Raw genomic sequence first — 57,671 nt, 5'->3', positions numbered from 1 at the left:
GGGAATAAAGAAATGACACCAGCGGAGCCTGTGAGTGACATTCATATGCCGAATCCTTCATTTTCACCATTTGTTATATCACTTGGTTTGTTTATAGCAGCATTTGGTGCAATGTATATGCAAGGTGGAAAAGATAAATTTTGGTTATTAGTCGCAATTATTGGACTTATCATTACGTTCGGTGCAATGTTCTTGAGATCGATAATTGATGATCATGGGTATCATATTCATAAAGAAGATTTAGATGATAAGGGGGGCAAGGCGTAATGCATGTAGAGGAAAAATTAACGAATGAAACATTTCCAGCAGAGCCTGAAAAAGCAACCCTTGAGGGGAAAAATAAGTTTGTAGGATTTTGGTTGTTTCTTGGAGGCGAAACGGTATTGTTCGCTTCCTTGTTCGGCACATATTTAGCATTAAAAAATTCTACGAACGGCGGTCCCTCTTCGCAAGAAATGTTTCAAATGCCACTTGTGTTTATTATGACAATGCTTCTACTAACAAGTAGTTTAACGAGTGTATATGCGATGTATCATATGAAAAACTTTAATTTTAAGCAAATGCAGCTTTGGTTAATTGTTACGGTACTATTAGGATTGGGGTTTTTAGGGTTTGAAATTTATGAATTTTATCATTATACACACGAGTTTAAACATACGATGAGAAGTAGTGCATTTGGTTCAGCGTTTTATGCACTTGTTGGGACACATGGATTACACGTACTATTTGGATTACTGTGGATCTTAACATTGATTTTTCGTAATGCAAAACGTGGTTTGAATTTATATAACGCTCCAAAGTTTTACGTCGCATCTATTTATTGGCACTTTATTGATGTAGTTTGGGTGTTTATTTTCACTGTAGTATACTTGATGGGAATGGTGGGATAAACAATGGCGACAAAGCAAACGAATACAAGTAACTCAAAGGTAGATCTCGTTTATCGTAGAAGAAAAAATACGGAGGAAATGAAACATCAAGTGATTACATTTGGTTTAATGATTTTCTTAACGATTGTAGCTTTTGTAGCAGTCGCTTATCCGAAAACATTTAGTCCTCTTTTCTCTGTACCATTTATTTTATTGCTAGCTGTCGTTCAAGTTATATTTCAATTATATTATTTCATGCATATGAGCCATAAAGGACATGAAGCAGCAGCCTTTTTCTTATATTCAGGATTGTTAGTAGGTTTGCTAACCATTTTGGCTTTTATGACAATTGTGTGGGTTTAAACCGTAAAGGATAGGGGGCTTAGATTTATCTTAGCGCCCTTTTTCCTATGAAGATAAGAAGTTCATATCGAAAGGGTGGGTGTGAAAATGAGCAATTTATGGATATTTGGTTTTCAAGCGTTATGGAGCCCGTTTTTTTTATTTTTTATGGCGTCTATCCTTATCTGTTACTTTCTTATTATTGGACCATATAGAAATCGGTTTGAAAATGCAGAAAAGGTAAACAAAAAACAAATATTTTATTTTACGACAGGGATTGTCCTTCTATATATTGTAAAGGGCGGACCCGTTGATTTACTTGGACATATTATATTCAGTGCACATATGTTTGAAATGGCGGTGATGTATATCGCAGTACCTCCGCTATTACTATTAGGAATACCGATTTGGCTGTATCAATATATCACATCCTTTAAGGCTGTCCAAATTATTTTAATGTTGTTTACAAAACCGCTTATTGCGCTGTTTGTATTCAATGGTTTATTTTCTTTTTATCATTTACCAGCAGTCTTTGATGCTGTAAAACAAAGTCAAATTGCACACACTCTCTTTCTTGCTATTCTATTTTTTACAGCGATGATGATGTGGTGGCCAATGCTAAATCCATTACCAAAGTATCAAACACTAAGTGAAATAAAGAAAATAGGATATATGTTTGCAAATGGTGTATTATTAACACCAGCTTGTGCATTAATCATCTTTGCAAGTGAATCCTTGTTTGCTACATATACAGATCCAAGTTTATGGATGAAAGCGATGGAACTTTGTGTACCTGCGGGAACATTGAATGATTTAAACATAACTGGACCAGAATTTTTACATTGGATGCCAGTAGTAGAGGATCAACAAACAGGTGGTATCATTATGAAAATTGTCCAGGAAATAGTGTATGGTACAATTATCGGTTATGTATTTTTTAAATGGGCACGTAAAGAACGTAAAAAAGATGAGGAGCAACTACAAGCAGTGCCTCCGTATTTGCAAACGAAATAAAGAAGGTGTATCACATGGATACACCTTCTTTTTTACTCTATAACTTGAAATTCCTTCAGCTCTTTTTCAATATTTTGCAGAAGTTGTTCGCTTTTTTGAAGTACGTTTGTAGGGAAAATTTCATTCTCTCCATATTCAACACCATGGGGATAATAATGTTTTCCTAACAATGGGGGAAGTAATTTAACTTGTGCGTGTCGTCCTCCAATTTCTCCTTCTACTGCAACACCTTGTACGCGTAAATAATATACATCCTTTAATATCTCAAATTTATAGTCATATGTAACTCGTTCATAATCCCACTGTCCAGCAAGTACGAAATGATGATTTTGCATGACTTCTGTGAGAAGCATAAAATCAATAGTTGCATCTATAAGTTTTGAATTTGTAAACTGCATAGGATCCCTCCTTATTTTTATTTGAAACCTTTAATTTTATAATAGTATGAATAATGAGAAATCGCAATTCATATTGAGAGAAAAGGGAGAATCACGACTTTTTTCATAAAAATATGATATAGTGAAAATAGTATGGTACACACAAAAGTGAAAAAAGTATTTGTGTATATCTCAATTTCATGTTTGACCAGGAGGTATATTGTTTGAAGAAATTATTACGTATCGTAATGATTACGATTTTTATTTTAGCAATTGATTTATACGGGAAATTACTCGTTTCGCAATATATATTACCACCATCTCAATCTAAGCAGGAGCATAAGATTGTTAAGAAAAAGAAACAGATAAATGAAGGATTTCCAGAGACAATTTCCCAATTAATAGGGGGAGATTCCGAAAGCTTATTAGCAAAATGGGGTGAACCAGCTCGAATTGAACCTTCTGCGTACGGTTATGAATGGTGGATTTATAATCAAGATTTGTCAAAATATGTACAGTTTGGTGTTGCAGAACATAAAATTGTAACAGCTTATGCTGCCGGTGATCAACTGGATGTAGCCCCATTCCGTATGAATGAAAAATATGAAGAGGTCTATAAAAAAAATCCATTCTCACATGAAATTTCTTTAAAAGAAGGAAGGAACAGCTATCAATTTGAATTATCTGATGCTGAAATTGCGGAACAACCACTGGTTTCGATAGAAGAAAATGGTTGGGCGCAGTTATATTTTGACAGATTCACACATAAGCTTGTCGGAATTCGGTATATGGATGATGAGATATTGCTTCGACAAAGACCGTATCAACTTGTTTATTCAGGAGAATTAGGAACGGATCAGCCAATCGCTCCAGAAAAAATGACACAAATAGAACATGGGAATATGCGACAAATTCTAGATTTAACGAATATTATTCGTAGTCGTCATCAATTGCCGCTATTAACATGGGATCAACAAACAGCTGAAGTGGCTATTGGACATAGTAAGGATATGAAAGAGAATAATTATTTTTCACATGATTCACCAAAATTTGGAGCTTTAGGAGATCGATTACAACGTGGTCAAGTTGCATTTCAACTTGCAGGTGAAAATATAGCAGCGCAGCATACTGATGGCATCGCTGCAGTGCAAGGTTGGCTGAATAGTGAAGGACATCGGAAAAACTTGTTAAATGAACAATTTACTGGACTAGGTGTTGGAGTCTTTGATAAATTTTATACACAAAATTTCATTAGAAAATAAGAGAAGGTGCATGAATCGTTTAAAAATAGGCGAACCATGCGCCTTTTTTTTCTTACAATATAGTAGATATATCTGAAGAGGTGAGGATTATGATAAAAACAAAAGGACCATTACATCCTTCTGTTCAACAATTTAAAGAGTTTGTAAACCATCACCCTAAAATGGTTCGCGAAGTTCGAAATGGTCAAAAAACATGGCAACAATTTTATGAGGAATGGTATTTACTTGGAGAGCAAGATGAAATGTGGAAGGTCTATAAAGCAGATGGAGAAGCAATTTCTTCTCCAGCACAAGAAAATATTGATGAAAAAGCTGCCGATTTGATGGGGCAAATGCTTTCTTTTTTTAAAAAATTAGATGCAGAGCAAATGCAACAACATCTAGCTAATGTAACGAGCGCGATTGGGAGTGTGCAGCAGGTTATTCAGCAATTTCAAGGGAATCGTACACGACCTGAGCAAAGAACTTCTGAAAATAATCCATTTTTCTTTCGAAAAGATTAGGAGGAAAAGAGGATGAGGGCAGAGCTTATGGAATTTATAAAAGCTGATAAAGATTTAGAGCGTTACATTCGTGAACAACCCCATTGGTATCGAAAATTATCCCGTAATCCGGAAGAAAAGGAGGCATTTGAATTAGCTGCTTTAGAGTATTATAAAAAGACAATTCCAGATAAAGTTGCAAAATTTCAAAATCAATTGGCAGTTGCTTCTATTATGATTGACATGTTTCAATATATGAAGCAGCAAAATGCAACATAATTGGTAGGAAAAACTATGTCCGTCATGCGAAACTTTTGTTACAATAGAAACGGATTATTGGAAAAAGGAGTTATAACATGACGGAAATTTGTTTAGTACGACATGGACAAACTGATTGGAATTTTCAAGAGATTATTCAAGGGCGTGAAGACATTCCGCTTAATGAAGTTGGGAAAAAGCAAGCAAGCCAAAGTGCAGCAGCACTAAAGTTGGAAACGTGGGATGTGATTATTAGCAGTCCCTTAATTAGAGCGAAGGAAACAGCGCAGGCTATTAGCAGGGCTATTGGAATACAGTCTATTCTTCTTGATGAGCGATTTGTTGAACGGAATTTTGGAGAGGCTTCAGGAAAACCAGTTCCTACAGTTAGAGAATTGATTGCAGAGGGAACTGTAGAAGGTATGGAGACAGATGAAGAGATTATAAATCGCTGTTTCGCTGCATTGCAAGATGTTGCACAAGTACATGAAGGTAAGCGTATTATTATTGTTGCACATTCACATGCGATAAAAGCAATTTTACACGCAATCTTACCTGATGAAATTACATTTAAAACTCCATTGAAAAATGCTTGTATTAGTTACGTAAAAGAGGAGAATGGAAGTTGGGATGTGCTGAGATATAATATCGCGGAGCATATTTGTGTATAAGGAATTATGATGGATGAGTGTTTTCAGTAATAGAACTTTTTACTTTAGATACAGATGTGATAATCAAATTAGTAGTTCTGCTTTAAATATGTTATGATGGATACTCGGAGGTGTCTCTCATGATTGTAGCGACGCTTGAAAGCGTAATGATATTAGACGAGGCAGAACAGCTTGCAAAAGCGATTGTCTGTTCAGATATAGCAGAGAGTTATCGTGAATGTTATAAGGCGTTACAGGAAGATTTAGAGGCTCAAACATTAATTGATCAATTTACAGTAATGAAAGAGCGATATGAAGAAGTGCAACGCTTTGGAAAATACCATCCTGATTATACTTTCGTTTCGAAAAATATGCGAGAATTAAAACGTTCTGTAGATTTGCATGAAAAGGTATCTGCTTTTAAAAAAGCAGAAAACGCTTTGCAAAAACTATTAGATGAAGTTAGTGTGGCAATTGGTTCTGAAGTATCATCTGCTATTAAAGTTCCTACTGGAAATCCGTTTTTTGATGCAGGTGGATGCGGAGGCGGTTGTGGCTCTGGTGGAAGTTGTGGTTGTAAAAAAACGGGGTGATATGCCCCGTTTTTTAGAATATGAAAGAAACCGTATACAGAACTCGTTCTACAATGCGCTGTAATTTCACAAATTTCTGATTATTGTTTATAGGATACAAGAATATGAGTATATAAAAGGAGAAGATGGAGAAGATTATGTTCGGGCAACGACAAAGTATGGTTGTTTATTTACATTCATTGAAACATGCCAAGATTTTAAGGAAATATGGTAACATACATTACATATCAAAGCGTTTGAAATATGCAGTCGTATATTGTGATATGGAACAAATAGAGTATATGATGCAAAAACTAAATAAACTTCCTTTTGTGAAAAAAATTGAGCAATCATATCGCCCGTTTCTTAAAACGGAATTTGAAAATTCACGTCCGGATCGCGCGAAAGAATACGACTATAGTTAAAAAGGAAGACCCCCACTAATTTTGGTGGGGGTTTCTTTATGTATTAATAAAAATACAATGAGTATAAAAATTGCTACTGCATTGGAGGAATGAAATGATTCATTCGTAAAATGCCGATAAGGTGATTAAAATATAATTCTTTTTCTGGGAAAATTGTAGAAGGTTTTACTGTAAAAGAAGTAACGTTTTTCCCGATTTGTTCAGCCGTTTCTTCGAATAAAATGATTCGTTTACTTTTTGTATCTTCAAGTATAGGAATCCCTTCGCGGCATATGTATAGCGGTTGGAAGTCACCAACCGTTGTTGGTTTAAGAACAACAACAAGTGAGCATACTTTTTTATCGTTTTTTAAGGTTTCGAATTGTAACATATGTGATACACGATCTTTATTTGTTTTTGCAATCTCAATTAATTCATATAAATCGGAGTAGCCTTCTCCTAGTTCAATAAAACGTTGAATCATATTATTTCCTCCTCTTTCTTTTACTGTATCATTTCATTTTTAAAATGAAAAGCAGACAAAGAAAAAAACCCTGCAAAGCAGGGCCCTTCTTATACTAGTATGTACTAGTAAGAAGGCAAAGGGAGAGGAGAAACCGGAGGAAGAACTTATGGGGAAACGTAAGTCTTCTCCGCGGTTGGCAACAACATCGAAGGTGATGTTGTTATATTTATTTATGTCCAATCTAAATGAAGATATACATAATGAATTTAAAATTTATCGTAGGCTTTTTATTTTTCTTTTTTTTATTTTATGATAGGATAAAAAAGATAAAGTGAACCTTGTATTAATGGAGGGGAGCTTACTTGCAAATAGCGAGATGAGTATACATATGGAACACTGAAACGTCATCAGGGAATGGTGGCTTTTTAAAGAAATAAATTGTTTTTTTCTTTTAATAGGTAATGGATTCGGTTATCCTTTAATAGGGAAATATTCAGAAAACAGCGAGATTTGATAGCGATTACGGGGGCGGATATACGCTTGTAATAATCGCTCGATAGATTGAAATAAAGGTAGTGACAGCGAATGAGAGTAGTTTCTGGAAAATGTAAAGGGCATCCGCTTAAGGCTGTGCCAGGTAATACAACGCGACCGACAACGGATAAAGTAAAAGAAGCCATTTTTAATATGATTGGTCCTTATTTCGAAGGAGGGGTTGCCCTCGATTTGTTTGGAGGTAGCGGAGGACTTGGGATTGAAGCACTTAGCAGAGGGATTGATAAAGTAATTTTTGTTGATCGAGATAATAAAGCGGTGAAGGTTATTCATCAAAATTTAGAAAGCTGCAGAGTACATGAGCAAGCTGAAGTGTACAGAAATGATGCAGAGCGTGCTGTAAAGGCGTTGATTAAACGTGAATTATCATTTGACCTTATACTGCTAGATCCACCATACAAAGATCAAAAAATTATTTCATTAATTAGTGTGATGGACCAACATGGATTATTGAATAAAGATGGATTGATCATGGCAGAACATGGGGATGATGTAGTCTTACCTGAGACAATAGGGGAACTTGTAAAGGTAAGAGCAGAAAATTATGGAATTACGGCGATTTCGATTTATAAGTATGAAGGTGAGGGGACCGAATGACAAGCATAGCAATTTCTTCAGGGAGTTTTGATCCAATAACTCTTGGACATTTGGATATTATTAAAAGGGGCGCAAAGGTATTTGACGAAGTCTATGTTGTCGTTTTAAATAATTCGTCTAAGAAACCGTTCTTTTCAGTAGAAGAGCGCCTAGAGCTAATTCGAGAAGCGACAAAAGATATTCCAAACGTAAAAGTTGATTCGCACAGCGGACTGTTAGTTGAATATGCAAAAATGCGTAATGCAAACGCAATTTTGCGTGGTTTACGTGCAGTTTCTGATTTTGAATATGAGATGCAAATTACATCGATGAATCGTAAATTAGATGAAAATATTGAAACCTTTTTTATTATGACAAATAATCAGTATTCATTTTTAAGTTCGAGCATCGTGAAGGAAGTGGCTCGTTATGGTGGAAACGTAGTTGGTCTTGTTCCTCCTGTTGTAGAGCGCGCTTTAAAAGAAAAGTTTCAAACCCCGTTAAGATGAACGGGGTTTTTCTTTGTTTACTATGCGTAAGAATAATAAAATAACATATAGATATAAACAAAGTAGTGTAAAGGTAGGACCGTATTGAAGTAATATTTCCCAAGCATTTGCAAGGATCGAAGAATGGTTTGAGAAAAAAACAGGTATATCTTGCTGATTTGGTGAAAAAGAATGCAATTTTTCATAAAGTGGCACCCAAAATATAAAAGTGTAAATTGGAGCGAGAATACTTTGGATAATTCTTGCAAAGAAATACGGTTTAAAACGAATATCAGTTTCGGCTAAAATACTTGCTACCTGAGCTTGGATAGAAAGGCCGCTAAATGCCAGAATAAAGCTCGTTACCATTGCTTGTTCGAGAATTGTAGTCTGATTGGTTTGGCTAATCATTTGGCTACCTAGTGTCATTTCAAAAAAACCTGATAAGATGGGAATGCTAAACTGTGGCGATAGTTGGAAGAAAGTTAAAATATGTTGCATAATAAAAGCTAGTGCTGCTGTGAGTTGGAAGACAGTGATCATTTTATTTAAAACGGAGAATAAAATAATAAATCCACCAATCATGAGTAAAGTTTGAATAGAGGAGATAATCGCATCACCAAGTAGTTTTCCAATCGGTCTGTTCTCTTGTAAACGTGTCTCGTGAAGAATTGAAAAAGCGTGTTGTAAGGGACGTTTTTGAGTGGAGTGTTTTTCTTTTATGTAAGTATTTTCATTACCATAAAAACGCATAAGTAACCCGACAGTAAAGTTGCTAACATAATGTGCAGCAGCTAGTATGAAACCTAATTTTGGATTGTTAAAAAAGCCAATAGAAATAGCTCCAAAAATAAATAATGGATTAGAAGAGTTTGTAAATGATACGAGGCGTTCTGCTTCGATTCGTGTTAACTGATTACTTTGCCGGAGTCTCGCACTTAATTTGGCGCCTGCGGGAAACCCAGAAGCCATTCCCATTGCCCAAACAAAGCCGCCAATACCAGGCACACGAAAGAGCGGACGCATAAGCGGCTCTAATATGATACCGATAAACTTTACAACACCTATACTAATTAAAAGCTCCGCAACGATAAAAAAAGGTAGTAGCGAAGGAAAAACAACTTCCCACCATATATTTAATCCGCGAATAGAAGATTGCAAAGCGGCTTGGGGGTGAAGTACGAGAGAAAATGTTAGAAATAGCATCGTTATGGTGAGAAAAGCTGTTTTCCATTTTTCATACATTTTAACGTAGCCCCCCTTTGTCCCAAAAACGTTCATTTCAGTATACGTGGATACATGGTGAGTTTAGACCATAAGTATGAAAAAGAAAATGAAAAAAATTTAAGGGTGAGAGAAATGAATGAACCGAAAATAGGCTTGGCTCTTGGATCTGGAGGTGCAAAAGGTTTTGCACATGTAGGAATTATTAAAGTGTTACGTGAAGCGAATATTCCTATTGATATGATTGCAGGAAGTAGCATGGGAGCATTAATTGGGACGTTTTATGCGGCAGGTTGTAACGTTGAGAGGCTCTACCGAATGGCGACAGTATTTAAAAGAAAGTATTATTTGGATTTTACTGTACCGAAAATGGGATTTATTTCTGGAAAACGTGTGAAAGATATGATTAAAATGTTTACATATAATAAAAAAATAGAAGAGTTAGATATCCCAACTGCAGTTGTGGCCACTGACATTTTAAAGGGGGAAAAAGTTGTATTTACAAGCGGTTCTATTGCTGATGCGGTGAGGGCGAGTATTTCGGTGCCAGGAGTGTTTGTACCTGAGAAAATAGATGGTCGTTTATTAGTAGATGGCGGGGTGATTGATCGCATCCCTGTATCCGTTGTCAAGGACTTAGGCGCTGATATTGTAATTGCTGTAGATGTATCTCCGATTAAGGTGAACGGAGAAGTCACATCCATTTATGATGTTATTATGCAGAGTATTGAAATTATGCAGCACGAACTTGTTGTTAATCGGCAAATTGCCTCAGATTTAATGATGCGTCCAGCAGTAGAACAGTTTAGTTCTCGTGCTTTTACCAATATTGAAGACATTATTCGAGTTGGAGAAGAAGAAGCTGAAAAACATATTCAGAAAATTTATTTATTAATTGAGCAGTGGAAGGAGAAAAATAATGTTTAAGCGTTTTCGGTTTATATATGCAATTTTAATTGGCGTTATATTGGCAATGTTACTTGTCTATGTACGCCTTCCGTATTATGTAACAAAACCAGGCATGGCGGCAAAATTGGAACCATATGTACAAGTTGATGGTGGAAAAAAAGAATCAGGTGATTTTATGCTTGTGACAGTTTCAATGGGGCCTGCGAATGTTGTAAATTTAATAGCTGCCCAATTTAATAAATATAATCACATTTCCAAAGCTGAGGAAGTTTTACAAAAAGGAGAGAGCGATGAGGAATATCAATTCCGTCAAGCATATGCAATGAAAGATTCTCAAAATGCAGCAATTTATAATGCATATAAACGTGCAAATCGTTCAGTTTCCTTTCAAGAGAAAGGGGTATTAGTTGCTGGGATTGCGAAAAATATGTCCGCTGAAGGAAAATTAAAACTTGGGGATGTAATTGTCGCTGTTGATAGTCAGCCTTTTGAAGCGATAGATCAATTTATTGCGTACATGGCAGCAAAAAAAGAAGGTGAAGTAGTAAATATTGAATATATTCGGGGAGGAAAGCGTTCGTCGGAAAAGTTAACACTAAAACAAATCCCTGATGGAAAGGGCCGTGTGGGAATTGGAGTTTCGATTGCTCCTTATAAGGAATTAGTAGTGGATCCAAAAGTGAAAATCGACTCACATGAAATTGGTGGCCCCTCGGCGGGATTAATGTTTACATTAGAAATTTATAATCAATTAATTGAAAAAGATATGACAAAAGGGCATGAAATTGCCGGGACAGGAACCATTAATGAAGAGGGGGAAATTGGTCCAATTGGTGGTATTCAACAAAAGGTTGTAGCAGCTAGTGATGCGGGGGCAGAAATATTCTTTGCCCCAAATGAAAAAGGGGCAAAGAAATCGAATTATAAAGAAGCGCTTGCAGCAGCGAAAGATATCAAGACGAAGATGAAAGTTGTACCAGTAGATACATTAGATGATGCGTTAACATATTTAGAAAAAATGTCAGAAAAAAAGTAAACCTCTCGCTACAGAGAGGTTTTTTTACGCTATTCGCGGGAAGTAAGCCTCCTACCTCAAAATTCCGTCAAAGAAGTTAGGTGAGGGTTGATTAAAGTTTCACTTTATAAAAAGTTGTTCGTCGTTTCATCGTACCGAATAGGATGTTGCGTTATATCCTTTTGTATACATTTTGTGCGTAAAGGTTCTTGTAGCACTGAAAAATAAACAGCATTTGCCTTTCGATCTATATCTAGAGCTGGATGCCTGAATGTCTTCGCATGAGTAAGAAGCGGGAGTCCCAGATTTTTTTTATGTTTCGAAAGGTAAGTTTGTCCTTTTTGTGACATACCAAGTAAACGGATATATGGTGAATGTTGTTCTATATGTGCCGCTTCCATTTCCTCTTTTGTTGTATTCGTTAAAATATGTGTACATGCTCTTTGTAATCTAGTCCATGTGTAACGTTTTGTTTTTAACGCTTCCATGAAAGTAAGAAATGAGGAGGCATTATGTATTTTTGATAAAATACGATGCTCCAATCCTTCCTCTATTTCATATATATGTTGTAATTTCTGAGAAGACATCGTAAGGAGTTTGTATTTGAAAAATGGGAAATAATTCTCCCAACAATGTAGCGTATGATATGTTTGCTTATAGCATTCTAAAAGAGATGCAGTATCATTTGGTACAAAGGGATAAATGGTTTTGAATGAATCATTGTTACTAAATAACTGTTTGCGAATACTAGTTGCACTTGCGATATGATTATCTTGAAAGGTTTCGTCATGGTAATGGGAGGCGAACCTTTCGATGGTATGTGCATGAATTGAACTCTTTTGCGAAAGAATTGCGTCGATGTAATGTAAGCCTAATATATTATTTGGCTGGGACATATCAACAGTATTGACATCCGATAAAATATGTGAAAAGGCTTGAGAAGTAGCTTTTGCATAGCTGTTTCCAGCATCCATAAATTGCTGCACAAGTTGATTGAAAGTATCTGTTTCTTTTTGGCGTAAAGAAATGGTGTTATAGAAATTTTGAACTTCTCCATCCTCACTGCCAAAACAAATTTCTGAAACGCCAAGGGCATCTAAAATAGAGATGGCTCCGCTAGCAAATGTTTCGGCTTTTTGTGTTGCGAATGCATAAGGGAGTTCAACAACAAGGTCTATACCACCAGCGAGGGCCATCTTGGTTCGATACCACTTTGATACGAGAGCTGGTTCGCCGCGTTGTAAAAATGGTCCGCTCATAACAGCGATTGTAACGTCAGACTGTGTTAACTTTTTTGTTTGTTGCACATGATAAGTATGACCGTTATGAAAGGGGTTATATTCAACGATAATACCGCTTGCTTTTATGATAATCTCTCCTTTCGATGTAGCATCTTTTCTAAAAACATGATAATCTATATATTATTTCCTATAATGACTTCATTATAGTGTAAAGAAAAAACATTGACAAATATAAAATGGCTAGCTATAATTTTGTTTGTTGCCTTGAGGTGATATGATATGAAATGGTCCATCCATCAATTAAACAAATTGAGACATAAAGGATTGACATTGGATGAGATGGTAGATGTAAATGAGCTAAAAGAAGTCGAGAAAGAAATTCGCGAAATTAATCCTGTTCATGTAACAGGTAGAGTTGATTTTGGCTCCAGTAAGTTTACGTTTCATCTACATATAACTGGAAACATGGTTTTACCATGTTCTCGCTCTTTAGTAGATGTAACATTACCATTTGACATTAAAACAACTGAGGTGTTCCAAACTTCAGCAGAAGAGTACGAAACGGAAGCGGAAATCCATTACTTAGAAGGAGAAGTACTTGACTTACTCCCTATAATCAAGGAAAATATACTTTTGGAGATTCCAATGCAAATTTTCAGTGATGATGTTTCCGGTGGAGCACCGACGCAAGGTCAAGACTGGCAAGTGATTTCGGAAGAAAGCAAAGAAAAGCCTGTTGATCCAAGATTAGCAGGACTTGCAAAGTTTTTTGACAAATAATCGGAAGACTGGTTCAGGCCTTCATATGAAAATAACTATTTCTTTTAAGGAGGTGGGAAGAATGGCTGTACCTTTTAGAAGAACTTCTAAAACAGTAAAAAGAAAGCGTCGTACGCATTTCAAATTATCAGTACCTGGTATGGTAGAGTGCCCAAGCTGTGGTGAAGCGAAATTAGCTCACCGTGTATGTAAAGCATGCGGTACTTACAAAGGTAAAGAAGTAATCAGCAAGTAATTGCAGAAATAAACGCAGAAGATATTCTTCTGCGTTTATTTTTTTTTGTCGTTTTTCTATTAGAAGGAAGAAGAGGTTTTTTATTATGCTCCTCGAACAATAATTGTGAAGTGAAAGGAGCGAAAAATAATGAAACTTTTAGTAGAGCGGAAAGAAAATGTAATGTGGATTACACTAAATCGCCCAAAGAATCACAATGCAATTGATAATGAAATGGTGAATGCATTAGAAAAGTTGATAAAAAAAATTAGGGGAGAAGATTGGATTAAATGTGTAGTGATTGCAGGGAATGGAAAGTCGTTTTGCGCAGGGGGAGACTTAGAGGAGTTTCATGGATTGAAAACGGAAAAAGCTGCTTATGAGATGCTTGAACGAATGGGAAGAGTTTTGTATGATATTATGATGCTTCCTGTACCTACAGTAGCGCTTATAAATGGTGCGGCTATTGGAGGTGGATGTGAACTTGCTACCGCGTGTGATTATCGTTTTGCCTCTAAAGATGCAGTTATTGGCTTCAATCAAGGAGATTTAGGAATTATAACTGGGTGGGGAGGGGCTGCGATGTTGCATGAAAAGGTTTGCTATTATCAAGCGATGACAATGCTTTGTTCGGCGCATCGTTTTTCTGCCGAGAAAGCAAGTGAATATGGATTTGTAAATGAGGTATTTTCCGACGATCTCATAAAGTCGTGTTATAAATGGCTAGATAATATGATTGTTCCAAACATAGAAGTTCAAAAAGCATATAAAGCTGTTGCAATTCGAAAGTGGGAAAAAAGTAATTTACGAGAGCGGATGAAAGAAGAAATAACAGAATGTGCACGGTTATGGGAATCTGAAGAGCATAGTCAGGCTATTGCAGCATTTTTAAGGAAATAGAAAAATATATTCTTTACATGTTCGCATTCTATCTTTTCTAGTAACTGCATATGTTTAATAAAAAATGCATAAGGAGGACTAGAGGGATGGCGACAACAAGACAAGATGCATGGACTGATGATGAAGATTTACTTCTGGCAGAAGTGGTACTCCGGCATATTCGTGAAGGCGGAACGCAACTTTCCGCATTTAAGGAGGTAGGTAGACATTTATCTCGTACACCTGCAGCATGCGGGTTTAGATGGAATTCTTACGTTAGAAAGCAATATAAGGAACGTATTGAAGAGGCGAAACAAATGCGTAAGGTAGAAAATTATGAAGTAAGGCAACCAAAAGTGGTGGAGTTTTCTTCTGTATCGATTACATTAGATGATGTCATTACCTTTTTACAAAAATATAAAGATGAAAAAGAAATAAAAGAATTACACCAAAAAATTGAATTATTGCAAAAGGAAAAAGAACAGCTTCTTCAGCGTTTAGCTATATATGAAGAAGAGTATCGTACTTTGCTTGATTATATTGATCGAAAAAGAAGTGTGATGGTGTTAGAAACAAAAGGAAGAGATGCAATTCATGAGCATGAAACATTAGAAAAGTTGAAAAAATAAAAACAGCTGAATAACAGCTGTTTTTATTTTATGCGGATTCTTCGTTTGTAACCGCATTCAAATTAGTTTCTGGGTGCCAAATATAAAATTCGCCATCAGCCGTTGATACTTGCTTGAAATTTTGTTTATCCCAAAACGCAGCAGATTGAATGCGGGCTGTTGTTTTGATTGGAAATTGTAGTTGTTTTGCGTAGTTAACAAGCATTTGACCAAAACCTTGTTTTTGAAATTTTGGTAACACTTCAAGTTTTGAAAGTTCTACGTAAGATCCAGTAATCTCAAGGTTTGATTCACCATGTTTTCTCATGTATAAACTCATACGTGCGATAAGGGATCCACCGTAATAAATTCCATAAAAAGGAGACTCGCTACCGTTTTCAATAATATTTGCTTGTAATTCTTCAAACATGGAGAGTTCTTGAGCACCACAGCCCTTAAATTTTTTAAATTCGTCTAATGTTTTATAATTGATGAGCAAGCGCTCAACTTTTGGGAGTGTCATTACATCACGTCCTTTTCTCGTTTTGTAAAATAAAGAAAAGTATAAATATTTTCAATAATATTATAACTCATTTTTTCATTTTTATGAAGAAAATAGAATATTTCTTTCAGTATTTTTTTGAAGTGTTTGCTACACTAGTCATAGGAAGAGGATTTATACATATTTATGAAATGTACTTTCGATTGTTGAAATATGAATAAGATATAATTAATGTTAGGACAAGTATAGAGAGGAGGGACTCAGAAGGCTTCTAATTGATGACAGAATATATTTATTGTTGGCACTCGTTAGGAGCTTCTGAAGGATAAAGATGAAAATTGGGATTGTTGGTCCAGGAGCGATTGGTCTGCTTTTTGCATTTTATTTAAAAAAGAACAAACAGGATGTTACATTATTTACAAGAACGGTAGAACAAGCTGAAAAGTTAATGCAGGAGGGGATAAGGTGTATTCGTAAGGAAGAAATGGAAACGGTATTTATAAATGTTATGCCATTAGAGGATATTGTAGAAGAACAAATGGATTATCTGTTCATTGCTGTCAAACAATATCATTTAGTGAATATACTTCCTTTCATAAAAGAACAAAGACGGGTTATCTTTTTACAAAATGGGATGTCTCATCTGCATGTCTTACAAAAAATAAGGTGTGACAATGTAGCGGTGGGGATTGTAGAGCACGGGGCAAAAAAAGAAAATGAATATACAGTGAAGCATACAGGAGTAGGGATTACAAAATTTGGAGTGGTACATGGTGATTCGTCTCAATTTGAGCCACTATTAGATTGTTTTTCTTCAAAATATTTTCGAGTGCAAGTAGAAGAAGATTGGAAGCGGACTATGTATTATAAACTTGTAATAAATGCCTGCATTAATCCGCTAACAGCTTTATTTGGTATACAAAACGGAGCGTTGTTGTCGAATCCTTATTTTTATAAAGTCATGGAGCAAATATTTCAAGAGGTTATGTTTCTCATAGGGGAGGGCGAACAAGAAGAGCTGTGGAAATTGGTTTGTCGTGTATGTGAAACCACAGCTAGTAATACATCTTCTATGTTAGCTGATGTAAGAGAGAGTCGAGAAACGGAAATTGATGCTATCATTGGTTATGCGATAGAAGAAGCGAGAAAACAGCAAAAACAAGTTCCCACACTACAATTTTTATACAATTCAATAAAGGGATTAGAAGTATAAGAGATATTCTTTGCTTTTACATCAAACATTGACTACAATTTGGATTGGTGAGAGAACAGGATAGGAAAGGAAGAATTATATGGAGATAAAAGAAATCTCTGTTCCACTACAAGGTGTTGTGGCGGACTATATGAAGGATAAAAAAGAAGTGCAGGCATACTTTGATTATCCGTTGACAGAAGATGGATTCGGACAACGTCTGCATGATTTGCGTGATAAGAAGTTTTTTCGTCATGACTTAGTGGCACATTTATTAGAATATAATACGAATTTACATGCTGGAGAGCATACTCTTCGGAATATAGAGGCGCTAGCGAATGAAAATACATATGTTGTTGTTGGAGGACAACAAGCAGGACTATTAACAGGACCTCTTTATACGGTGCATAAAATCATCTCGATTTTACAGCTTGCAAAAGAAAAAGAAGCCAGTTTAGGAGTCCGCGTTGTCCCTGTTTTTTGGATTGCTGGTGAAGACCACGATATTGATGAAATTAATCATTTATTTGTAATGAAAAATAAAAAAATAAAAAAGACGATTTTTCATGATCGTCATCCGAAAAAGGCGAGTGCGTCTGAATCTGACCTTTCAATAGAAGACTGTAGAAAGTGGATTGAAGAAATTTTTAAAACATATCCAGAAACGAATTTTACAAAAGATGTATTACAGTTTGTTGAAGATGCTTTGCAGAATTCACGTACATATGTAGATTTCTTTGCGCATCTTATTATGAAATTATTTGTAGATTCAGGTTTGATTCTCGTTGATTCGCATCATCCAGGGTTAAGGAAATTGGAAGTCTCCTTTTTCAAACAAATACTAAGTCGATATAAAGAAGTGCAGACGAGTCTTCAAAAACAACAGCAATTAGTAAGGGAACAAGGCTATAAGCCAATTATTGAAACAAAAGCAAATGCAGTACACATATTCATACAAATTGATGAAGAACGTGTGTTGTTAGAAGAAGAGAATGGAACATTTGTTGGGAAAGATGGTGCTTATTCATTTTCGTATGAAGAATTGATAGCGGAAATGGAAAAAAATCCGGAACGATTTAGCAATAATGTTGTAACAAGACCACTTATGCAAGAATATATATTTCCGACATTAGCGTTTATTGGAGGACCTGGTGAAATTGCTTACTGGAGTGAATTACAGCAAGTATTTCATGTGTTTGGTTTTCGCGTGCCTCCTGTTGTACCAAGACTCACAATGAGTTATATGGAACGCGATATTTTAACAGATTTACACGATTTGCGATTACAAGAGAGTGATCCGTTTTTAAACGACATAAATATGTTACGTGAAGAGTGGCTTTCTAACCAAATAGAAGAACCAATTGATAATCAGTTTATAGAAGCGACGGAGAGAATGATGGATATTCATACTTCTTTACAAGAGTTTGTAAAAAAAGTAGACCCAGGACTACAATCATTTGCAGAGAAGAATGAACGGAAAATTAAAGAGCAAATTGAGTTGCTAGAAAGAACGTTAAAGCGGAATGTTGAGAAAAAACATGAAGTAGAGTTAAATAAATTCCGTCGTTTGCAATATGCGCTTCGCCCGTTAGGTGCGCCGCAAGAACGGGTATGGAATATATGTTATTATTTAAATCAGTTTGGATTAGACTTTATTGAACGAGTGATGAAGCAATCCTACTCTTGGGACGGAAAACATCATATTATAAAACTATAAAATCTTGCTCTTAGGAGCAGGATTTTATTTTTGATTTGTGGAATTAACTGTAAAGTGTTTTTTCTGAATTATCAAACGTAATAGTTAAGAGTATGGTATTGATAATAAAACGCGTGTATATGACAAAATAGAACAAAATGTAAACGTATTATTGTGCTTTTCGACATGTTTTTATTTAATTTCCCGCAAAAAATGATAAAATTTAGTATATAATAAAGTGAAACTGCGATTTGTGGATATTAGATTTCCACTGACGCCAAGTTGGATGTGACATGTTTTCGGAGTACTAATTTCCTGGCACATTGTGTGGTTTATTAGAAGGAAAAAGGAGACATTCAACGTAATTATTTTGTAAAAAGTAGGTGCAACAATGTTTAAACACGTAACAGTTCTTTTAAAAGAAACAGTAGATGGTTTGGATATAAAACCGAGTGGTACGTATGTAGATTGTACGCTAGGTGGCGGGGGACATAGTTCTTATTTATTATCCCAACTAACGGAAGGAGGAAAGTTAATTGCATTTGATCAAGATGAGATTGCGATTCAAAATGCAAAAGAAAAATTTTCTTCTTATGGTGATCAATTTGTAACAGTGAAGAGTAATTTTCGCTATTTATCAGAAAAACTACACGAACTAGGAATAACAGAAGTAGATGGCATTTTATTTGATTTAGGTGTTTCATCCCCACAATTAGATACACCAGAACGTGGTTTTAGTTATCATCATGATGCACCCTTAGATATGAGGATGGATCAAGATGCCTCATTAACGGCATATGATGTTGTGAACAACTGGTCATATGAACAACTCGTAAGAATCTTTTTCCAATATGGTGAAGAGAAATTCTCAAAGCAAATTGCAAGGAAAATTGAAGCATATCGTGAGAATAAGGTGATTGAAACAACAGGAGAGTTAGTGGAGTTAATTAAAGAAGGAATTCCTGCTCCAGCGCGTAGAACAGGAGGACATCCTGCAAAACGAGTATTCCAAGCGATTCGAATTGCTGTAAATGATGAGTTGAAAGTATTCGAGGAAGCGCTAGAATCTGCAATTGAAATGGTCAAGCCAGGCGGAAGGGTTAGTGTGATTACGTTCCATTCGTTAGAAGATCGTATCTGTAAAACAACATTTAAACGCAATAGTACAACACCGCAGCTTCCTCCAGGATTACCAATTATTCCGGATGAGTTTAAGCCGAAACTAAAACTCATTACAAGAAAACCGATTTTACCTTCTGATGAAGAGTTAGAAGAAAATAATCGAGCGCGTTCTGCGAAGTTACGGATCGCTGAAAAACGATAAAAAGGAGAGAGAGGTATGACAAATTTAGCTGTAAAGTATAAACAACAACAAGTACAAGAACAAGTACAAGTACAAGAACAAACTCAAGTTCCACAGCAAAAAGTACAACCCAAGGTAAAAACAAAGATTACAAGAATTGAAAAATTGTTGTATGTGGCTTTTGTTGGTTTTTTATTATATGCTTGCGTTGCTTTTATTGGAAATAAAGCGGGATTGTACCAAGTTGATGCGGAAGCAGCAAAAATAGAGAATTCAATTGTAGAACAACAAAAAGCAAATCAAGAATTACAAGCTGAAGTAGAAAAGTTAAGCCGCTATGAGCGTATCGCAGACATCGCAAAAAAACATGGGCTAGAAATTAATGCGAATAATGTGAAAGGCTTACATTAATATAATAGGTGTGAACAAAACATGAAGATGAATATGAACAAATTTCATACCAATAAAGGAGCAGGTTACTTTATGATATTTTTCCTCCTGCTCTTTTTGTTGTTGTTAGCCCGATTCTTTTATATTCAAGCAACAGAATCAGTACATGGGCAAGATTTAAAGAAACTTGCGCAAGAAAAGCACAATAAAAATGGTGTACTGGAAGCGAATCGCGGAACGATTTATGATCAAAATGGACATGTGTTAGCGCAAGATGCCAACTCATACAGGCTTGTCGCGGAATTAAAGGGTGGAGACCCTGTAAAAGATAAAGAGGATACCGCAAAAAAAATTGCAGGTGTGCTTGGGAAAGGTGAAGATGAAATTTTAGCCGCTTTAAACAAAGATAAGAGCCAGGTAGAGTTCGGAACGTTAGGAAAAAATTTGACGAAAGAGACGAAAGAACAAATAGAAACTCTTAAGATACCAGGCATTTCATTTGTTACAGAAAAAGCTAGGGTATATCCAAATGGAGATTTCGCATCTTACGTGTTAGGTTTTGCAAAACCTGATGACAAGGGAATTGCGGAGGGGAAATTCGGATTAGAAAAGAGTTTAGATAAGTATTTACGTGCTTCGAATGGAAGTGTAGCGTATACAGGAGATCGTAAAGGGGTTTCTCTTGATGGTGGAAGACAAAGTGTAAAGCCACCGAAAAATGGGGAAAATGTGTATTTAACAATTGATCAACGAATTCAAAGCTTTTTAGAAGATGCGATGAAAGCAGCTGATCAGCACTATGAACCTTCCATGTTAATTGGAGTGGTTGCAGATCCGAAAACAGGGAAGATACTAGGAATGTCTAGTCGACCTAGTTATGATCCGAATAAGCGTGATATTGAGTACTTTTTAAATGATCCGATTGCCAATGCATATGAACCAGGCTCTACGATGAAAATCTTTACTTTAGCTGCGGCGATTAATGAAGGTGTATATAATGGTCAAGAATACTACCAGTCAGGTACGTATCCAGTTGGAAATAGTAAAATAAAAGATCATAATGGTGGTGCAGGTTGGGGATCTATTACATTCGATGAAGGGGTTGAGCGTTCTTCAAACGTGGCATTTGCCATTTTAGGAGATCAAAAGCTGGGGGCAGATCGTTTCTGTCAATATATTCATAAGTTTGGATTAGATGAAAAAACTGGTATTGACTTACCTGGTGAAGGCAAGAATATAATTGTATTTGATAAGCAGATTCAACAGGTAACAACTGCCTTTGGACAAGGATCCACTGTAACGCCAATGCAGCTTGTACAAGCCGCAACTGCAATTGCGAATGATGGGAAAATGATGAAACCTTATACAATTGATCGGATTGTTGATCCAATAACGAATAAGGTGGATTTACAGAATAAACCAGAAGAAGTAGGTCAGCCAGTTACAAAAGAAACAGCGGCACAAGTAAGACAATTATTAGAACAAGTGGTTACATCTCCAAAAGGAACAGGAAATGCGTATAAAATCGATGGATACTCTGTCGGTGGTAAAACGGGAACAGCACAAATTCCGGATGGAAAAGGTGGATATATGACAGGAAGAGAGAATTATATTTTCTCATTCCTTGGAATGGCACCGATGGACGATCCACAGTTAATTGTTTACTTTGCAATTAAGCAACCGAAATTAAAAGATAATGAATACGGGGCTCAACCTCTTGCAGAAATGTTTAAATCTGTAACGAAAAATAGCTTAGAGTATTTAAAAATTAAACCGAATGAAGTGAAAGATTCGAAGAAATATGTGAAAGAACAGCAGGCAGTTGTGCCAGATATAACTGGGAAAACAATGGAATCCGCGAAAGCAACATTAGAAAAAGCCAAATTCCGTCCGATTATATTAGGTGAAGGAAAAGTAAAACAACAAGTACCAAAAGCGACTGAAAAAACATTGAAGGGCGATCGAGTCTTCTTAGTAGGAGATAAACCGTTGATGCCAAATGTAGAAGGATGGGCACTTCGTGATGTAATGAATTTAGCGAAAACGTTAAATCTTAATTTGAAACCATCTGGTACAGGATATGTGACGGAACAAAGTGTGGCGGAAGGAACACCGTTACAAGCAGGTACGGAATTAGCTGTAACACTTGTACCACCGCTTGAACCACAGCAAGAGGCAGAAAAACCATAATATTGTAGATGCATATCATGCAAGAGATGTAAGAGGTTCTATCTGAATAGGTACAAGCATATATTGGAACAAGCTAGGCGTAAAGGAGGCTTGTTCCAATATGCGTGTATCGAATGTAACAGTTAGAAAACGACTTATTTTTATACTTATATCAGGTATACTCATTTTTACAATCATTGATATTCGTCTTGGGTATGTACAATTTTTTCTTGGGAATATGTTAACAGATCGTGCGAAGGATTCGTGGAGTCGTAATATTACTTTCGAACCTGAACGAGGGAAAATTTTAGATCGAAATGGTGTGGAGCTTGCGACAAATAAAAGTGCACCAACTGTCTTTGTTGTACCAAGGCAAATTGAAAAACCAACAGAGACTGCAGAGAAGTTAGCTGCAGTTTTAGGTGTGCAAAAAGAGGAAATCTATAAACGGGTTACAAAAAAAGAGTCTATTGTAAGATTGGATAAAGGCGGAAGAAAAATTTCTCATGATAAAGCAAAGGAAGTACGTGCTTTAAGTTTAAAAGGTGTTTATATTGCTGAAGATTCCATTCGATATTATCCATTCGGCAAATATTTATCGCATGTACTAGGGTTTGCTGGTAGTGACAATCAGGGACTTATGGGACTTGAGGCATATTATGATAAAGAGCTAAATGGTGATAAAGGCCATGTTCGCTTTTTTGCAGATGCGAAAGGGCAAAGAATGCCAAATGTCGGTGATGATTTTAAGAAACCAGAGGCCGGCTTAGATTTAAAATTAACAATAGATTCTCGAATTAATACGATTATAGAGCGGGAAATGAATATCGCAGATTCTACGTATAACCCAGATGGTATGATTGCAATCGCGATGAACCCGAAAAATGGTGAGATTTTAGGGATGTCGAGTCGACCAAGTTTTGATCCAGCAGATTTTCAGAGTGTTTCACCAGAAGTGTTTAATCGAAACTTGCCTGTATGGAGTACATATGAGCCGGGATCGACTTTTAAAATCATTACCCTTGCGGCTGCTTTAAATGAAAAATTAGTAGACTTAGAGAAAGATACGTTTTATGATGATGGAGCAGCTGAAGTTGGTGGTGCTAGGCTAAAGTGCTGGAAAGCTGGTGGCCATGGTAGTCAAACGTTTTTAGAAGTTGTTCAAAATTCTTGTAACCCAGGTTTTATTGAACTTGGAGACCGTCTTGGGAAAGAAAAGTTATTCCAATACATTCATGATTTTGGTTTTGGACAAAAGACAGGAATTGACTTGCAAGGAGAAGGAAAAGGGATTTTATTTAACTTGAAGAAGGTTGGTCCTGTTGAACAAGCGACCACTTCTTTTGGGCAAGGGGTTTCTGTTACACCAATTCAACAAGTCGCTGCGGTGGCAGCAGCTGTAAATGGTGGGACGTTATACCAGCCGTATATTGCGAAAGAGTTTGTTGATCCTTCGAATAATCAAGTTGTAAGAAAGAAAACACCGGTCGACAAAAGAAAAGTTATTTCCAAGGAAACGTCAGAAAAAGTTCGCTATGCATTAGAAAATGTTGTAGCGAAAGGTTCTGGTAAAGGTGCATATATTGATGGGTATCGTGTTGGTGGAAAAACGGGAACTGCCCAAAAGGTGAAAGATGGAAAGTACTTAGATAATAACTATATTGTATCTTTTATCGGATTTGCCCCAGCAGATGATCCGCAAATTGTTGTGTATGTTGCGGTTGATAATCCAAAAGGAGTTACTCAATTTGGTGGTGTTGTTGCTGCACCGATTGTAGGAAATATTCTTCGTGATGTGCTTCCTGTTATGGGAGTAGAGCCGCGCAAAGAGCAAGTTGAAAGGGAATATAAATGGGGCGATACACCTACAATAGAAGTTCCGGATTTAATTGGGATGAAGAAGAAAGATTTGCAAACGCAGCTTGTAGACTTGCAGCTTGATGTAAGTGGTGAGGGCGATAAAGTAATTAAACAATCACCAGAAGCTGGTGCCAAAGTAAAAGAAGGCTCAAAAATTAGAATTTACTTCGGTAATTAAAGGTCAGAGATTGTGTTTTATGATACAATTGGTGGAAGTTGAGTTAATATATAATATCTGTTTTCATAGAAATTTATTTTCTATGAAAACAGATTATATTGCTCTTGAACATAAAAAATAAAGTAAACAATTTATCAGCCGAGCTATTATATGCCACACTGATAAACGAGTCTGATTTTTCGGGCTCTCAGCAAATGCTTCCTTTCTCAATTTGTAGGGAATGAAGAATAGGAAGAATTACTTATTAAGTAAGAGATAAATAAACAATGTAGAGAGGGTTTAGTGAAATGAAGTTGCACACACTTGTATCATGTTTGCATGATTTTCCAGTTGTTCCAAAAGAAAATCCAGAAATTACATCCATTGAAGCAGATTCGCGTAAAGTGACAAATGGAAGCTTATTTGTATGTATGAAAGGGTATACGGTTGATAGCCATGATTTTGCTAAGCAAGCAGCCGCGCAAGGTGCGGCTGCTATTGTTGCGGAAAGACCGATTGATGTTGACGTTCCAGTTGTACTTGTGAAAAATACCTATCGTTCTTTAGCGGTTTTAGCTGATTACTTTTACGGACAGCCAACGCATAAGTTACATTTGATTGGGATTACAGGTACAAATGGAAAGACAACAACGTCGCATATTATGGATGAAATTATGCGAGCACATGGTCATAAAACAGGGCTAATTGGAACAATTAATATGAAAATCGGTGATGAAACATTCGAGGTGAAAAATACAACGCCAGATGCACTGACACTTCAGCAAACGTTTCACCGTATGGTTGAGCAAAATGTAAATAGTGCAGTAATGGAAGTTTCTTCACATGCATTGGATCTTGGCCGTGTACATGGTTGTGATTATGATGTGGCAGTATTTACAAATTTAACGCAGGATCATTTAGATTATCATAAAACGATGGAAGAATATAAACATGCAAAAGGTTTGCTGTTTGCTCAGCTTGGCAATAGCTACCACCATAATCGTGAAAAGTACGCTGTGTTAAATACTGACGATCCAGCAGCAGAAGAGTATATGAGAAGCACGGCGGCTACGGTTATTACGTATGGAATTGATACACATAGTGATATTATGGCAAAAGATATTGTGATGACGAGCGGTGGAACAAGATTTACTCTTGTTACGCCAAGTGAGAGTGTAAATATTACGATGAAGTTAATTGGAAAATTTAACGTATACAATGTTTTAGCAGCAATAGCCGCTGCTCTTGTGTCTGGGGTAACTTTGCAAACGATTATTCATGTTGTGACAAATTTAACTGGAGTTCCGGGGCGTTTTGAAGTTGTGGATGGCGGTCAGGATTATACAGTCATTGTTGATTATGCACACACACCAGATAGCTTAGAAAATGTATTAACTACAGCAAAACAATTTGCGAAAGGAAATGTGTATTGTATTGTTGGTTGTGGCGGTGATCGTGATCGGACGAAAAGACCAATTATGGCGGGTGTCGCTACAGAATACGCAACACATGCAATCTTGACTTCAGACAATCCAAGAAGTGAAGATCCAAAAGTAATTTTAGATGATATGTTAACAGGTGCAAAAGGAAATAATTATGAAGTAATTGTTGATCGAAAAGAAGCGATTTTCCATGCGGTTTCAGAAGCGAAAGCAGAAGATATTATTATTATTGCTGGAAAAGGGCATGAAACGTACCAAATTATTGGTAAAGAAGTACATCATTTTGACGATCGTGAAATTGCAAAAGAGGCAATCACTGAGCGTCTAAACAACAAAGAGTAACAGCATGAGAGGGGGACTACATGTGCTTGAACAAGGTTTATTAGTAACGGCTGGGGTAGCTTTCTTGATTTCAGTTGCCCTTTCGCCATTGTTTATTCCATTTTTACGTAAGTTAAAGTTTGGGCAGAGTATTCGTGATGAAGGACCGAAATCACATCAGAAGAAATCAGGAACACCAACAATGGGTGGTATTGTCATTTATGTATCTATGATGGTGACAACACTTATTATGGCAATTAAATTTAAACATTTAGGTGCGGAAGTATCATTATTGTTATTAGTTACATTTGGTTATGGATTGATTGGCTTTTTAGATGACTATATAAAAGTTGTTAAAAAAAGAAATCTTGGCTTAACATCAAAACAAAAATTAATCGGTCAGCTAGTTATTGCAATTGCATTCTTTGTAATCGCAAAAGGCCAGGGATTTGATACAAATTTAATGATTCCAGGAACTGATATTAAATTTGATTTACACTGGGCATATTTTATTCTTGTACTATTTATGCTTATTGGTGGATCGAATGCAGTGAATTTAACAGATGGTCTGGACGGATTATTATCAGGAACAGCTGCAATCGCATTTGGAGCATTTGGCATTATTGCAGTTGCGCAAAATCAATATGCAGTAGCGATTTTCTGTATGGCAGTTGTCGGAGCGGTACTTGGATTTTTAGTATTTAATGCAAATCCAGCTAAGGTGTTCATGGGAGATACAGGCTCCCTTGCTTTAGGTGGTGCAATAGCCGCTGTAGCTATTTTATTAAAACAAGAACTATTACTTGTTGTAATTGGCGGCGTATTTGTAATGGAAACATTATCTGTTATTATTCAAGTTATTTCATTTAAAACGACAGGGAAACGTGTCTTTAAAATGAGTCCGTTGCATCATCATTATGAATTATGCGGCTGGTCAGAGTGGCGTGTTGTTGTAACATTCTGGTCTGTAGGATTTTTATTGGCAGTATTAGGAATTTATATCGGGGTGTGGATGTAATTGAAAACTGTAACTGACTATCAAAATAAAAATATTCTTGTATTAGGGATTGCAAAAAGTGGGTATGCAGCAGCAACTTTATTAAAGAGCTTAGGTGCAAATGTGATTGTAAATGACGGAAAACCTTTAGCTGATAATGTATTGGCTGCAGAATTGCAAGCGAAAGGAATGGACGTTGTATGCGGCGGTCATCCCCTAGAATTGTTAGAAAGAAATATTTCACTTGTTGTAAAAAATCCAGGGATTCCATATTCTAATCCATTACTTGTTGCAGCAAAAGAAAAACAAATTCCGATTGTAACGGAAGTGGAACTCGCGTATCGTATTTCAGAGGCCCAGTTTGTTGGAATTACAGGATCTAACGGTAAAACAACAACAACAATGTTAACATTTGAAATGTTAAAAGAAGGGCAGAAGCATCCTGTTATTGCTGGAAACATAGGTACGGTAGCATGTGAAGTAGTGCAGGAAGCGAAAGAAAATGAAGTAGTTGTTACAGAACTTTCATCATTCCAGTTAATGGGGGTGGACACATTCCAACCCAAAATTGCAGCATTTTTAAATTTATTTGAAGCACATTTAGATTATCATGGCACAAAGAAAGAGTATGGTTTAGCGAAAGCAAATATTTTTAAAAACCAAACTGAAGCAGATTACAGTGTAATGAATGCTGATGATGCAGATGTAATGGCCTTATCAGCAAATAGTAAAGGGCAAAAAATATTATTTTCAGCTACGAAAGTAATTGAAGATGGTGCATGTATAAAAGATAGTGCTCTTTATTTTAAGGGTGAGAAAGTTGTTGAAATCAAGGATATCGTTTTACCAGGTAAACATAACTTAGAAAACATTTTAGCAGCAATGAGCATTGCAAAATTACTAGGTGTAGCAAATGAGGCTATTGTTGCAGTGTTAAAACGCTTTACAGGTGTAAAACATCGTCTAGAATATGTAACAACAATTAACAATCGTAAGTTTTATAATGATTCAAAGGCAACGAACATGTTAGCAACAGAAAAAGCTTTATCAGCATTTACGCAGCCTGTTATTTTACTAGCAGGTGGGCTTGATCGAGGAAATGAATTTGATGATTTAATTCCATATTTTGAACATGTAAAAGCGATTGTGACATATGGACAAACTGCACCAAAATTAGTAAAGGCAGCGAAAAAAGCAGGATTAGATAGTATTGAAACTGTCGATAATTTAGAAGAGGCAGTAGAAAGAGCCTATGCTCATTCTGCAGATGGAGATGTTATTCTTCTTTCGCCAGCATGTGCAAGCTGGGATCAATTTAAAACATTTGAAGAAAGAGGAGACATTTTTATACAAGCTGTGCATAAACTTATATAAAGTAAACAAAACATCAGTAGGCTAACACCTACTGATGTTTTGTTACATAGAACCAAAAAGCTTCTTCAAAAGAGGTGGTGCTCATTGCCAATGAAGAAAACACCTGATTTTATTTTAATTATCGTTACACTTTCGTTGTTGACAATTGGAATGATAATGGTCTACAGTGCGAGTGCTGTAGGTGCTTCCTATAAGATGGGTGATTCATTCTTTTTTGCAAAACGACAGCTGTTATTTGCGGGACTTGGTGTAGCCGCCATGTTTTTTATTATGAAAATTGACTATTGGGTATGGCGTACTTATTCGAAAGTGATTTTGCTCATTTGTTTTATCCTTCTCATTCTTGTCTTAATTCCTGGAGTTGGACTTGTTCGGGGAGGAGCACGAAGCTGGATTGGAATTGGGGCATTTTCAATTCAACCGTCAGAATTTATGAAATTTGCGATGATTATCTTTTTGGCAAAATTTTTAGTAGAGAGGCAGAAGTTTATTACATCTTTTAAGAATGGTCTACTTCCCGCACTTGGCTTTGTGTTTGTTGCATTTGGCATGATTATGTTACAACCAGATCTTGGAACAGGAACAGTAATGGTTGGGACATGTATCATAATGATTTTTATTTCAGGAGCACGCGTTTTTCACTTTTCGATGTTAGGGTTAATAGGAGTGGCAGGATTTGTTGGATTAATTGTATCGGCACCATATCGAATGAAGCGAATTACTTCTTACTTGGATCCATGGTCAGACCCACTCGGGAGTGGATTCCAGATTATTCAATCGTTACTTGCAATCGGTCCCGGTGGTTTATTTGGTATGGGACTTGGACAAAGTAGACAAAAATTTCTTTATCTACCGGAGCCACAAACTGACTTTATTTTTGCGATTTTATCCGAAGAATTAGGTTTTATTGGTGGGTCGTTTGTGTTATTATTATTTAGTCTGTTATTATGGCGTGGGATTCGTATAGCATTAGGAGCGCCAGATTTATATGGTACGTTTTTGGCAGTAGGTATTGTGGCGATGATTGCGATTCAAGTGATGATTAATGTTGGTGTTGTAACAGGATTAATGCCTGTTACAGGAATTACTTTGCCATTTTTAAGTTATGGTGGGTCGAGTTTGACCTTAATGCTAATGGCAGTTGGCGTATTATTGAATATAAGTCGTCATTCTCGCTACTAACCCTGTTTATAAGACAGGGTTTTTCGTGTGTAGAAAACGGAAAATATATGAATATATAAAATTGAATTTAGAACAGAGAAGCGGAGGAATTTGTAGTGCGAGTATTAGTTAGTGGTGGTGGCACAGGAGGTCATATATATCCAGCTCTTGCTTTAATTAGAGAAATAAAAAAACTACATCCTGAAGCAAGGTTTTTATACATTGGTACGGAAAATGGATTAGAAAGTACAATCGTCCCAAAAGCAGGAATACCATTTCAATCGATTGTCATTAGTGGATTTAAACGAAAAATATCTCTTGATAACGTAAAAACAGTGATGCGTTTTCTAAAAGGAGTGCAAGATAGTAAAAGATATATCCGCCGTTTCAATCCCGATGTTGTAATTGGTACAGGAGGCTATGTATGTGGTCCAGTCGTTTATGCGGCAGCAAAATTAGGAATTCCAACAATTGTACACGAACAGAATAGTGTCCCTGGTGTAACGAATAAATTTTTAAGTCGCTATGTGGATAAGGTAGCTGTTTGTTTTGAAGCGGCAGCTGAGCATTTTCCAAAGTCGAAAGTTGTTATGACAGGAAATCCGCGTGCATCGGAAGTAATGAATCAGAATGGCATGAAAGGGAAGCGCTCCGTTGGATTATCTCTACCTAAAAAATCTGTACTTATTTTTGGTGGAAGTCGCGGAGCAAGACCGATTAATGATGCATTTGTGGCAGCAATTGAACAATTTGGTAACAAAGATTATGAAGTATTGTATATCACAGGCGAAGTGCATTATGATAAAGTCATGGAGGCTGTGAAACAAAAAGGAAATCCAAATAATGTAATCATTAAACCATTTATTCATAATATGCCAGAGGTACTTACGGGTGTGGATCTTGTCGTTTCACGTGCCGGTGCTACAACGTTAGCAGAGTTAACAGCGTTAGGAAAACCAAGTGTTTTAATCCCAAGTCCTTATGTGACAAATAATCATCAAGAGAAAAATGCGAGATCAGTTGTCGATAAGGGGGCAGCAAAAATGCTTCTTGAAAAAGATTTAACTGCTGAAACACTTCTTCATGATATTGATGAAATTCTATTAAATACACAAACATTACAAAATATGAAAGTAGCTGCTACGCAGTTAGGAATTCCGGATGCAGCAAATAAATTATTTGAAGTGATGAAAAAACTCGCACAAAATAACGTTAGGTGAATGCCCTGCATACTACTGTAATACGAAGATTTCATATGGGGGAGATCATCATGAAACAATTAGCAAAGGAACTTATCGAAGCAGAAGTTGGTAAAGTGTTAGAAAATGAAGCGTTAGCTCGTTATACAACTATGAAAATAGGTGGGCCAGCTGATATTCTAATCGTGCCAAGTAGTGTGATTGGTGTGGAAAAGACTTTAGATTTAGTAAAGAAATATCACACAAAGTGGACAGTAATTGGACGTGGGTCTAATCTTCTAGTATCTGATAAAGGTATTGAAGGTGTTGTAATTCGTTTAGGAGAAGGATTAGATCATCTAGAAGTAGAAGGAACTACTGTACGAGTAGGAGGAGGATATCCTCTTATTAAGTTGTCAACATTACTTAGTCGCCAAGGTCTAGCTGGATTAGAATTTGCTAGTGGTATCCCAGGAAGTGTGGGTGGGGCAGTATATATGAATGCCGGTGCACATAAATCAGATATGTCAGAAATCTTAACGAGAGCGCGCATTATGTTTGAAGACGGTACAATGAAGTGGTTAACAAAAGAAGAGATGGAATTTTCTTATCGTACTTCTGTTCTACAAACAAAGCGTCCTGGTATTGTAGTAGAAGCGGAATTGCAGTTAAAAGCAGGAAGCCGTGAAGAAATAGTAGGTATAGTGCAAAAGAATAAAGACTATCGCCGTGACACTCAGCCATGGAACCATCCTTGTGCTGGCAGTATATTTAGAAATCCACTACCAAATTTCGCTGGAGATCTAGTTGAAAAGGCAGGCCTACGTGGGTATCAAATCGGTGGTGCGAAAATTTCTGAAATGCATGGAAATTTTATTGTCAATGCAGGATCTGCATCAGCACAAGATGTACTGGATTTAATTGCATTTGTCAAAAAAACAATTAAAGAAAAATTTGGTGTAGATATGCATACAGAAGTAGAAATCATTGGAAGATAGTTGTTATTTGTTCCGCTCATTATCATTTATGGTATAATAAGAAGATAAGAACGGCATGCGTAACATGCCGTTTTTTATGTTACATAGGGGGATCGTACATGAAAAATAGTAAAGTGATTAAACTACAAGATCGTGTACCAAAACTAAAGAATCAAAAGAAAAGGAATAAAAAACCTGTCAATCAGAGATTAATTTTATATGTATCGATTTTATTTTTATTAGTACTTTTTTTAATTTATTTTCGATCTCCACTTAGTAATATAAAAAAGATAAGTGTTCTAGGAAATCATTATATGACAGATGCACAAGTTATGAAGGAATCTGGAGTTACATATAAAACGAGTTATTTTAGAGTGACAGCACATAAGGCGGAAAAGAATTTAACAAAACGAAATGAAATTAAAAAAGTGAATGTCAAAAAGCGTTTTCCGAATAAAATTGACATTCACATTGAAGAGTATGTAACGATAGGGTATATAAACAAAGGTGGGAAATTACAACCGCTTTTAGAGAATGGTAAAACGCTTGACGTATTACCGAACGGGAAGTTACCTGTCGCAGCTCCAATTTTCGAACCGTTTAAAGAAGAGAAAATGAAAGAGTTAATTGAAGAATTAGAAAAATTAACGCCGATTATTCTCAGATCGATTTCTGAAATTCATTATGCTCCAACGAATTCAAATGAAGATCACCTTACTTTATATATGAATGAAGGGTATGAAGTGAGTACAACGATACAAGATTTTGCCAAGCGTATGGAAGCATATCCACTTATTATAAAGAATATAGAGTCAGGTAGAAAAGCACTAATTGATTTAGAAGTAGGTGCGTACTTCAAATATTTGGATAATGAAGAGGGAAAGCAGTAGAGTAGTAGTTTTATTTCTTTTTAAATACAATAATGACAAGTGTATTCTTCTATGTGTAAATTCCATTACAATTAGAATCAATTTGGTGAAAATAGCTAGATTTTCTTCGATTCATATTAGGATTGGTACAAGTTTAGCTTTTCTACGAGTACATCTTAGTGTAGACTTATATTTGGCGGTAATCTTTGCATTTGAAATAGAGTTATTTCAAAATAAAGCAGTCATTCACAGATTACTGTAATATCACTAAGTGAATGTTAAATAAAAATAAGAAAAATGCAGGGTTAAAAAAGGGAAACGCATAAAGACGTTGAATATTTTTCTTATAAATAGTAAAGCTGCGATTGTTGTTCCATATATTGACTTGTATGGTATAAATAAAGAAGGAGGTGCCAAAGAATGAACAGCAATGAAATATATGTTAGTCTTGACATCGGTACATCCAATGTTAAAGTCATCATTGGTGAAATGGTAAATGAAGGCTTAAACATTATTGGTGTTGGAAACGTAAAATCAAATGGTTTGAAAAAGGGCTCCATAGTTGACATAGACGAAACTGTTCGATCAATTAAAAAAGCAATTGAACAAGCTGAGCGTATGGTAGGAATTCACATTGAACAAGTTGTTGTAGGTGTGAATGCAAACCAGGTGCAGCTTCTTCCTTGTCACGGAGTTGTCGCTGTTTCAAATGAAGATCGTGAAATTGGAAATGAAGATGTCTTACGCGTTCTGGATGCAGCACAAGTTGTATCAATTGCTCCTGAACGTGAATTTATTGATGTGGTGCCTCGACAGTTCATTGTAGACGGTCTTGATGAGATTAACGATCCACGCGGGATGATCGGTGTAAGATTAGAAATGGAAGGCACATTAATTACAGGCTCAAGAACGTTACTACATAATTTACTACGTTGTGTAGAAAAAGCGGGCCTTGAAATTGTTGATATTTGTCTGCAACCTTTAGCAGCTGCGACGGTTGCTTTATCTTCTGATGAGAAAAATAGAGGTGTAGCTCTTGTTGATATTGGCGGGGGATCTACAACGTTATCAATTTTTCAAGATGGAGAGTTACAAGCAACAAGTGTATTGCCTTTAGGTGGAGATCATATAACGAAGGATATTGCTATAGGACTTAAAACTTCAACTGAAAATGCGGATCAAATTAAGCTGAAATATGGACATGCTTTTTATGATACAGCATCTGAAGAAGAGGTGTTTACGGTTCCTATTATGGGAAGCGATCAAACAGAGCAATATTCACAACTAGAGTTATCTGATATTATTGAGGCACGCGTAGAAGAAATTTTGATGTTTGTTCAAGAAGAGGTCCGGAAGCTAGGAGTGAAACAAGTAGCATCTGGTTATGTATTAACTGGTGGAATTGCTTCTATGCCCGGTGTTCTTGATCTTGCATATGATATTTTACATGAAAATGTTCGTATAGCAACTCCAGATTATATCGGTGTTCGTGAACCCCAGTATACAATGGGAGTCGGATTAATTAAACATTCTTATCAAAAAGCAAAATTGCGCGGGAAAAATGTTCAAGAGAAAGAAGAGCATTTTGAACCAGTTGTCCCAGCACCAATGCCAGTACAACAGCAACCTGCAAAACAACCAACTCGTAAACAAAACAAAAATAATGAAGACAATGAGCGTATGATGTCAAAAGTAAAACGTGTATTCCGTTATTTATGGGATTAAAATTGCACACGAAAAATGAGGTTCTAGGGGGATTTCGACATGTTAGAGTTTGATACTACTCAAGATCAATTAGCGAGCATAAAAGTTATCGGTGTCGGCGGCGGCGGAAATAACGCTGTAAACCGTATGATTGAGCACGGTGTACAAGGTGTGGATTTCATTGCTGTGAACACTGATGCACAAGCATTAAATTTATCAAAAGCTGAAACGAAAATGCAAATCGGCGGAAAATTAACGCGCGGACTTGGTGCCGGTGCGAACCCTGAAGTAGGGAAAAAAGCCGCTGAAGAAAGTAAAGAACAAATCCAAGAAGCACTTCGCGGTGCAGATATGGTCTTTGTAACAGCTGGTATGGGCGGCGGAACTGGTACAGGTGCAGCTCCAGTTATTGCGCAAATCGCAAAAGAACTAGGCGCATTAACAGTTGGTGTTGTAACGCGTCCATTTACATTTGAAGGTCGCAAACGTGCAACGCAAGCTATATCTGGGATTACAGCATTTAAAGATAATGTAGATACAATCATTGTTATACCGAATGATCGTATTTTAGAAATTGTGGATAAAAATACACCAATGCTTGAAGCGTTCCGCGAAGCTGATAACGTATTGCGACAAGGTGTACAAGGTATTTCAGATTTAATTGCTACACCTGGTCTCATTAACTTAGACTTTGCAGACGTAAAAACAATTATGTCTAACAAAGGTTCTGCGTTAATGGGTATTGGTGTTGGAACTGGTGAAAATCGTGCAGCAGAAGCAGCGAAACGCGCGATTTCTAGTCCTTTATTAGAAACATCTATCGATGGTGCGCAAGGTGTTCTTATGAATATTACTGGGGGCACAAACTTAAGCTTATATGAAGTGCAAGAAGCGGCAGATATCGTTGCTTCAGCCTCAGACCCAGAAGTAAATATGATTTTTGGTTCTGTAATTAATGAGAGTTTAAAAGATGAAATTGTTGTTACTGTAATTGCAACTGGTTTTGATGATAGTGTTGCAGTTCAGCCACCAAAACCATTTGTACGTTCTACAGCAACTACAAATCACGCGCAACAGCAACAACCAACAGCTCAACCACCAAAACAACGTGAAGTAAAACGTGAAGTGAAACGTGAAGAGCCTGTTATGCATGAACGTAATACAGATTCAGATGATATCGATATTCCAGCATTTTTACGTAACCGTCGTAGACGATAAAAAAGAAGGGAGCTTATGGCTCCTTTCTTTTTTATTACATAAACTTAAATGTTTTCACATGAAAAAACTTATCGCGTTATTTGTAAATATATAAATTCATTTTGATTTTTCCAACACATAAGTCGCGTCCATGGAAACAAAAGGAGATCTCCACTCATTTTCTCTTTCTGTTTTCGCATGGCATGGGGTTAAAAAGGCCCTGACCGCTCCTATCCATGGCTGGATGCTCTCTCCCTCCTAAAAAGACAGGTTTTATATCGACTTTCAATTGATAAATTCATCTTGATTTTCCACAGATAAGTCGCGTCCATGGAAACAAAAGGAGATCTCCACTCATTTTCTCTTTCTGTTTTCGCATGGCATGGGGTTAAAAAAGGCCCTGACCGCTCCTATCCATGGCTGGATGCTCTCTCCCATCTAAAAAGACAGGTTTTATATGGTTTTTCAATTTGCATTTATATAGTAAGACTATCTTCTAATTTATAGAAAGCAAGAAAGCTAGATGAAGGTTACCGAAAAAGTTTATTATTTGCAGGCTTGCAACATATACCTCGCGACAGATTATGTCTAGAAACCACAAAATAACAAAAAAACCCCTCCGTAAATTGACACACTTTCCCATTGGATATGCTTTATACTAGTCTCAACTTAAAAAAAGAGGTGAATTGTTTGGTTGTTTACGCCGATGTTGTTTGGTTGTTAAACGCCTGCATTGATTTTCTTTTACTTTTATTAACAGCAACTGTGTTGAAAAAGAAGATCAAAAGATGGAGGCTTGTGCTAGGAGCATTTATTGGTTCTACAATTGTTATTTTTGCCTTTACTCCTTTTGCTTCTATGATGACACACCCAATTATGAAACTATTATACTCGTTACTTATTGTGTATACAGCATTTGGATTTTCTACTTTTAGAGATTATACACAGACTGTTTTCACCTTTTATTTTGTAACATTTATGGTAGGGGGAGGATTAATTGGAACTCATTTTTTCCTACAAACGAATGAAATGGTAGATGGATTAGTTCAGGCGAAAGCAATTTCTTATGGTGATCCAGTAAGCTGGATGTTTGTGATTTTAGGATTTCCGATTATTTATTACTTTTCCAAAAAACGTATTGAAAATGTGGAAGTGACGAAGATTCATTATGACCAAATTGTGCAAGTGAATATTAAACTTGCCGAAAATGAAATGAAACTAGATGGCTTGATTGATAGTGGAAACCAGCTTTACGACCCTTTAACGAAAACACCAGTTATGATTATGCATATTTCATCACTAGAGCATTGTTTACCAACATGGTTAACAGAACAGATTTATTCCAAAACAGAGATTCCGCAAATACCAGAAAATGATTCAGGTTGGGCAACGAGGCTACGTTTAATTCCTTTTCGAGCGGTAGGAGTTGAGCATCAGTTTTTGTGGGCAATTAAGCCAGATGTTGTTCAAATTCATCATGAAGGAAGCGATATGATTGTAAATAAAGTATTAATCGGTTTAAATACACAGCCATTGTCTACAAATGGAGAGTATCAATGTATTATACATCCGAAAATGCTGATATCACCAAAAGTGATAATCGCTTAATTATGAGAGGTGGGAGAATATGGCGAAAATAAAATTTTATTTCATATATCTTTGGTATAAAGTATTGTTGAAACTTGGAATTAAGACCGATGAAATTTACTATATCGGTGGAAGTGAGGCGTTGCCACCGCCTTTGACAAAAGAGGAAGAAGAAGTACTCCTCAATAAATTGCCCAAAGGTGACCAAGCCGCACGGTCATTGCTCATTGAGCGTAACTTACGGCTTGTTGTGTATATAGCCCGTAAGTTTGAAAATACCGGAATTAATATTGAGGATTTAATTAGTATTGGAACAATTGGTCTTATTAAGGCTGTGAATACATTTAATCCTGAAAAGAAAATAAAACTAGCAACTTACGCATCACGTTGTATAGAAAATGAAATTTTAATGCATTTACGTAGAAATAATAAAAATCGTTCAGAAGTTTCATTTGATGAACCATTAAACATTGATTGGGATGGGAATGAATTGTTACTATCAGATGTGCTTGGTACGGATGATGATATTATTACAAAAGACTTAGAAGCTACTGTAGATAGACATCTTCTTATGAAAGCACTACACCAATTAAATGATCGTGAAAAACAAATTATGGAACTCCGCTTTGGACTTGCGGGCGGAGAAGAAAAAACACAAAAAGATGTGGCAGATATGCTGGGGATTTCACAGTCTTATATTTCTCGTCTTGAAAAAAGAATCATAAAAAGGCTGCGGAAAGAATTTAATAAAATGGTATAAAATGGCGCTTGTAAAGCTTGTGTTATCAAGGAGAGTACATAAAACCAATCGGTATTCCGATTGGTTTTATTGTATTTTTTATTTGAAAGTACTAGAAAAACGGTATGCATAAAATTCCCTCCAAAGGAGATACTTTACACTGTACAGCAACTCCCGATAGGAGGGAACACTTTGACGAGAAACAAAGTAGAAATTTGCGGTGTTGATACAGCTAAACTTCCAGTACTAAAAAATGAAGAGATGCGTAAATTATTCCGAGAAATGCAAAGTGGAGAGATAAGCGCAAGAGAGAAATTAGTAAATGGAAACTTACGTCTTGTACTGAGCGTCATTCAGCGATTTAACAACAGAGGAGAATTTGTTGATGATTTATTTCAAGTCGGCTGCATTGGACTTATGAAATCCATTGATAACTTTGACTTAAGCCAAAATGTTAAATTTTCAACATATGCTGTGCCGATGATTATTGGAGAAATCCGTAGATATTTGCGTGATAACAATCCAATACGCGTCTCTCGCTCATTGCGAGATATCGCGTATAAAGCATTACAGGTAAGAGAAAAGCTAATTGCTGAAAATTCAAAAGAGCCAACAGCGATGGATATTGCAAAAGTACTTGAAGTGACACATGAAGAAATCGTTTTTGCACTTGATGCCATTCAAGATCCAGTATCACTATTTGAACCAATATATAATGATGGGGGCGATCCTATTTTTGTAATGGATCAACTAAGTGATGATAAACAAAGGGACGAGCAATGGGTGGAAGAATTGGCGTTGAAAGAGGGAATGAAACGATTAAATGATCGCGAAAAAATGATTATTCGAAAACGTTTTTTTCAAGGGAAAACACAAATGGAAGTTGCCGAAGAAATTGGAATTTCTCAAGCACAAGTATCGCGCCTTGAGAAATCAGCAATTAAACAAATGAATAAAACGATTCAAGGATAAGATCTCATCATTTAAGATGAGATCTTTTTATGTTCCGCGCCCCGAGATTCTGTTCATAGGAAAGATTGCGTGTTCATATAATGAAAATAAAGTAAAACTGCAGGTGGAAACTTATCAATTACAAATAGCGACATAAAAGGAGAGAATGATAATGATGCGGATTTCAGAGTTTCAAATTAAGGATGTTGTAAATGTCTCTGATGGAAAAAAGCTTGGAAACATTAGTGATATAGATATTGATATGAACACTGGGAAGATTCAAGCAGTCATTATTTCAAAGCAAACAAGAATGCTAGGTATATTTGGGAAAGAGGCAGAGTTTGTCATTCCATGGAAGCAAATTGTAAAAATTGGAGAGGATGTAATATTAGTAAGGGCGGATCATGTCAATTCTGTAACAGAATCAATACAAACCCCGACAATTTCTTAAAGAATATTACAAATTCCTCTTTTTTTTATGTTGTCATTATGGAAAAATAAAAGTATGGTAAAATAGACAGGAAGTACCATGCTTTTTTATGTTATTTTATTAAAAGGAGCCGCTTTATGAGAGAACCATTTATATATGAGGACGGTATATTGTATTTACAAGCGTGGAAAGAACTTGGAAACATTACTGCAGGATTTACGACAAAAGATGGTGGAGTCAGTACAGGCTCCTTCCAGGCGATGAATTTAGGATTACATGTGAATGATATGATGGAGAATGTTCATGAAAATAGACGTATTTTAGCGAACAAGTTACAAAAACCATTAGAAAATTGGATTTGTTCAGAGCAAGTTCATGATCATCACGTTGAAAAAGTAGGCCAAGGGGAAAAAGGACGAGGAATCTACTTATATGAAGATGGTATTCCAAATACAGATGGTATTTATACGACTGATAGAGATGTGTGTTTAACATCTTGCTATGCCGATTGTGTTCCACTCTATTTCTATGCGCCATCACATGGTATGATAGGACTTGCACATGCCGGATGGAAAGGAACTGTAAAGGAAATTGCAAAAGAAATGATTCAAAAGTGGAGTGCAGAAGGGGTACCAGCTCATGAGATTTATGTTGCAATTGGACCAGCCATTGGGTCCTGCTGTTATGTAGTTGATGATCGTGTATTATCAGCAGCAAAACAAGCGGTAAACGGACCTGTTCCATATAAAGTGATTTCAGACGGACAATATGCAATTGATTTAAAAGAAATCAATCGTATACTATGCTTACAAGCTGGCATAAAAGATGAGCATATTGTGATGTCGTCTCTTTGTACAAGCTGTGAAGAACAATTGTTTTTCTCACATCGCCGTGATCGAGGGAAAACAGGAAGAATGTTGAGTTTCATAGGCTTTAAGGAGGATTGAAAATAAGTGGTAGTGCAAGAGAATTTAGCATTTGTAAATGAGGAAATCAAAAAAGCGTGTGAACGAGCAGAGCGTTTGGCAGAAGAGATTAAGCTCGTTGCAGTAACAAAAACAGTAGGAATTGAAAAAACAAATGAAGTAATAGAAGCTGGACTTACTGATTTAGGTGAGAATCGTAATGAAGGTTTTTTACAGAAGTATGAGCATTTTGGTGCAAAAGTAAATTGGCATTTTATTGGTTCAATTCAAACAAGAAAAGTAAAAGAAATTATTAATGAGATTGATTATTTGCATTCATTAGATCGCATTTCACTTGCAAAAGAAATTCAAAAACGTGCTACAAAGCAGGTTAGATGTTTTGTACAAGTAAAAACATCATCTGAAGAATCGAAGCAAGGGATAGCAGCAGAGGAAACAGTTGCGTTTATTCGTGCGCTGCAAGAGTTTGATAAAATTGAAGTTGTTGGATTGATGACAATGGCACCGTTCACTGAAGAAGAAGCAGAAATTCGTCATTGTTTTAAGACATTGCGTGGTTTGCAAAAACAAGTGCAAGAATTAGGGTTATCATACGCTCCGTGTAAAGAACTATCGATGGGAATGTCAAATGATTATACGATCGCAATTGAAGAAGGTGCTACATATATTCGTTTGGGAACGATTTTAGTAGGAAAAGCGTAAAAGGAAGGAGAATGTTATTATGAGTTGGTCAAAAGTAAAATACTTCTTTTTTGACACACCAGAAGAGCGGGAAGCTTATGAAAAGGAAAAGGAGCAAGTTGAAATGAAAAAACAACAAGATCCACCAGAACAGCAGGATATTCCACTTACGAAAGCACAGCCGAAACAAAATATTGTAAGCATTGAAACAGCAAAGCAGTCTTCTAAAGTTGTTTTGTTAGAACCGCGTACATATTCGGAAGCACAAGGTATTGCGGATCATTTAAAGGGCAGAAGAGCAGTTGTCATTAATTTGCAAAGGATGTCAACAGATCAAGCTGTGCGTATCGTTGACTTTTTAAGTGGTACTGTATACGCTATAGGCGGGGATATTCAAAAATTAGGACCGAAAACATTTATTTGTACACCTGAGACTGTGGATATTGTTGGGGCCATTTCTGAGTTGTTCGGTGAAGAAGAAGAGACAAATATAAAGAGGTGGTAATACGCCATGACGATTATTTTACAAGCATTGCTTTGGATCATCCAGATTTATTCCTGGGCACTTATTATTTATATTCTTCTATCATGGTTTCCAGGAGCTAGAGAATCCACATTTGGTGATTTCCTTGCACGTATTTGCGAACCATATTTAGAACCGTTTCGAAGATTTATCCCGCCTTTAGGGATGATTGATATTTCTCCAATTGTTGCGATTATTGCATTAAAATTGGCTAATAGTGGTTTAATTAGTCTATTTCAATATTTTCTGTAACAAGAGGTTGAATGAATGAGCATCTATGAGCATTTTAGACCAGAAGAAGCGGTCTTTGTGGATAAAGCGTTAGAATGGAAACAGATGGCTGAAGAATATCATCAAGTGAAATTAACGGATTTTCTTGATCCGCGTCAGCAACAAATTGTTGCTACGATAATTGGGAATCAAGGAGATGCGACTTTGCGATTTTATGGTGCTACGCCAAAAGCGGAAAGGAAAAGAGCTCTTATTTATCCGAGTTATCTTGAATTGAATGAAGAAGATTTTCAAGTTGAAGTATTAGAAATTGACTATCCTTCCAAGTTTTATACGCTTGAACATAGGCAAATATTAGGTGCATTTATGTCTCTTGGATTAACAAGAGAAAAATGCGGTGATATTTCGCTTCAAGAAAATCGTGCCCAAATTATAGTTGCAAAAGAAATTGTGTCGTACATTGAAATGAATTTACAATCGATAGGAAAAATGAAGGTCTCACTCTCCTCTGTACAAGCAGATAAAGTATTACGATCACAAGAAGAATGGAGAGAACAGTCTGGAACCATTTCATCACTTCGATTAGATGTCCTACTAAGTGAAATGCTCCATCTATCACGGCAAAAGGTACAACCGCTTATCAAAAACGGTCTTGTAAAGGTGAACTGGAAAGTCGTAGAGCAAACTTCCTACGAGTGTTTTCCAGGTGATGTGTTTTCAGTTAGAGGATATGGACGAAGTAAATTATTTTCTGTAGAAGGAAAAACGAAACGCGACAAATGGAGAGTTTTGTATGGTATACTAAAATGATTGGTTTTTTAGAAGGGAAATCTCTTATTTTGTCGAAGAAAAGATATAATTAAAAGAGGAAAATTCAGATAACTACTTGGAGGTGGCGTTTGTGCCGTTAACACCATTAGATATTCATAACAAAGAATTTGGTCGCGGATTCCGTGGCTATGATGAGGATCAAGTAAACGAGTTTCTTGATCAGATCATCAAAGATTATGAATTGGTCATTCGTGAGAAAAAAGCATTAGAAGAAAAAGTGGCCCAACTAGAAGGGAAATTAGATCATTTCTCTAACATTGAAGACACGCTAAATAAATCTATCGTTGTTGCACAAGAAGCGGCGGAAGAAGTAAAGCGTAATGCACAAAAAGAAGCAAAATTAATTGTACGTGAAGCAGAAAAGAATGCAGATCGTATCATTAATGAAGCTTTAGTAAAGTCAAGAAAAGTTGCATTTGACATTGAAGAGTTAAAGAAACAAGCGAAAGTATTCCGCACGCGTTTCCGTATGCTATTAGAAGCGCAGCTTGAAATGCTAAACAATGATGATTGGGACAAATTAATTGAGCTAGAAGATGAAGTGGACGAGCTGTTAAAGAAAGAAGAAACAGTGTAAGCTTGACGTTTTTCTCATTATTACATATAATTTTAAACAACATATTTATTAAGAAAAACGAAGATAGGGATAAGTACCTTTTTCATACCTTATATAGCGAACTGAGGACGGTGTAAGCTCAGGATAAGGAGATAAATGGAAGATCACCCTGGAGTTCCGCGCTGAACAAAAAAGTAAGCGTAGGCGTGTATTCGCGTTAAGAATATAAAGAGGACTCATGCATACATGCATGGTCTACTAGGGTGGTACCGCGGGAGACTTTCTCGTCCCTTTTGGGGATGAGAAGGTCTCTTTTTTATTCCATTTTTTTTAAGGTCTTTCTTTTATACATTCGAGGAGGAAATAAGCATGGAGTACAAAAATACATTACTAATGCCGAAAACAGAATTCCCAATGCGTGGGAATTTACCAAAACGTGAGCCTGCAATGCAAGAACAGTGGGCTGAAATGAATATTTATGAAAAAGTACAAGAACATACAAAAGGTCGTCCTTTATTTGTACTGCATGATGGTCCTCCATATGCGAATGGTGACATTCATATGGGACATGCGTTAAATAAAGTCTTAAAAGATTTTATTGTTCGTTACAAATCGATGACTGGATATTGTGCACCATATGTTCCAGGATGGGATACACACGGTTTACCAATTGAACAAGCTTTAACAAATAAAGGTGTAAAGCGTAAAGAAATGACGGTTGCGGAATTCCGTAAATTATGTGCGGAGTATGCATATGAACAAGTTAATCGTCAACGTGAGCAGTTTAAACGTTTAGGTGTACGTGCAGATTGGGATCGTCCGTATATTACGTTAGAGCCAGCATATGAAGCGCAGCAAATTAAAGTATTTGGCGAAATGGCGAAAAAAGGTTATATCTATAAAGGGCAAAAACCAGTTTATTGGTCTCCAACAAGTGAGTCTGCTTTAGCTGAAGCTGAAATTGAATACCAAGATAAAAAATCAGCATCTATCTACGTAGCATTCCCTGTAAAAGACGGAAAAGACGTATTAGAAGGCGATGAGAAATTTATCATTTGGACAACAACACCTTGGACACTGCCAGCAAACCTAGGTATTTCTGTTCACCCAGAACTTGAATATAGCATTGTAAAAGTAAATGATGAGAAATATATCATCGCTTCTGAACTATTTGATACAGTTGCGAAAACGTTAGAGTGGGAAAATACTGAAATTGTGAAAACAGTTAAAGGTAGCGAGCTTGAATATACAGTTGCGAAGCATCCATTCTATGACCGTGATTCTTTAGTTATGCTTGGAGAGCATGTTACAACAGATGCTGGTACAGGTTGTGTACATACAGCACCTGGACACGGAGAAGACGATTTTCTTGTTGGTAAACAATATGGATTAGAAGTTCTTTGCCCAGTTGATGACAAAGGTGTATTAACAAATGAAGCACCTGGATTTGAAGGGTTATTCTATGATAAAGCGAATAAACCGATTACGGAAAAATTAGAAGAAGTTGGCGCGTTATTAAAATTAACATTTATCACGCATTCTTATCCACATGACTGGAGAACGAAAAAACCAATTATTTTCCGTGCAACAGCCCAATGGTTTGCATCTATTGAAGCGTTCCGTAAGGAGTTATTGCAAGCTGTTGAAGAAACGAAATGGGTACCAGCATGGGGTGAAACACGTCTTCATAATATGGTTCGTGACCGTGGTGACTGGTGTATTTCTCGTCAACGTGCGTGGGGTGTTCCGATTCCTGTCTTCTATGCAGAGAATGGTGATCCAATTATTACAGATGAAACAATTAGTCACGTAGCAGATCTATTCCGTGAGAACGGTTCTAACGTATGGTTCGAACGTGAAGCGAAAGATTTATTACCACAAGGATTTACACATCCATCTAGTCCAAATGGCGAATTCCGTAAAGAAACAGACATTATGGACGTATGGTTTGATTCAGGTTCTTCTCACCAAGCTGTATTAGAAGAGCGTGAGGACTTGCAGCGTCCAGCTGATTTGTACTTAGAAGGATCTGACCAATATCGTGGTTGGTTTAACTCTTCTTTATCAACAGCGGTTGCAGTAACTGGTAAAGCGCCGTATAAAGGTGTTCTAAGTCACGGGTTCGTACTAGACGGTGAAGGCCGCAAAATGAGTAAATCTATCGGGAATATCGTTGTACCGAAGAAAATTATGGATCAATTAGGCGGAGACATTTTACGCTTATGGGTATCCTCTGTTGACTATCAATCTGATGTACGTATTTCAGATGATATTTTAAAACAAGTAGCAGAAGTATATCGTAAAATCCGTAACACATTCCGTTTCTTATTAGGAAACTTAGCTGACTTTAATGCAAGTCAAGATGCAGTAGCGGCAAGTGAACTACGTGAAGTAGATCGCTATATGCTAGTGAAATTAAATGACTTAATTACAAAAGTAAAAGAAGCATATGAAACGTATGATTTTGCGGCAGTATATCATGCAATTCATAACTTCTGTACAATTGATTTAAGTTCATTCTATTTAGACTTTGCGAAAGACATTTTATACATCGAAGCTGCAAATCATCACGATCGTCGTGCGATTCAAACAGTATTATACGATGTTCTTGTTGCATTAACGAAACTGGTAACACCTATCTTACCTCATACAGCAGATGAAGTATGGCCGTATATTCCTGGCGTTACTGAAGAAAGCGTTCAGCTAACTAATATGCCAGAAGCAGTAGAAGTAGAAGGTGCTGAAGTATTAAAAACAAAATGGGATGCATTTATGACACTTCGCGATGACGTATTAAAAGCTTTAGAAGTTGCTCGTAATGAGAAAGTAATTGGTAAGTCATTAAATGCAAGTATTACTCTATATCCGACTGTAGAAATGAAACAAATGTTAGAGTCTATTCGTGAAGATTTAAAACAATTGTTTATTGTTTCTGAGTACAAACTTGGTGGAACAATTGAAGAAGCTCCAGCAGCTGCTCCAAAATATGAGCATACGGCTGTTGTTGTAGCGCAGGCAACTGGTGAAACATGTGAACGTTGCTGGGTTGTTTCTGAAACAATTGGTCAAGATGCTGAACATGAAACATTATGTGAACGTTGTGCGACAGTTGTAAAAGAAAATTACGTAAAATAATTGATTGAAAATAAAAACTGATTGCTAATGATAGCAATCAGTTTTTATTTGTATGACATGATTTACGGATCGTAATGTCTAATTGATAGTTCACCTCTTTCCTAGGAAGGAAAAATGTGTGAGCGGTAAGTAAGAAAATTTCGGACACACTAACGGTACATTGCAGCCGGGAGGAATGAACACGTGAATGAAATCTACATGGAAATCAAAGAAGAATTACAATTGATGAAAAAAGAATTACAGGAGCGACTGGCAAAAGAAGCGATGCACACGTACTATATGGAATTTGGACAAGAGCTAGGGTATGAAATGAAGGAAAATGTAAAAAAGAAGTTATTTTTACATGATATAAGAGAAGATTTAAAAGATGTGGAACGAGCATTATTTAAAATGGAAATTGATATGTATGGACTTTGTGAAGAAACTGGAAAATATATTCCTGTAAAGCAAATGCAAATGATGCCAACAGCACGTACAATTCATGAATTTTTATATGAAAAAGTAAATATTTGATAGGCACAACGATATTATATTACCTTTTTTCGTTTTATTTTATTCTTCCGTAAAGGTTCATTGTGAAAAGACCGTAGCTATGCTAAAATTTTGAGGTACACTGTCTTTATGGGGGAAATGAAAATGATATATTATTTAATAGCGTTATTTGTCATTGCCATCGATCAAGTATCGAAATGGTTAATTGTAAAGAACATGGAATTAGGTACAAGTATCCCGATTATCGATAATGTATTATACATAACATCACATCGGAATAGAGGCGCTGCCTGGGGCATTTTAGAAAATCAAATGTGGTTCTTCTATATTATTACAGTTGTTTTTGTAGGATTTATCGTATTTTATATGAAAAAGTATGCAAAAACAGATAAACTCCTGGGGATTTCATTAGGTCTTATTTTAGGCGGGGCAATTGGCAATTTTATTGATCGTGTATTTAGACAAGAAGTGGTGGATTTCATTCACGTGTATATTTTTTCATACAACTACCCGGTATTTAACATAGCTGACTCAGCTTTATGTATTGGGGTTGTATTGATTATTATTCAAACATTATTAGAAGGAAAGAAAATGAAGGAGTAATTGAATGAGCGAAGTAGTACAAGTAACAGTTACAGAAGAACAAAAGAGCGAACGGATTGATAAGTTTCTTGCGGGAGTAAACAATGAATGGTCACGTTCACAAGTACAACAGTGGATTAAAGATGGCGTTGTAACCGTAAATGGAAACGACATTAAAGGAAATTATAAAGTAAAAGTAAGTGATGAAATTGCGGTAGCAATTCCAGAACCAGAAGAGCTTGATATTTTGCCAGAAGATATGAATTTAGAAATTTATTATGAAGATGCAGATGTGCTTGTTGTAAATAAGCCACGTGGTATGGTCGTACATCCAGCTCCTGGGCATACAAGTGGTACACTTGTAAATGGGTTAATGCATCATTGTACAGATCTATCTGGTATTAACGGTGTAATGCGCCCTGGTATTGTGCACCGTATTGATAAAGATACATCTGGCTTATTGATGGTTGCTAAAAATGATATGGCACATGAATCTCTTGTAAATCAGCTTGTGGCAAAAACAGTAACAAGACGATATAAAGCAATCGTTCACGGCGTAATTCCACATGATAAAGGGACAATCGATGCGCCAATTGGTCGTGATAAGAAGGAACGTCAGAGTATGGCCGTTGATGAAAATGGTAAGAATGCTGTTACGCATTTTCAGGTATTAGAACGATTTAAGGATTTCACATTTGTTGAGTGTCGTTTAGAAACGGGACGTACGCACCAAATTCGTGTTCATATGAAATATATTGGATACCCGCTTGCCGGAGATCCGAAATATGGGCCGAAAAAAACATTAGATATAAATGGGCAAGCGCTTCATGCTGGAATTTTAGGATTTGATCACCCGCGTACAGGCGAATATATCGAATTTGAAGCACCAGTACCAGCAGTGTTTGAAGAAGTTTTAAATATTTTACGGAAATAGTATTGACAAAACGAGTAAAACTTGCGATACTAACAACAGTTAAATAATGATCCTTTAACACAGCCCCGTGAGGTTGAGAAGGTAACGGTTTGAAATACTTAGGGTATGCTTGTACCCTTTTTTCAAAAGTCCTCTCGCACACGTTGAGAGGACTTTTTTTATACCATTCCTCTCACGCAAGAAAAAAGCTTGGAGGTGTAGAGCATGGAAGAGAAAGCTGTCGTTTTAGATGACCAAATGATTCGCCGCGCTTTAACACGTATCAGTCATGAAATCGTGGAACGTAATAAAGGTGTCGATGATTGTGTTCTTGTCGGAATTAAAACACGTGGTATTTTTATTGCACAGCGTTTAGCAGAACGCATTGGTCAAATTGAAGGAAAAGAAATAGAAGTAGGTGAGTTAGACATTACATTGTATCGTGATGATTTAACGCTACAATCTAAAGATAAAGAGCCACTCGTAAAAGGTTCAGATATTCCTGTGGACATTACGAAGAAAAAAGTTATTCTTGTGGATGATGTACTCTATACAGGAAGAACGGTTCGAGCAGCAATGGATGCTCTTATGGATATTGGTAGACCATCACAAATCCAACTGGCGGTTCTTGTTGACAGAGGTCATCGCGAATTACCAATTCGTGCTGATTATGTAGGAAAGAACATTCCAACATCAAGTGAAGAACGTATTGAAGTTGATTTGCAAGAGACAGATCAGCAAGATCGAGTAAGTATATACGATAAGTAAAGCCCTTTTAAATGTAGTCCTGTGAGGCTGCCAAAGGGTCTTGGCTTTCATATGTCAAATTTGGCATACGAAAGTATAGGACTCTTTGTGCACAGTCACAAAGAGTTTTTTTTATTGCAAAGTTTTAAACTGAAGGAGGATATAGCAATGGAGCAAAAGCCAGTGTTAGACATTCATGAAGTACCGAAACCGGGAAAATGGTTATTTTTAAGTATACAACATTTGTTTGCGATGTTCGGATCAACAGTGCTTGTTCCATTTTTAACAGGACTGAATCCATCAGTAGCTTTAATCTCAAGTGGATTAGGAACGCTAGCGTTTCTTCTTATAACGAAAGGTCAAGTACCAGCATATTTAGGATCATCATTCGCATTTATTGCACCAATTATTACAGCAAAAACAGCAGGTGGACCTGGAGCAGCAATGCTGGGTGGTTTACTAGCGGGACTTGTGTACATCTTAATCTCACTCGGAATTAAGAAATCTGGGTCAGAGTGGATTATGAAATTACTTCCGCCAATCGTAGTTGGACCAGTCGTAATGGTAATCGGTTTAGCTTTAGCACATACAGCAGTTAACATGGCGATGAATGGTGCGGATGGTAAGTATAGCATTACACACTTTTCAGTAGCATTGGTAACATTAGCAATTACAATCATTTGCTCCATATTCGGAAGAGGATTTTTCAGCATCATACCAGTTTTGCTTGGAATCATCGGCGGGTATATCTTCGCTTACTTCCAAGGGCTAGTAGATTTAAAGCCGGTGGCTGAGGCAAAATGGTTTGACGTACCAGACTTCACAGTACCGTTTGTAACATACACTCCGGAGTTTTCATGGAAGATTGTACTCTTAATGGTACCAGTTGCACTTGTAACAATCTCAGAACATATCGGACATCAAATTGTACTTGGAAATGTTATTAAAAGAGATTTAATTGAAAAACCAGGTTTACATCGTTCAATCTTCGGTGATGGGGTAGCAACATTGATCGCATCATTAATAGGTGGACCACCGAATACAACGTACGGTGAAAACATCGGTGTGCTAGCAATTACGAGAGCATACAGTGTATACTTATTCATCGGTTCAGCAGTGTTGGCAATCATGTTTGGATTTATCGGGAAGATTTCAGCACTGATTCACTCGATTCCAACACCGGTTATGGGTGGTGTATCAATCTTGCTCTTTGGAGTAATTGCATCAAGTGGTTTACGTATGATGGTAGATGATAAAACAGACTTAGGTGACAAACGAAACCTAATGATTGCATCAGTCATACTAGTAATTGGTATTGGCGGAGCGGTACTTCATGTAGGTGAATCGTTTCAAGTAGAAGGTATGGCGCTTGCAGCAATCGTAGGTGTACTATTAAATCTACTATTACCAGAAATGAAACAAACAAAACAATCTAAGCAGATTGCTTCATAAAAACAACCTTTTAATTCAGTCCTGTGAGACAGAAAAGGGTGGCTTCTTCCTTGCACCCTAGTCTCACATGACTAGGGTATTTTTATGCAGTTGTTGTTATATAAATACGAAAGTGTTATCATAAAAATCAGAAAGATGAGGGATGACAATGAGCCATTTGTTAACGATGAGTGAATTATCGAAGCAAGAGATTTCAGAAATCCTAAAAGACGCAGAAGATTTCGCGAATGGAAAAGAGAGAAAAACAACAGAGCAAACATTTGTAGCAAACTTGTTTTTTGAAAATAGTACGAGAACAAGGTTTAGCTTCGAAGTTGCTGAGAAGAGATTGGGACTCGACGTATTAAACTTCTCAGCGGATGCTTCTAGCGTACAAAAAGGAGAAACGTTATACGATACGATACGAACACTGGAATCAATCGGGACAAAAGCAGTAGTCATCCGCCATCAGCAAGACCGCTACTTCGATGAGCTAAAAGATAAAGTAAATATTCCAATCTTAAATGCTGGCGATGGATGTGGAAATCACCCAACGCAATGTCTGTTAGATCTTCTAACAATTAAACAAGAGTTTGGGAGCTTCGAAGGATTAAAGATTGCCATTGTTGGAGATATCCGTCATAGCCGAGTAGCACGCTCTAATGCTGAAGCATTAGCGAAATTAGGAGCAACAATTTACTTTGCTAGCCCAGAAGAGTGGAAAGATGAAACAAACACATTCGGAACATACAAAAGCTTAGATGAACTTGTTCCAGAAGTTGATGTGATGATGTTACTTCGTGTGCAACATGAGCGTCATGACCATTATGAAACAGACATCATGAAAGAGTATCATGAGCAGCACGGTTTAACAATTGAACGAGAGAAGCGTATGAAACAAGGAAGCATTATTATGCATCCAGCTCCTGTAAACCGCGATGTAGAAATTGCGAGTGAACTTGTTGAGTGTGAGCGTTCTCGCATATTCAAACAGATGGAAAATGGAGTTTACGTAAGAATGGCTGTACTAAAACGCGCATTACCAAATGTATTAGGAGGAATGAAGCATGAATTATTTGTTTAAAAATGGACGTTATCTAAATGAAGAAGGAAACATTGTAGTAACAGATCTTCTCGTACAAGACGGTAAAATTGCGAAAGTAGCAGAAAATATTACGGCAGATAATGCTGAAGTAATCAATATAAACGGAAAATTAATCTCACCTGGATTAGTAGATGTACACGTTCATCTTCGCGAACCAGGTGGTGAGCATAAAGAAACAATTGAAACAGGTACGCTTGCAGCGGCAAAAGGTGGCTTTACAACAATTTGTGCAATGCCAAATACACGCCCAGTACCAGACAGTAAAGAACATATGGAAGACTTGCAAAAGCGAATTAAAGAAAAAGCACATGTAAATGTACTACCATATGGTGCGATTACAGTACGCCAAGCAGGTTCTGAAATGACAGACTTTGAAACATTAAAAGAACTTGGTGCATTCGCGTTTACTGACGATGGAGTAGGCGTACAAGATGCAAGCATGATGCTAGCTGCTATGAAACGTGCAGCAAAATTAAATATGGCAGTCGTTGCACACTGTGAAGAAAATACATTGATTAATAAAGGTTGTGTACATGAAGGGAAGTTTTCTAAGGAACACGGATTAAACGGTATCCCATCAGTATGTGAATCTGTACATATTGCCCGGGACATATTACTTGCAGAAGCAGCAGATTGCCACTATCACGTATGTCACGTAAGTACAAAAGGATCTGTACGAGTGATTCGTGACGCAAAGCGTGCTGGAATTAAAGTAACAGCAGAAGTAACACCGCATCACTTAGTGTTATGTGAAGATGATATCTCATCAGTTGATCCAAACTTTAAAATGAATCCACCGCTTCGAGGAAAAGAAGACCACGAAGCATTAATTGAAGGATTATTAGATGGAACAATCGATATGATCGCAACAGATCATGCACCACATACAGCAGAAGAAAAAGCACAAGGCATTAAAAGAGCACCATTTGGAATTACTGGTTTTGAAACAGCATTCCCATTACTATATACAAACCTTGTAAAAAAAGGAATTATCACATTAGAACAATTGATTCAACTCTTAACAGAAAAGCCAGCAGATACATTTGGTTTAGAAGCAGGTCGTTTGCAAGAAGGAAGAGCGGCGGACATTACAATTATCGATTTAGAACAAGAAGAAGAAATTGACCCAACAACATTCTTATCAAAAGGAAAAAATACGCCATTTGCAGGCTGGAAGTGTCAAGGATGGCCGGTTATGACATTAGTTGGCGGTAAGATCGCATGGCAAAAGGAGAGTGCATTAGTATGAAAAGACAACTTATCTTAGAAGATGGAACAGTATTAATTGGAAAAGGCTTCGGTGGAGAAATCGAAAAATCAGGTGAAGTCGTATTTACAACAGGAATGACAGGATATCAAGAAACATTATCTGATCCATCATACTGCGGTCAAATCGTAACATTTACGTACCCATTAATCGGGAACTACGGAATTAACCGTGACGACTTTGAATCGATTCAGCCATCTGTACACGGCTTAATCGTAAATGAAATTTGTGATCATCCATCGAACTTCCGTAATGAAATTTCATTAGATGAGTATTTAAAAGGAAGAAACATTCCAGGACTTGCAGGAATTGATACAAGAAAATTAACACGAAAAATTCGCCAATATGGAACATTACGCGGACGTCTTTGTAACATGGATGCGGATGTAGAGTACATCGTTAGCCAATTAAAAGCAACTGTCTTTACAGATCATGTGAAACGCGTATCAACAAAAGATCCATATCCAAGTCCAGGCCGTGGTTATCGTGTTGTACTTGTAGACTTCGGAATGAAGCACGGTATTTTGCGCGAGCTAAATAAACGTGATTGTGATGTAATTGTTGTACCTTACAATACAACAGCTGAAGAAATTTTACGCCTTAGCCCAGACGGAATTATGTTAAGTAATGGACCTGGGGATCCAAAAGATGTACCAGAAGCGATTGAAATGTTACAAGGTATCATCGGAAAGGTACCGTTATTCGGAATTTGTCTTGGACATCAATTATTCGCTCTAGCATCTGGTGCGAATACAATCAAATTAAAATTCGGTCATCGTGGTTTGAATCATCCCGTAAAACATGTAGCAACAGGAAAAGTAGCAATTACTTCTCAAAACCATGGCTATGCAGTAGAAGAAGAATCAGTGAAAAGTACAGATCTTGAAATTACACATGTTGCTTTAAATGATGGTACAGTAGAAGGTCTTCGCCATACGAAGTTCCCAGCATTTACAGTGCAATATCATCCAGAAGCATCAGCAGGACCAGAAGATGCAAATGACTTATTTGAAGATTTCTTAGCAATGATTGCAAACTTTAAGAAAGAAGGGGAAGAGTTATGCCAAAACGCCTAGACATTAACACAATTTTAGTAATCGGATCAGGACCAATTGTAATCGGGCAAGCAGCGGAGTTTGATTACTCTGGAACACAAGCTTGTCAATCTCTGAAAGAGGAAGGTTACAAAGTAATCCTTGTTAACTCTAACCCAGCAACAATTATGACAGATACTGCAACAGCAGATAAAGTATATATTGAACCATTAACATTAGAATTTGTAAGCCGTATTATTCGCAAAGAACGTCCAGATGCAATCTTACCGACACTTGGCGGACAAACAGGATTAAACATGGCTGTTGAACTTGCAAAATCAGGCATACTAGAAGAATGCGGAGTTGAAATTTTAGGAACGAAATTATCAGCAATTGAGCAAGCGGAAGATCGTGACCTATTCCGTACATTAATGCAAGAATTAAATGAACCAACACCACCAAGTGTAATCATTCATACGCTTGATGAAGCATATGAATTCGTAAAAGAAATTGGGTATCCAGTAATCGTTCGCCCAGCATTTACACTTGGCGGAACAGGTGGCGGTATTTGCCACGATGAAGAAGAATTAATTGAAATCGTAACAAGCGGTTTAAAACATAGCCCAGTAACACAATGTTTATTAGAAAAAAGTATTGCTGGCTGTAAAGAAATTGAATACGAAGTAATGCGTGATGCAAACGACAACGCGATTGTAGTTTGTAACATGGAAAACATTGATCCAGTTGGTGTGCATACAGGTGATTCTATCGTTGTAGCACCGAGCCAAACATTAAGTGATCGTGAATATCAAATGTTACGTAACACTTCACTAAGAATTATTCGTGCACTAGGAATTGAAGGTGGATGTAACGTTCAGCTTGCACTTGACCCATATAGCTTCCAGTACTATGTAATCGAAGTAAACCCACGTGTAAGTCGTTCATCTGCATTAGCTTCAAAAGCGACAGGGTATCCAATCGCTAAATTAGCAGCGAAAATTGCAGTCGGCTTAACATTAGACGAAATCGTAAACCCAGTAACACAAAAAACATATGCATGTTTCGAACCAGCACTAGACTATGTTGTTTCGAAAATTCCGCGTTGGCCATTTGATAAGTTTGAATCAGCAAACAGAACGCTTGGTACACAGATGAAGGCAACTGGGGAAGTTATGTCTATCGGACGTAACCTAGAAGAATCGTTACTAAAAGCAGTTCGTTCTCTAGAACTTGGTGTTTATCACCTAGAACTAGAGCATTTAAAAGAACTTGATAAAGAAACAATGAAGAAACGTATTATAAAAGCAGATGATGAACGCCTGTTCGTTGTAGCAGAAGCAATTCGTCAAGGTGTAACGAAAGAAGAAATTAACTCATGGTGTGAAATGGACTTCTTCTTCTTACAAAAAGTTGAAAACATCGTAAATATGGAGCGTAAAGTAAAAGCACATGTAGGCGATATGGAAGTATTGCAAGAAGCAAAAGAAATGGGCTTCAGTGATCATTACATTGCATCTACTTGGAACAAAACAGAGCGTGAAATTTACGATATGCGTAAAGAAAATAATATGACGCCAGTATTCAAAATGGTAGATACTTGTGCGGCAGAATTCGAATCTGCAACGCCCTACTACTACAGCACATATGGTGATGAAAATGAATCAATCGTTACAGATCGTAAAAGTGTAGTCGTACTTGGATCTGGTCCAATCCGCATTGGTCAAGGAGTTGAATTTGACTATGCAACAGTTCACTCTGTATGGGCAATTAAAGAAGCTGGATATGAGGCAATCATTGTTAATAACAACCCAGAAACAGTTTCAACAGACTTCAGTATTTCTGACAAATTATACTTTGAGCCACTAACAATCGAAGATGTAATGCACATTATCGATTTAGAAAAGCCAGAAGGTGTTATCGTCCAATTCGGTGGACAAACGGCAATTAATTTAGCTGCTAAATTAGAAGAACACGGTGTGAAAATCTTAGGAACATCACTTGAAGATTTAGACCGTGCAGAAGATCGTGATAAGTTTGAAGCAGCTTTAACCCAGCTTGGTATCCCGCAGCCAGTTGGTAAAACAGCAACAACTGTAGAACAAGCGGTAGCAATTGCTGAAGAAATTGGTTACCCAGTATTAGTAAGACCATCTTACGTACTAGGTGGACGTGCGATGGAAATCGTATATCGTCAAGAAGAACTACTGCACTACATGAAAAATGCGGTTAAAGTTCACGCAGATCATCCAGTATTAATAGACCGTTACATGGTTGGTAAAGAAATTGAAGTAGATGCAATTTCAGACGGTGAGAATGTATTCATTCCAGGTATTATGGAACATATTGAACGCGCTGGAGTTCACTCTGGGGATTCAATTGGAGTATATCCACCACAAAGTTTATCTGAAAAATTAAAAGACCAAATTATTGAACATACAATTGCGCTTGGAAAAGGTTTAAACATTGTTGGATTACTAAATATCCAGTTTGTAGTATTCAAAGATCAAGTGTATGTAATTGAAGTAAATCCACGTGCGAGCCGTACAGTACCATTCTTAAGTAAAATTACAGGCGTACCGATGGCGAATGTTGCAACGAAAGTTATTTTAGGTCAAAACCTTGTAGAACAAGGCTATGGAACTGGCTATCACCCAGAAGAGAAGGAAGTGTACGTGAAAGCTCCGGTATTCTCATTTGCGAAACTACGCTCAGTTGATACAACATTAGGACCTGAAATGAAATCAACAGGGGAAGTAATGGGTAAAGACTTAACACTTGAAAAAGCATTATACAAAGGGCTAGTTGCTTCTGGAATTAACATTCCAACGCACGGATCAGTAATCATCACTGTAGCGGACAAAGATAAAGAAGAAGCGATGGAAATTGCAAAACGTTTCCACGAAATCGGCTATAACTTATTAGCAACAGCGGGAACAGCAAAATCGTTAACAGAGCAAAATATTCCAGTGCAAGTTGTAAATAAAATTGATTCTGAAGACTACAACTTACTTGATATTATCCGTCAAGGAAACGCACAGTTTGTAATCAATACATTAACAAAAGGAAAACAACCAGCGCGTGATGGTTTCCGCATTCGCCGTGAATCAGTAGAAAATGGTGTGGCTTGCTTAACATCACTTGATACAACGAGAGCAATCTTACGAGTATTAGAATCTATGACATTCTCAGCTCATTCAATGAAAGAAATCGCGCCAACGAAGCGTCACGAGGTGGTACATGCATGATGCAAAAGCAAAATATGATCGTCGTTAACCAAACAGAAATCGCAAAAAATATTTACGAATTAGTGCTTCAAGGTGATCTTGTGCAGCAAATGAACGATCCAGGACAGTTTGTACACATTAAGGTAGCAGAGGGCATTACGCCCCTTCTGCGCCGCCCAATTAGTATTTGTAATGTCGATCAAGACAAGAACGAATTTACAATGCTATATCGTGCGGAAGGACAAGGAACAAAAACATTAGCAAAAAGAAAACAAGGTGAACTTGTAGATGTGTTAGGACCACTTGGTCATGGATTTCCTGTAGAAGAAGCGGAATCTGGACAAACGGCTCTATTAGTTGGCGGGGGAATTGGTGTACCACCACTATATGAATTGTCACAGCGTCTTGTAGCAAAGGGAGTACGCGTTATTCACATCTTAGGTTTCCAAACGAAAGAAGTTGTCTTCTATGAAGAGAAATTCGCAGAGCTTGGTGATACGTATGTTGCAACAGTTGATGGTACACACGGTACGAAAGGGTTTGTAACAGATGTAATTGATAGCTATGGAATTGACTTTGACATTCTATATTCATGTGGACCTTTAGCGATGC

Annotated in this window: 59 protein-coding genes, 1 pseudogene and 1 other annotated feature (2 of these 61 only partly in view); of the genes and pseudogenes, 55 read left to right on the top strand and 5 right to left on the bottom strand. The window is 36.8% G+C overall.

From position 1 onward, the window contains the following. The 4 genes from ctaD to ctaG form a co-directional block, all read left to right on the top strand. Nucleotides 1-267: the end of a cytochrome c oxidase subunit I gene (ctaD, locus tag AAIE21_RS02370; protein ID WP_343265296.1), read on the top strand. The gene continues 1,596 nt to the left of window position 1, outside the view; 267 of the gene's 1,863 nt are visible here — the last part of the coding sequence; its start codon lies off the left edge, out of view; it ends in the stop codon at nt 265-267. Further along, nucleotides 267-890 (top strand): cytochrome c oxidase subunit III, encoded by a 624-nt coding sequence (ctaE, locus tag AAIE21_RS02365; RefSeq protein WP_343265295.1) that lies wholly within the window; start codon nt 267-269, stop codon nt 888-890. Before ctaD ends, ctaE begins: the two co-directional genes overlap by 1 nt. A 3-nt stretch (nt 891-893) precedes the next feature. Continuing rightward, nucleotides 894-1,232 (top strand): cytochrome c oxidase subunit IVB, encoded by a 339-nt coding sequence (ctaF, locus tag AAIE21_RS02360; protein ID WP_343265294.1) that lies wholly within the window; start codon nt 894-896, stop codon nt 1,230-1,232. 87 nt (nt 1,233-1,319) lie between these two features. Beyond that, nucleotides 1,320-2,225, top strand: a complete 906-nt coding sequence (gene ctaG, locus AAIE21_RS02355) for a cytochrome c oxidase assembly factor CtaG (RefSeq protein ID WP_343265293.1) — start codon at nt 1,320-1,322, stop codon at nt 2,223-2,225. 32 nt (nt 2,226-2,257) lie between these two features. Here the strand turns inward: ctaG and AAIE21_RS02350 are convergent, their stop codons facing one another. Then, a complete protein-coding gene (locus AAIE21_RS02350; protein WP_343265292.1) occupies nt 2,258-2,623 on the bottom strand; it encodes a YugN family protein in 366 nt (121 codons plus the stop codon). A gap of 203 nt (nt 2,624-2,826) precedes the next feature. Between AAIE21_RS02350 and AAIE21_RS02345 the strand changes: the two genes are divergently transcribed. From AAIE21_RS02345 to AAIE21_RS02320, 6 genes are all read left to right on the top strand, one after another. Further along, nucleotides 2,827-3,864 (top strand): CAP domain-containing protein, encoded by a 1,038-nt coding sequence (locus AAIE21_RS02345; protein ID WP_343265291.1) that lies wholly within the window; start codon nt 2,827-2,829, stop codon nt 3,862-3,864. Nucleotides 3,865-3,953: 89 nt separating this feature from the next. Continuing rightward, nucleotides 3,954-4,367 carry a YlbD family protein gene (locus AAIE21_RS02340; protein ID WP_343265290.1) on the top strand — a complete coding sequence of 138 codons (414 nt, stop codon included), beginning with the start codon at nt 3,954-3,956 and terminating at the stop codon, nt 4,365-4,367. Between the two features lie 12 nt (nt 4,368-4,379). Beyond that, complete coding sequence (locus AAIE21_RS02335; RefSeq protein ID WP_343265289.1) at nt 4,380-4,625, top strand: YlbE-like family protein; 246 nt, start codon at nt 4,380-4,382, stop codon at nt 4,623-4,625. A gap of 77 nt (nt 4,626-4,702) precedes the next feature. Next, the gene (locus AAIE21_RS02330; RefSeq protein ID WP_343265288.1) at nt 4,703-5,275 is read left to right on the top strand and encodes a histidine phosphatase family protein; all 573 of its coding nucleotides are present in this window, start codon (nt 4,703-4,705) and stop codon (nt 5,273-5,275) included. Nucleotides 5,276-5,394: 119 nt separating this feature from the next. Continuing rightward, nucleotides 5,395-5,847, top strand: a complete 453-nt coding sequence (locus AAIE21_RS02325) for a YlbF/YmcA family competence regulator (protein ID WP_343265287.1) — start codon at nt 5,395-5,397, stop codon at nt 5,845-5,847. Nucleotides 5,848-5,984: 137 nt separating this feature from the next. After that, on the top strand, nt 5,985-6,251 hold the full coding sequence (locus tag AAIE21_RS02320) for a YlbG family protein (protein WP_343265901.1): 267 nt from the start codon (nt 5,985-5,987) through the stop codon (nt 6,249-6,251). A 73-nt stretch (nt 6,252-6,324) separates the two neighbouring features. Here AAIE21_RS02320 and AAIE21_RS02315 read toward each other — a convergent pair whose 3' ends face one another. Beyond that, on the bottom strand, nt 6,325-6,714 hold the full coding sequence (locus AAIE21_RS02315; protein ID WP_343265286.1) for a DUF7147 family protein: 390 nt from the start codon (nt 6,712-6,714) through the stop codon (nt 6,325-6,327). A gap of 567 nt (nt 6,715-7,281) precedes the next feature. Here AAIE21_RS02315 and rsmD point away from each other — a divergent pair. Together rsmD and coaD are read left to right on the top strand one after the other, a co-directional pair. Then, a complete protein-coding gene (gene rsmD / locus AAIE21_RS02310) occupies nt 7,282-7,848 on the top strand; it encodes a 16S rRNA (guanine(966)-N(2))-methyltransferase RsmD (RefSeq protein WP_343265285.1) in 567 nt (188 codons plus the stop codon). Then, nucleotides 7,845-8,336 carry a pantetheine-phosphate adenylyltransferase gene (gene coaD / locus AAIE21_RS02305; RefSeq protein ID WP_343265284.1) on the top strand — a complete coding sequence of 164 codons (492 nt, stop codon included), beginning with the start codon at nt 7,845-7,847 and terminating at the stop codon, nt 8,334-8,336. Before rsmD ends, coaD begins: the two co-directional genes overlap by 4 nt. Here coaD and ylbJ read toward each other — a convergent pair. Continuing rightward, complete coding sequence (gene ylbJ / locus AAIE21_RS02300; RefSeq protein ID WP_343265283.1) at nt 8,328-9,560, bottom strand: sporulation integral membrane protein YlbJ; 1,233 nt, start codon at nt 9,558-9,560, stop codon at nt 8,328-8,330. The two genes, coaD and ylbJ, sit on opposite strands and share 9 nt — an antisense overlap. Nucleotides 9,561-9,674: 114 nt before the next feature. Between ylbJ and AAIE21_RS02295 the strand changes: the two genes are divergently transcribed. Both AAIE21_RS02295 and AAIE21_RS02290 read left to right on the top strand, forming a co-directional pair. Then, nucleotides 9,675-10,466, top strand: coding sequence for a patatin-like phospholipase family protein (locus tag AAIE21_RS02295; RefSeq protein WP_343265282.1), 792 nt, complete (start codon nt 9,675-9,677; stop codon nt 10,464-10,466). Beyond that, entirely contained in the window at nt 10,459-11,484 is a 1,026-nt protein-coding gene (locus AAIE21_RS02290; RefSeq protein ID WP_343265281.1) for a SepM family pheromone-processing serine protease, read from the top strand. Before AAIE21_RS02295 ends, AAIE21_RS02290 begins: the two co-directional genes overlap by 8 nt. A 104-nt stretch (nt 11,485-11,588) precedes the next feature. On the opposite strand, the gene AAIE21_RS02285 is transcribed toward AAIE21_RS02290, so the two are convergent. Beyond that, entirely contained in the window at nt 11,589-12,830 is a 1,242-nt protein-coding gene (locus AAIE21_RS02285) for a nucleotidyltransferase (RefSeq protein ID WP_343265900.1), read from the bottom strand. Nucleotides 12,831-12,983: 153 nt separating this feature from the next. Here AAIE21_RS02285 and AAIE21_RS02280 point away from each other — a divergent pair, with 153 nt between their 5' ends. The 4 genes from AAIE21_RS02280 to AAIE21_RS02265 all read left to right on the top strand — a co-directional run bounded on the left by AAIE21_RS02280 (nt 12,984) and on the right by AAIE21_RS02265 (nt 15,206). Further along, nucleotides 12,984-13,484 carry a YceD family protein gene (locus AAIE21_RS02280; RefSeq protein ID WP_343265280.1) on the top strand — a complete coding sequence of 167 codons (501 nt, stop codon included), beginning with the start codon at nt 12,984-12,986 and terminating at the stop codon, nt 13,482-13,484. A gap of 61 nt (nt 13,485-13,545) precedes the next feature. After that, nucleotides 13,546-13,719 carry a 50S ribosomal protein L32 gene (rpmF, locus tag AAIE21_RS02275; RefSeq protein ID WP_001984764.1) on the top strand — a complete coding sequence of 58 codons (174 nt, stop codon included), beginning with the start codon at nt 13,546-13,548 and terminating at the stop codon, nt 13,717-13,719. A gap of 129 nt (nt 13,720-13,848) precedes the next feature. Beyond that, complete coding sequence (locus AAIE21_RS02270; RefSeq protein ID WP_343265279.1) at nt 13,849-14,598, top strand: enoyl-CoA hydratase/isomerase family protein; 750 nt, start codon at nt 13,849-13,851, stop codon at nt 14,596-14,598. A gap of 86 nt (nt 14,599-14,684) precedes the next feature. Then, nucleotides 14,685-15,206 carry an RsfA family transcriptional regulator gene (locus AAIE21_RS02265; RefSeq protein WP_343265278.1) on the top strand — a complete coding sequence of 174 codons (522 nt, stop codon included), beginning with the start codon at nt 14,685-14,687 and terminating at the stop codon, nt 15,204-15,206. 28 nt (nt 15,207-15,234) lie between these two features. Here the strand turns inward: AAIE21_RS02265 and AAIE21_RS02260 are convergent, their stop codons facing one another. Next, nucleotides 15,235-15,708, bottom strand: a complete 474-nt coding sequence (locus AAIE21_RS02260) for an N-acetyltransferase (protein WP_343265277.1) — start codon at nt 15,706-15,708, stop codon at nt 15,235-15,237. Between the two features lie 304 nt (nt 15,709-16,012). Here AAIE21_RS02260 and AAIE21_RS02255 point away from each other — a divergent pair, with 304 nt between their 5' ends. The 37 genes and pseudogenes from AAIE21_RS02255 to pyrK all read left to right on the top strand — a co-directional run. Then, nucleotides 16,013-16,900 (top strand): 2-dehydropantoate 2-reductase, encoded by an 888-nt coding sequence (locus AAIE21_RS02255; RefSeq protein ID WP_343265899.1) that lies wholly within the window; start codon nt 16,013-16,015, stop codon nt 16,898-16,900. A 79-nt stretch (nt 16,901-16,979) separates the two neighbouring features. Continuing rightward, nucleotides 16,980-18,596, top strand: a complete 1,617-nt coding sequence (gene bshC, locus AAIE21_RS02250; RefSeq protein WP_343265276.1) for a bacillithiol biosynthesis cysteine-adding enzyme BshC — start codon at nt 16,980-16,982, stop codon at nt 18,594-18,596. A 370-nt stretch (nt 18,597-18,966) separates the two neighbouring features. Beyond that, the gene (gene rsmH / locus AAIE21_RS02245; RefSeq protein WP_343265275.1) at nt 18,967-19,899 is read left to right on the top strand and encodes a 16S rRNA (cytosine(1402)-N(4))-methyltransferase RsmH; all 933 of its coding nucleotides are present in this window, start codon (nt 18,967-18,969) and stop codon (nt 19,897-19,899) included. 15 nt (nt 19,900-19,914) lie between these two features. Beyond that, the gene (gene ftsL / locus AAIE21_RS02240; protein WP_343265274.1) at nt 19,915-20,289 is read left to right on the top strand and encodes a cell division protein FtsL; all 375 of its coding nucleotides are present in this window, start codon (nt 19,915-19,917) and stop codon (nt 20,287-20,289) included. Nucleotides 20,290-20,310: 21 nt separating this feature from the next. Further along, nucleotides 20,311-22,458 (top strand): penicillin-binding protein, encoded by a 2,148-nt coding sequence (locus AAIE21_RS02235; RefSeq protein ID WP_343265273.1) that lies wholly within the window; start codon nt 20,311-20,313, stop codon nt 22,456-22,458. A 100-nt stretch (nt 22,459-22,558) separates the two neighbouring features. Beyond that, the gene (locus AAIE21_RS02230; protein WP_343265272.1) at nt 22,559-24,475 is read left to right on the top strand and encodes a stage V sporulation protein D; all 1,917 of its coding nucleotides are present in this window, start codon (nt 22,559-22,561) and stop codon (nt 24,473-24,475) included. A gap of 287 nt (nt 24,476-24,762) precedes the next feature. Continuing rightward, entirely contained in the window at nt 24,763-26,238 is a 1,476-nt protein-coding gene (locus AAIE21_RS02225) for a UDP-N-acetylmuramoyl-L-alanyl-D-glutamate--2,6-diaminopimelate ligase (protein WP_343265271.1), read from the top strand. A 22-nt stretch (nt 26,239-26,260) separates the two neighbouring features. Then, a complete protein-coding gene (mraY, locus tag AAIE21_RS02220; RefSeq protein ID WP_241815805.1) occupies nt 26,261-27,235 on the top strand; it encodes a phospho-N-acetylmuramoyl-pentapeptide-transferase in 975 nt (324 codons plus the stop codon). Further along, complete coding sequence (gene murD, locus AAIE21_RS02215; protein ID WP_343265270.1) at nt 27,236-28,588, top strand: UDP-N-acetylmuramoyl-L-alanine--D-glutamate ligase; 1,353 nt, start codon at nt 27,236-27,238, stop codon at nt 28,586-28,588. A gap of 90 nt (nt 28,589-28,678) precedes the next feature. Further along, nucleotides 28,679-29,770 carry a stage V sporulation protein E gene (gene spoVE / locus AAIE21_RS02210; protein ID WP_343265898.1) on the top strand — a complete coding sequence of 364 codons (1,092 nt, stop codon included), beginning with the start codon at nt 28,679-28,681 and terminating at the stop codon, nt 29,768-29,770. Between the two features lie 95 nt (nt 29,771-29,865). Continuing rightward, the gene (gene murG / locus AAIE21_RS02205) at nt 29,866-30,969 is read left to right on the top strand and encodes an undecaprenyldiphospho-muramoylpentapeptide beta-N-acetylglucosaminyltransferase (RefSeq protein WP_343265269.1); all 1,104 of its coding nucleotides are present in this window, start codon (nt 29,866-29,868) and stop codon (nt 30,967-30,969) included. Between the two features lie 50 nt (nt 30,970-31,019). Next, the gene (murB, locus tag AAIE21_RS02200; RefSeq protein WP_343265268.1) at nt 31,020-31,925 is read left to right on the top strand and encodes a UDP-N-acetylmuramate dehydrogenase; all 906 of its coding nucleotides are present in this window, start codon (nt 31,020-31,022) and stop codon (nt 31,923-31,925) included. A 98-nt stretch (nt 31,926-32,023) separates the two neighbouring features. After that, on the top strand, nt 32,024-32,794 hold the full coding sequence (locus AAIE21_RS02195) for a cell division protein FtsQ/DivIB (protein WP_343265267.1): 771 nt from the start codon (nt 32,024-32,026) through the stop codon (nt 32,792-32,794). 124 nt (nt 32,795-32,918) lie between these two features. Further along, nucleotides 32,919-33,035 (top strand): annotated as a pseudogene (locus AAIE21_RS02190) (DUF1290 domain-containing protein); the annotation flags it as partial. Nucleotides 33,036-33,193: 158 nt separating this feature from the next. Then, a complete protein-coding gene (ftsA, locus tag AAIE21_RS02185; protein ID WP_343265266.1) occupies nt 33,194-34,498 on the top strand; it encodes a cell division protein FtsA in 1,305 nt (434 codons plus the stop codon). A gap of 39 nt (nt 34,499-34,537) precedes the next feature. Further along, nucleotides 34,538-35,695 carry a cell division protein FtsZ gene (gene ftsZ / locus AAIE21_RS02180; RefSeq protein ID WP_343265265.1) on the top strand — a complete coding sequence of 386 codons (1,158 nt, stop codon included), beginning with the start codon at nt 34,538-34,540 and terminating at the stop codon, nt 35,693-35,695. 669 nt (nt 35,696-36,364) lie between these two features. Then, nucleotides 36,365-37,282, top strand: coding sequence for a sigma-E processing peptidase SpoIIGA (gene spoIIGA, locus AAIE21_RS02175; RefSeq protein ID WP_343265264.1), 918 nt, complete (start codon nt 36,365-36,367; stop codon nt 37,280-37,282). 19 nt (nt 37,283-37,301) lie between these two features. Continuing rightward, a complete protein-coding gene (gene sigE, locus AAIE21_RS02170) occupies nt 37,302-38,021 on the top strand; it encodes an RNA polymerase sporulation sigma factor SigE (protein ID WP_174099297.1) in 720 nt (239 codons plus the stop codon). Nucleotides 38,022-38,192: 171 nt separating this feature from the next. Further along, nucleotides 38,193-38,972, top strand: a complete 780-nt coding sequence (gene sigG, locus AAIE21_RS02165; RefSeq protein WP_003199794.1) for an RNA polymerase sporulation sigma factor SigG — start codon at nt 38,193-38,195, stop codon at nt 38,970-38,972. Nucleotides 38,973-39,123: 151 nt separating this feature from the next. Continuing rightward, nucleotides 39,124-39,402 carry a YlmC/YmxH family sporulation protein gene (locus AAIE21_RS02160; RefSeq protein ID WP_343265263.1) on the top strand — a complete coding sequence of 93 codons (279 nt, stop codon included), beginning with the start codon at nt 39,124-39,126 and terminating at the stop codon, nt 39,400-39,402. 116 nt (nt 39,403-39,518) lie between these two features. Continuing rightward, nucleotides 39,519-40,328, top strand: coding sequence for a peptidoglycan editing factor PgeF (pgeF, locus tag AAIE21_RS02155; RefSeq protein ID WP_343265262.1), 810 nt, complete (start codon nt 39,519-39,521; stop codon nt 40,326-40,328). Nucleotides 40,329-40,334: 6 nt separating this feature from the next. Beyond that, the gene (locus AAIE21_RS02150) at nt 40,335-41,009 is read left to right on the top strand and encodes a YggS family pyridoxal phosphate-dependent enzyme (protein ID WP_343265261.1); all 675 of its coding nucleotides are present in this window, start codon (nt 40,335-40,337) and stop codon (nt 41,007-41,009) included. Between the two features lie 19 nt (nt 41,010-41,028). After that, complete coding sequence (locus tag AAIE21_RS02145) at nt 41,029-41,493, top strand: cell division protein SepF (protein WP_174103542.1); 465 nt, start codon at nt 41,029-41,031, stop codon at nt 41,491-41,493. A gap of 6 nt (nt 41,494-41,499) precedes the next feature. Continuing rightward, a complete protein-coding gene (locus AAIE21_RS02140) occupies nt 41,500-41,763 on the top strand; it encodes a YggT family protein (RefSeq protein WP_343265260.1) in 264 nt (87 codons plus the stop codon). Nucleotides 41,764-41,778: 15 nt separating this feature from the next. Continuing rightward, entirely contained in the window at nt 41,779-42,552 is a 774-nt protein-coding gene (locus AAIE21_RS02135) for a YlmH family RNA-binding protein (RefSeq protein ID WP_343265259.1), read from the top strand. 91 nt (nt 42,553-42,643) lie between these two features. Next, nucleotides 42,644-43,150 carry a septum site-determining protein DivIVA gene (divIVA, locus tag AAIE21_RS02130; RefSeq protein WP_001131610.1) on the top strand — a complete coding sequence of 169 codons (507 nt, stop codon included), beginning with the start codon at nt 42,644-42,646 and terminating at the stop codon, nt 43,148-43,150. A gap of 51 nt (nt 43,151-43,201) precedes the next feature. Beyond that, nucleotides 43,202-43,424 (top strand) — a binding site (T-box leader). 74 nt (nt 43,425-43,498) lie between these two features. Next, nucleotides 43,499-46,264: an isoleucine--tRNA ligase gene (gene ileS2, locus AAIE21_RS02125; protein WP_343265258.1), complete on the top strand. Its 2,766-nt coding sequence runs from the start codon at nt 43,499-43,501 to the stop codon at nt 46,262-46,264. 183 nt (nt 46,265-46,447) lie between these two features. Continuing rightward, nucleotides 46,448-46,777, top strand: coding sequence for a TraR/DksA C4-type zinc finger protein (locus AAIE21_RS02120; RefSeq protein ID WP_343265257.1), 330 nt, complete (start codon nt 46,448-46,450; stop codon nt 46,775-46,777). A 123-nt stretch (nt 46,778-46,900) separates the two neighbouring features. Then, nucleotides 46,901-47,359, top strand: coding sequence for a lipoprotein signal peptidase LspA (gene lspA, locus AAIE21_RS02115; protein WP_343265256.1), 459 nt, complete (start codon nt 46,901-46,903; stop codon nt 47,357-47,359). Nucleotides 47,360-47,363: 4 nt separating this feature from the next. Beyond that, nucleotides 47,364-48,272 (top strand): RluA family pseudouridine synthase, encoded by a 909-nt coding sequence (locus AAIE21_RS02110; RefSeq protein WP_343265255.1) that lies wholly within the window; start codon nt 47,364-47,366, stop codon nt 48,270-48,272. 204 nt (nt 48,273-48,476) lie between these two features. Then, on the top strand, nt 48,477-49,019 hold the full coding sequence (gene pyrR / locus AAIE21_RS02105) for a bifunctional pyrimidine operon transcriptional regulator/uracil phosphoribosyltransferase (RefSeq protein ID WP_343265254.1): 543 nt from the start codon (nt 48,477-48,479) through the stop codon (nt 49,017-49,019). Nucleotides 49,020-49,166: 147 nt separating this feature from the next. Then, nucleotides 49,167-50,450: a uracil permease gene (uraA, locus tag AAIE21_RS02100; RefSeq protein WP_343265253.1), complete on the top strand. Its 1,284-nt coding sequence runs from the start codon at nt 49,167-49,169 to the stop codon at nt 50,448-50,450. 148 nt (nt 50,451-50,598) lie between these two features. Next, entirely contained in the window at nt 50,599-51,513 is a 915-nt protein-coding gene (pyrB, locus tag AAIE21_RS02095; RefSeq protein WP_343265252.1) for an aspartate carbamoyltransferase, read from the top strand. Further along, on the top strand, nt 51,497-52,783 hold the full coding sequence (gene pyrC / locus AAIE21_RS02090; protein WP_343265251.1) for a dihydroorotase: 1,287 nt from the start codon (nt 51,497-51,499) through the stop codon (nt 52,781-52,783). Before pyrB ends, pyrC begins: the two co-directional genes overlap by 17 nt. Beyond that, on the top strand, nt 52,780-53,877 hold the full coding sequence (locus tag AAIE21_RS02085; RefSeq protein WP_343265250.1) for a carbamoyl phosphate synthase small subunit: 1,098 nt from the start codon (nt 52,780-52,782) through the stop codon (nt 53,875-53,877). The genes pyrC and AAIE21_RS02085 overlap by 4 nt, the downstream gene beginning before the upstream one ends. Further along, on the top strand, nt 53,862-57,080 hold the full coding sequence (gene carB / locus AAIE21_RS02080; protein WP_343265249.1) for a carbamoyl-phosphate synthase large subunit: 3,219 nt from the start codon (nt 53,862-53,864) through the stop codon (nt 57,078-57,080). The genes AAIE21_RS02085 and carB overlap by 16 nt, the downstream gene beginning before the upstream one ends. After that, on the top strand, nt 57,077-57,671 hold the 5' portion of the coding sequence (pyrK, locus tag AAIE21_RS02075) for a dihydroorotate oxidase B electron transfer subunit (RefSeq protein ID WP_343265248.1). Its footprint extends 185 nt past the window's final position; 595 of the gene's 780 nt are visible here — the first part of the coding sequence; the start codon lies at nt 57,077-57,079; its stop codon lies beyond the right edge, outside the window. The genes carB and pyrK overlap by 4 nt, the downstream gene beginning before the upstream one ends.

The sequence above is a fragment of the Paenibacillus sp. 102 genome (genome assembly GCF_039549175.1).
Lineage (GTDB): Bacteria > Bacillota > Bacilli > Bacillales > Bacillaceae_G > Bacillus_A.
This window is presented reverse-complemented; position numbering and strand designations above follow the sequence as displayed.

Bases quoted from the DNA above. Each gene is read 5' to 3' on its own strand.
- ctaE (WP_343265295.1), top strand. From the start codon at position 267: ATGCATGTAGAGGAAAAATTAACGAATGAAACATTTCCAGCAGAGCCT.
- ctaF (WP_343265294.1), top strand. From the start codon at position 894: ATGGCGACAAAGCAAACGAATACAAGTAACTCAAAGGTAGATCTCGTT.
- ctaG (WP_343265293.1), top strand. From the start codon at position 1,320: ATGAGCAATTTATGGATATTTGGTTTTCAAGCGTTATGGAGCCCGTTT.
- AAIE21_RS02350 (WP_343265292.1), bottom strand. From the start codon at position 2,623: ATGCAGTTTACAAATTCAAAACTTATAGATGCAACTATTGATTTTATG.
- AAIE21_RS02340 (WP_343265290.1), top strand. From the start codon at position 3,954: ATGATAAAAACAAAAGGACCATTACATCCTTCTGTTCAACAATTTAAA.
- AAIE21_RS02335 (WP_343265289.1), top strand. From the start codon at position 4,380: ATGAGGGCAGAGCTTATGGAATTTATAAAAGCTGATAAAGATTTAGAG.
- AAIE21_RS02330 (WP_343265288.1), top strand. From the start codon at position 4,703: ATGACGGAAATTTGTTTAGTACGACATGGACAAACTGATTGGAATTTT.
- AAIE21_RS02325 (WP_343265287.1), top strand. From the start codon at position 5,395: ATGATTGTAGCGACGCTTGAAAGCGTAATGATATTAGACGAGGCAGAA.
- AAIE21_RS02320 (WP_343265901.1), top strand. From the start codon at position 5,985: ATGTTCGGGCAACGACAAAGTATGGTTGTTTATTTACATTCATTGAAA.
- AAIE21_RS02315 (WP_343265286.1), bottom strand. From the start codon at position 6,714: ATGATTCAACGTTTTATTGAACTAGGAGAAGGCTACTCCGATTTATAT.
- rsmD (WP_343265285.1), top strand. From the start codon at position 7,282: ATGAGAGTAGTTTCTGGAAAATGTAAAGGGCATCCGCTTAAGGCTGTG.
- coaD (WP_343265284.1), top strand. From the start codon at position 7,845: ATGACAAGCATAGCAATTTCTTCAGGGAGTTTTGATCCAATAACTCTT.
- ylbJ (WP_343265283.1), bottom strand. From the start codon at position 9,560: ATGTATGAAAAATGGAAAACAGCTTTTCTCACCATAACGATGCTATTT.
- AAIE21_RS02295 (WP_343265282.1), top strand. From the start codon at position 9,675: ATGAATGAACCGAAAATAGGCTTGGCTCTTGGATCTGGAGGTGCAAAA.
- AAIE21_RS02290 (WP_343265281.1), top strand. From the start codon at position 10,459: ATGTTTAAGCGTTTTCGGTTTATATATGCAATTTTAATTGGCGTTATA.
- AAIE21_RS02280 (WP_343265280.1), top strand. From the start codon at position 12,984: ATGAAATGGTCCATCCATCAATTAAACAAATTGAGACATAAAGGATTG.
- rpmF (WP_001984764.1), top strand. From the start codon at position 13,546: ATGGCTGTACCTTTTAGAAGAACTTCTAAAACAGTAAAAAGAAAGCGT.
- AAIE21_RS02270 (WP_343265279.1), top strand. From the start codon at position 13,849: ATGAAACTTTTAGTAGAGCGGAAAGAAAATGTAATGTGGATTACACTA.
- AAIE21_RS02265 (WP_343265278.1), top strand. From the start codon at position 14,685: ATGGCGACAACAAGACAAGATGCATGGACTGATGATGAAGATTTACTT.
- AAIE21_RS02260 (WP_343265277.1), bottom strand. From the start codon at position 15,708: ATGACACTCCCAAAAGTTGAGCGCTTGCTCATCAATTATAAAACATTA.
- bshC (WP_343265276.1), top strand. From the start codon at position 16,980: ATGGAGATAAAAGAAATCTCTGTTCCACTACAAGGTGTTGTGGCGGAC.
- rsmH (WP_343265275.1), top strand. From the start codon at position 18,967: ATGTTTAAACACGTAACAGTTCTTTTAAAAGAAACAGTAGATGGTTTG.
- ftsL (WP_343265274.1), top strand. From the start codon at position 19,915: ATGACAAATTTAGCTGTAAAGTATAAACAACAACAAGTACAAGAACAA.
- AAIE21_RS02235 (WP_343265273.1), top strand. From the start codon at position 20,311: ATGAAGATGAATATGAACAAATTTCATACCAATAAAGGAGCAGGTTAC.
- AAIE21_RS02230 (WP_343265272.1), top strand. From the start codon at position 22,559: ATGCGTGTATCGAATGTAACAGTTAGAAAACGACTTATTTTTATACTT.
- AAIE21_RS02225 (WP_343265271.1), top strand. From the start codon at position 24,763: ATGAAGTTGCACACACTTGTATCATGTTTGCATGATTTTCCAGTTGTT.
- spoVE (WP_343265898.1), top strand. From the start codon at position 28,679: ATGAAGAAAACACCTGATTTTATTTTAATTATCGTTACACTTTCGTTG.
- murB (WP_343265268.1), top strand. From the start codon at position 31,020: ATGAAACAATTAGCAAAGGAACTTATCGAAGCAGAAGTTGGTAAAGTG.
- AAIE21_RS02195 (WP_343265267.1), top strand. From the start codon at position 32,024: ATGAAAAATAGTAAAGTGATTAAACTACAAGATCGTGTACCAAAACTA.
- ftsA (WP_343265266.1), top strand. From the start codon at position 33,194: ATGAACAGCAATGAAATATATGTTAGTCTTGACATCGGTACATCCAAT.
- ftsZ (WP_343265265.1), top strand. From the start codon at position 34,538: ATGTTAGAGTTTGATACTACTCAAGATCAATTAGCGAGCATAAAAGTT.
- sigE (WP_174099297.1), top strand. From the start codon at position 37,302: ATGGCGAAAATAAAATTTTATTTCATATATCTTTGGTATAAAGTATTG.
- AAIE21_RS02160 (WP_343265263.1), top strand. From the start codon at position 39,124: ATGATGCGGATTTCAGAGTTTCAAATTAAGGATGTTGTAAATGTCTCT.
- pgeF (WP_343265262.1), top strand. From the start codon at position 39,519: ATGAGAGAACCATTTATATATGAGGACGGTATATTGTATTTACAAGCG.
- AAIE21_RS02145 (WP_174103542.1), top strand. From the start codon at position 41,029: ATGAGTTGGTCAAAAGTAAAATACTTCTTTTTTGACACACCAGAAGAG.
- AAIE21_RS02140 (WP_343265260.1), top strand. From the start codon at position 41,500: ATGACGATTATTTTACAAGCATTGCTTTGGATCATCCAGATTTATTCC.
- AAIE21_RS02135 (WP_343265259.1), top strand. From the start codon at position 41,779: ATGAGCATCTATGAGCATTTTAGACCAGAAGAAGCGGTCTTTGTGGAT.
- ileS2 (WP_343265258.1), top strand. From the start codon at position 43,499: ATGGAGTACAAAAATACATTACTAATGCCGAAAACAGAATTCCCAATG.
- lspA (WP_343265256.1), top strand. From the start codon at position 46,901: ATGATATATTATTTAATAGCGTTATTTGTCATTGCCATCGATCAAGTA.
- AAIE21_RS02110 (WP_343265255.1), top strand. From the start codon at position 47,364: ATGAGCGAAGTAGTACAAGTAACAGTTACAGAAGAACAAAAGAGCGAA.
- pyrR (WP_343265254.1), top strand. From the start codon at position 48,477: ATGGAAGAGAAAGCTGTCGTTTTAGATGACCAAATGATTCGCCGCGCT.
- uraA (WP_343265253.1), top strand. From the start codon at position 49,167: ATGGAGCAAAAGCCAGTGTTAGACATTCATGAAGTACCGAAACCGGGA.
- pyrB (WP_343265252.1), top strand. From the start codon at position 50,599: ATGAGCCATTTGTTAACGATGAGTGAATTATCGAAGCAAGAGATTTCA.
- pyrC (WP_343265251.1), top strand. From the start codon at position 51,497: ATGAATTATTTGTTTAAAAATGGACGTTATCTAAATGAAGAAGGAAAC.
- AAIE21_RS02085 (WP_343265250.1), top strand. From the start codon at position 52,780: ATGAAAAGACAACTTATCTTAGAAGATGGAACAGTATTAATTGGAAAA.
- carB (WP_343265249.1), top strand. From the start codon at position 53,862: ATGCCAAAACGCCTAGACATTAACACAATTTTAGTAATCGGATCAGGA.